Origin of the sequence: Sporosarcina sp. BI001-red (genome assembly GCF_003384035.1) — a bacterium.
Taxonomy (GTDB): Bacteria; Bacillota; Bacilli; order Bacillales_A; family Planococcaceae; genus Sporosarcina.
In genome coordinates this window covers 115,344-173,014 of sequence record NZ_QQAK01000012.1, presented here as the reverse complement: position 1 = coordinate 173,014, position 57,671 = coordinate 115,344, and the positions used below count along the sequence as shown (strand labels likewise).

Sequence of the window (57,671 nt, the reverse complement as noted above, 5' to 3'; positions counted from 1 at the left end):
TGGTACTATGTTCTTCATAGATAAAAGGAGGATTTATCATGTCACAGCTGTCAAAAAAGGAAATCGTTGAAAGTGTCCCACAAAAAGGCTTCTTCGGTCATCCAAAAGGACTGTTCTCGTTATTCTTCACTGAATTTTGGGAGCGCTTTTCTTACTACGGGATGCGGGCCATCCTCGTCTTCTATATGTATTACGAAGTTTCAAAAGGCGGTCTTGGAATCGATCAAGGAACTGCTCTTGCGATTGTTTCCCTTTACGGATCACTCGTTTATATGTCTGGAGTTATTGGCGGCTGGTTAGCAGACCGGGTATTCGGTACGTCACGTTCTGTCTTCTTCGGCGGAATTTTCATAATGCTCGGGCATATTGTTCTTTCTTTCCCTGGCGGACTTGGAATGCTCTTCTTCTCCATGGCTTTAATCGTCATTGGTACAGGTTTACTGAAGCCAAACGTTTCAAGCATGGTTGGAGATATCTATCCTGAAGGTGACAATCGTCAAGATGCTGGATTCAGTATCTTCTATATGGGTATTAACCTGGGTAGTTTCATTGCACCTTTAACTGCCGGAACTATTGGAACAGAATACAATTTCCATTTAGGATTTAGTGTCGCTGCTTTTGGTATGTTCCTCGGTTTGGTCATGTTTGTCGTAACAAAGAAAAAGAACTTAGGTCTCGCAGGAACTTATGTGGCAAACCCGCTTTCTCCTGCTGAGAAGAAAAAAACGATCAAAATTGTCGGAATTGCAGTTATAATATTAGCAATTCTAGTGGCAATTGCAATTCCAACTGGATACCTAACATTAAATTCCTTCACAGCTTTAGTAGGTATTCTCGGATTCGCTATCCCGGCTGCTTATTTCATCGTTATGTACCGCAGCCCTAAAACTACTAGTGATGAAAAGTCGCGTGTTCTGGCTTACATACCACTATTCTTAGCAGCTGTTATGTTTTGGTCAATTGCAGAGCAAGGATCCACAATTTTAGCACTCTATGCAGATAAAAGAACGAACTTGGATTTCTTAGGGGTTCACATATCACCTGCTTGGTTCCAGTCATTGAACCCGTTGTTCATCATCGTTTTCGCACCGGTGTTTGCATGGCTTTGGGTTAAACTTGGTGACCGTCAACCTTCAATCCCTCATAAGTTTTCGATTGGATTGCTGTTTGCCGGTATTTCATTCATCGTCATTTTGCTTCCTGGTATGATGGGTGGAACAGATGCATTAGTAAACCCACTTTGGTTGGCATTGAGTATTTTCACACTCGTACTTGGTGAATTGTGTATTTCTCCAGTTGGATTATCCGCAACAACTAAACTTGCGCCTTCTGCGTTTACTGCACAGACGATGAGTCTTTGGTTCTTGTCGAATGCGGCAGCGCAAGCACTGAATGCACAGCTTGTTAAATTCTATTCTGCTGATACTGAAATGCTCTATTTCGGGATTATCGGCGGGGTTGCAATCGTGCTGTCCATCATTGTGTTCTTTATCTCCCCTATCATTTCTCGTTATATGAAGGGTGTTCATTAAAAATTTCCGAAAAGCGGTTTCCTTAATGGAGACCGCTTTTTTTGTTGTGCGGTGATTTCAATGCCAGTCTTTGCATAACTTTAACTACTAGATGAGTTATGCAAAGTGAGGGACCTTTAATGATACTGATATTATTGATTTTGTTGGGTGCTGTTCTTTTAGGGCCGTTCATATTTCCATTTGCAGAGCGACAATTGGAAGTCTATCTCTTTGCGTTAGGCATTTGCGCCGTATTCACAGCCGGCATTTGGAGCCATACACTAATTCTTACAATCCTCACTGACCCTATAGCCATTACGTGCGCGGTACTTCTAGCCGGGTTACTATTCCGTTTGTTCCAACGGCCATTCAGTCAATCAATCGGCTTTGCAGAGCGTCTCATCCCTTCTCGCGTTTTTGTCGTACTTATTGTCATCAGTATAGGGTTAGTAGCAAGTTTTATAACAGCGATCATTGCTGCAATTCTACTGGTCTCGATCATTAGTTTGCTCCATTATGACAGACGTACTCAAATCCGACTGGTGATTGTATCTTGCTACTCAATCGGTTTAGGGGCAGTTTTAACTCCACTTGGCGAACCCTTATCAACCATTGCGACCAGTCGATTAGACGAAACCTTCTTTTACTTATTTACTTTGTTAGGGAGCGATGTCATCATTGCTATCGCTTCTCTTGGGATCATCGCTGGAATTGTCATACCGCCGCCTAGTATGAAGCGTGATTTGATTAAGAAATTGGAGAAAGAATCATGGAGTGCTATTGTTATCCGTAGTGTCAAAGTATACATATTCGTCATGGCACTTACTCTTCTAGGTTCTGGATTCGAACCGCTGTTGAGTCCTATTTTGGAAGGGAAAAGCCCTACATTCCTTTATTGGGCTAACATGATATCTGCAGTTTTGGATAACGCCACACTAGCCTCAATCGAACTCAGTCCCACTATGGATGAACCAACGATTCGCGCGATTCTCATGGGCTTACTTATTAGTGGAGGCATGCTGATTCCAGGTAACATTCCTAACATTATTGCTGCTGGAAAACTATCCATCACTAGTAAGGAATGGGCACTCTTTGGCTTCCCTTTCGGACTCATCGCTATGTTCGTTTACTTTTTTGTCGTGGTTTATTGACAAGAATCGCTTGAAGTTGGTAAATATATTGAACCGTTTTGTATCCCTAATTGAGTTGATACACTCTGAATGAAAAAAAGCTGCTCAGATATCAGTTATCACTGACACTCTGAACAGCCTTTATTTGTTTTATTATTTATTTCGTTTCGTCATGCGGCCAAGTGCAAATGCACCTGCTGCAAGTCCGATAAACGTATTCGTCTTTTTGTTGAACACTTGTTTTACAATCAGGTTCATGTTCTGTGGACGTTCTGCAAGACGGCGCATGAAATAGCCATACCAGTCTTCTCCAAAAGGAACGTACGTCGTGAAGTTATACCCTTCCTTGGCAAGCTCTAATTGCATATCTTTACGGAATCCGTAGAGCATTTGGAACTCGAATTTATCATAAGAAATATCATTATCTTTCACGAATTGCTTTATATGGTTAATCACATGGTGATCATGTGTGGCAATTGACGTGAACTTTCCGTTTAACAAATGCCATTCAATTAGTTTCACAAAGTTTTCGTCGATATCCGCTTTGTCCTGATAAGCAACAGCAGGAGACTCTTTATAAGCACCTTTTACAATACGTAGACGGAAATCATGATGTTGTTTCATGTAGTCTTCTGCTTCGAAAAAGTAGGCTTGGATGACTGTTCCAACATTTTTGTACGTTTTTGACAAATCGTCAAGCAAGTCAAATGATGGCTTTAACCGATCATAGTCTTCCATATCAAAGTTGACAAAAATATCATATTCGTTAGCTTTACTTACAATCTCACGTAAATTCTCTTCACAGAAATCCGGGTCAATATCTAGACCGAGCTGAGAAGGTTTCAGTGAAATCGTGGCATCGACACCGTTTTCATGAATTGCTTCAATCACGCTTAAAATTTGTATTTTTGCCGCAGTTGCTTCTTCGCGATTGTAAACGAACTCACCAAGATTGTCGACAGTACAAGAAATACCGTGCGCATTCAGTTCCTTTATACTTTCAATTGTCTCAGGAATATTTGTTCCTGCTACTACGTTTTGAGCACCCAGCTTCAGACCGTACTTTTTTGCTGCGCTGTTTAATGTCTGGTTTTGGGATAGACCCATAAATAAATCTTTTAGCATGTCGAAAACTCCTCAGAACTAAAATTTTTCACTACTCTATTATATCATATATCGCATAAATACAACATGATCTGACACGTGAAAAGTGATCTCCTGTTTAGAAGCCTTGCAACGATTCAGGATGTTCATTTGTTGGTAGCAATGCCTGCTTCTTCTTCAGACAAATGGAAGAGTTGAACACTCGCATCCAATTCTTCTGCAAGTCGTTTCATTTCGTTGGATTGTTCTGCGACATCACTAATCGTTGCTGACGTTTCTTCACCAGAAGCGGATACGTTGGCAGTCATTTCCTCTAAAGACCGAAGTGCATCTGCCAACATTCGAATATGACGGTCTGCTTCTTCTGACTTCTTCGCCTCGCGCATCATACTTTCAGAGATTGCTGATACCTCAGCAACTGTTTCCTCAACCGCTGTAGAAATACCACTCAATGTCTGAGCAGTTTGACGCACTGATTCTGAACCATTTTCAATCAGTTCACCACTCTCTTCTGTTGAGTGCACCACCTCTGCAATGCTGGTGGAAATATCTTTAATAAGTTGTCCTACTTCTTGAACGTCTTGGTTAGATTGCTCTGCTAGACGGCGAACTTCGTCTGCAACGACTGCAAACCCCAAACCATGTTCCCCTGCTCTAGCGGCCTCAATGGAAGCATTCAATGCTAGTAAGTTGGTTTGGTCAGCGATATCAGAAATCGATTCAGTGATCGTCTGAATTTTTTTCGCAGAATCAATCAGTCCTTGGATGGCTGACTTCGTACTAGATGAGGAAACTGAAATCTTTTTCATATCCTCATTGAGTGAGACGGCCCGCTCTCTACCTTGGTCTGCTAACACCATTGTGTTTGATGAAATCAAAGTTGCTTTTTCTGCACGTTCATCCGCTTGGTGGAGATCATGTGCTAAATCCTGGATAAGTTGAGCAACTTGGTCCACACTCGCGGTTCCATCCACTACAGAGCTCGCCGCTTCGTTAATACTTTCAGATACCATATGAGCGGCACCTTCCATCTCTTTTAACGAATCCACTGTCTGTGTTGTACTGAATGTCAATTTTGCTGATGTCGTTTTAACGGTTCCAATCATGTTTCGCAAATTCGATGCGAGTGTATTCAAAGTTGTTCCTAGGTCTCCAACTTCATCATTACTTGAGACCTTTACATCTGCAATCCCTAAATTACCAGAAGCCAACTGTTTAGAATGCTCAATCAGCTCAGAAATGGGTTTTGTTTTTTTACGAAGCAAGAAAATCGTCAACAGCGCTGCGAGCAACAATGGAACGATACTAATTAAAATTCCGTTTCGAACAACTCCCCAAGTCCGGGAAGTGACAATACCTGCGTCAAAATCAATCACGCTTACAGCGATCACTTCTTTAGATGGGTCCTGATCTTTAAAAATCGGAGCATAACCCGATAGACGTTTCATGCCCGCAAAGTTGAACGCTTTAGAGTAGGTAGGATGTTTCATATCAGCTAACATAGCAATCGCTTTATCATCCACTTTGAACTTATCTCCTGGTTTGAAACCTTTAGCTTTCAAATTATCATCAACAGCGACTAAAGTTCCATCTAACTCTACAATGTATTGCGTTTCAAAGATATCCTTATGAGCAGTTGTCCAGTTCAGTTGTTCACCCACTCTGCCTCGTGTGGCAGTATCGCCTGCCAATGCTTTGTCCATATCTTCTGGTAAAATCAGGCCAGTTGTTATATTTGCACATCCGTATGCTTCGATACCAGCGGCATCGAAGAGTTTGTCATATGCAGTTTTGTAAGTAGCTACAGATGTGATAGCAAGCATGACGATTAGAATCCCAATAATTAGACTACCTAGCTGGAACGTTAATGATCTTTTCATCTTCATGATTCATAATACCTCTTTCTAAATTCGTTTAATAAGGACTTTCATACTCCATACTTTACATGATATATAGGACAATAACTATACATATATAATTTCTTCACATAACCTTCACGATTACTACAAGTTTTTATTAATAAAATGTAAGATTTCGAAGTCATTTCCCTCTATTTTTCTTTACAGTTGAGGTATGATAAAATAGTCTTTCACTTTGAATAACTTGCAATCGTTTTACGCAGCAAGTTTATTAACACCGGAGGTTTCCTAACTATGTCTAATGCTAATGATAAAAATATTTTCGAATTACTTCATACGATTGAAAAAATCAGCTATCAAATGGTAGTTAAGTGGCAACAGCTCTCAGATAACGACTTGGGCATCTCACACATTCTCGTTTTGCAAGAATTAGTGAATGAAGGAGAAAGTCGTCCATCCGATATTGCGAAAAAATTGAATTTCACACCAGCATCACTTACCCACCTCTCCATGAAGCTTACGAAACAAGGACTAATTGATAGAAGACAAGCGGAAGAAGATAAACGGACGAAGTATTTATCTATAACGGATGCCGGGAAAGCTCTTGTCAAAAAAGCATATAATGATGGAATAGAAGTACGGAGAGAGTTGTTTTCACACATCTCATTAGAAGAACAGCAAGCAATGTTAGTAATATATAAAAAGCTTGATGAAGCACTTACGAAACCTTCAAACTAAACATTTGAGATGAGGTCGGATTTATGTATGCAATCATTGTCAATCCCTCTTCTGGTCGTGGACGAGCAACTCTTTTGTTCCATCAAGTTGAACACGCGTTGAAAAATCATCACATGCCTTTCGAGGCACTGTTAAGTGATTCGAAAGATGCTTCTTTTCAATTTATCAAAAACTTATTGGAGAGTTATACACTATCTGCGATTATTGTTATTGGTGGAGATGGGACCACTGGATCTGTCGTATCGATTGCTTCAGAACATCACATCCCACTGGCCATTCTCCCCGCAGGCTCTGGGAACGATGCAGCACGAGCATTTAGACTTACCTATGATCCCGTAGTATTCGTTCAGAAACTAAGGGATTGTTCTACCCAACAAATCGATTTACTGAATATAGATGGAAAACTTGGAATTACTATCGCTGCTGCTGGAGTAGATGCAGAAATCGGCGAAAAGGCAAACCACTCCTATTTCAAATTGTTTGTAAACAAATTTGGATTAGGCGGACTTGCCTATCCAATTGCAGCTATCCAAACGTTAAGCATCTTTACACCATTTAAAGTGAATTTGTCTATCGATGATGCACCGTATTCTTGGCAACGGACATGGCTAATCGCTATAGGCAATACGCCTTCATACGGAGGTGGATTACGAGTCTGCCCTGAGGCAGTAACAAATGATGGATTGTTGAATATCACAGTTGTGCATACAGCAAGCAGACCTTCCCTCTTACTTCGTTTGGTTCCGAAACTACTTCAAGGAAATCCTATTCAAAGTCCCTCTATCACTTACTTAACAGGAGCATCTATTACGTTACAAGCAGATCGAAACATCTTGCTAATACTAGATGGCGAACCGATACATGCCCCTCATTTTACTATACGCATTCAACCCTGCGCATTAAAACTTGTAAATACAAGTGTATAACTCATATTTTCATAAAGAAAACGCTTACATAAATTATCAAACTAAATGTTCTAACTATTTAGACTCAGTTGTTGTGTTTCCCCCTCTTCCCATGGTAGTATTGAAAAATGCTAGTATTGAGGAGGTCGGCCTTTTGACAAACATTCAAGAAGTAGAAAAGAAAAAATTATGTATTGAGGATATTTTAATTGCTAACCACGTGTTGAAAGATATTGTGGCACATACACCTCTTCAAAAAAACGAGCGGTTGTCAGAAGAATATGGATGCACCGTCTACATTAAACGAGAAGACTTACAACACGTCCGGTCATTTAAGTTACGAGGTGCTTATTACAAAATTAAGCGAATCGAATCGGAGGCATTGGAAAAAGGGATTGTTTGTGCTAGTGCTGGGAACCACGCTCAAGGCGTCGCGTTCGCATGTGCACAGCTTGGAATTGATGGAAAAATCTTTATGCCACTAACAACTCCTAAGCAAAAAGTGGACCAAGTAAAAATGTTCGGTAAAGGATTTGTGGAAATTTTATTAACAGGTGATACGTTTGACGATTCTTTTGAAAGTGCCGTCCTTTGTACAGATGAAGAAGATCGAATTTTCATTCATCCTTTTGATGATTTTGATATTATCGCCGGTCAGGCAACAGTCGCTGTTGAAATTATGAATGACATTGAAGAGCCGATTGACTATGTGTTTTCAAGCATTGGTGGCGGTGGTCTCATGTCCGGTATGAGCATGTATATTAAAAACTTGTCTCCATTAACCAGGATGATTGGGGTGGAGCCTGCCGGAGCGGCAAGCATGAAAGCCTCCTTTGAAAATGGAAAGTTAACAGCGTTACCTACAATCGATAAGTTTGTTGACGGAGCTGCTGTGAAATGCCCAGGCCAGAAGACTTTTGATATTTGTTTTGAATTGGTCGAAGACATAGTAGCAGTTCCCGAAGGTAAAGTTTGTACAGCCATTCTAGAATTGTATAATAAGCATGCAATCATTGCGGAACCAGCTGGTGCGCTTCCAATTGCAGCGCTTGACTTTTATAAAGAAGAGATTAAAGGAAAGTCAATTGTTGTCGTCATTAGTGGCGGGAATAACGATATTGGAAGAATGCAAGAAATCAAAGAAAAGTCATTAATTCATCAAGGATTATTGTATTATTTCATTGTGAATTTCCCGCAACGTGCAGGTGCATTACGTCAATTCCTAGATAACGTTCTCGGGCCGAATGATGATATTACAACTTTTGAATATACGAAGAAGAATAACAAAGAAAACGGTCCTGGTCTCGTTGGAATCGAACTAAAGCATCCTGGAGACTACGGCGGATTGGTGGATCGGATGCGTTCCAATGGATTCTCGTTTACTGAAGTGAATAATGATAGTACATTATTCGATTTGCTGATTTGATGGAACAAGAAAACAGGCAAAGCCATGTCGGCTTTGCCTGTTTTTCTATTCTCACATTCCAACTGAAATGTATTTGACTTCTACAAACTCGTCGATTCCCTGGCGACCACCTTCTCGACCTAAACCACTTTGTTTAAATCCGCCAAATGGTGCTTGTGGAGATGATGGTGATCCATCATTTAGTCCAACAATACCATATTCGAGCTTTTCGCTCATGCGGATTCCCCTGCTGAGGTTTTCAGTGAACAAATAGGCTGCCAATCCATAAATCGTATCGTTTGCGCGTTGAATCGCTTCCTCTTCCGTTTTGAAAGTTGAAATCGGTGCTACGGGTCCAAATGTCTCTTCGTTCATACATAACATGTCTTCAGTTACACCGGTTAATACAGTAGGCTCATAGATCAATCCATCCAACTTTTGCCCACCTGTCGCAACTTTCGCCCCTTTATCGAGCGCGTCTTTAACGTGCTTCTCCACTTTTTCAATCGCTTTTTCATCAATCAAAGGTCCAATTTGAGTCCCTGTTTCAAGACCATTCCCTGTTTTCAAGGCTTTTACTTTGTCCGTAAATATTTTTGTGAACTCTTCAACAATCGATTCATGGACATAGACACGATTCGCACACACGCACGTTTGTCCAGCATTTCTAAATTTCGTAGCAATGACTCCATCGGCTGCTTTCTCTAGATCACTGTCTTCCATTACGATGGCTGGAGCTAAACCGCCGAGTTCCAGTGACACTTTTTTTACGGTATCTGATGCCTTTTTCATAAGTCCGCGACCCACTTCAGTAGATCCAGTAAATGTGATCTTTTTAACGCGTTCATCGTTAAGCCATGCATCGCTGATTGTTTTTGAATCACCTGTGACGACGTTCACGACACCTGGAGGGATGCCTGCTTCCAAAGCAAGTCTCCCTAGCTTGATGGCAGTAAGCGGTGTTTGACGAGAGGGTTTAATGACGACTGTACATCCTACTGCAAGTGCAGGTGCTACTTTTCGTGTAATCATGGCTGCTGGAAAGTTCCATGGAGTAATAGCAGCAACGACTCCCACTGGTTGTTTGATCACTAACATGCGCTTGTTTTGTTGAGTGGCAGGAATCGTTTCCCCATAAACGCGCTTTCCTTCTTCCGCATACCATTTGTTAAAACCGTTGGCATACTCGATTTCACCAACTGCTTCTTTCGTTGGCTTTCCTTGTTCTAGTGTCATTGTTTTCGCCAAATCTTCTTTATCTCGTTCAATAAGATTATGCCATTTCATGAGTAATTCGCTGCGTTCATATGCAGAAAGTGCAGCCCAATCCGGGAATACTCTATAGGCTTCATCGACAGCTCGGATTGCTTCTTGTTCTCCACCCTTAGGGACGTCCGCAATCTTTTCTTGTGTAAATGGATTGACGACAGGTATCTTTTCCAGCTTCTCACCAAAGTCTCGTTTTCCAATAATCATTTCATAACTTTCCATTTAAAATTCCTCCTTCAAAATCGATGTTTCTTATCATCATGAGTCTTCACTCGGGGTATAAAATACATAAAATTTGACGGTTGCTGTCAGTTTTTGAATGCTTCACAACAGATAACTACATGTTTTGTGATAAACTGAACGATAGCAAGCTTTTCGGGCTTACTGAACAAAACAAGAATTGTGAGGCGATTTACACATGGAACAAACCGTTAAACTAACGACACTTACAAAAAAAGGTGGCTGTGGCTGCAAAATCGGACCAGCGGATTTAGCTGAAGTTTTGCGCGCACTCCCTACTGCAGTACCGAATCCAAACCTCTTAGTAGGGTTGGATACAAGCGATGATGCCGGTGTTTACAAGTTAACAGATGATCTTGCAATCGTGCAAACACTTGATTTCTTCACTCCGATCGTGGATGACCCTTACGATTTCGGTCAAATCGCTGCGACAAACGCAATCAGCGACGTCTATGCAATGGGAGGGACTCCGATAACTGCCCTTAATATAGTTGCATTCCCTATTTCGTCACTTGATAAAACAATTTTGACAGAAATTCTTCGTGGTGCTGGTGACAAATTGAAAGAAGCAGGTGTTGCTCTCGTCGGTGGACACTCGATTGACGACCAGGAACCGAAGTTCGGTCTTGCTGTGACAGGTACGGTTCATCCAGATAAAATCCGACCGAATGCAGGCGCACTCCCTGGTGATGTGCTCATTCTAACGAAACCAATCGGAGTAGGAATCTATACGACTTCATTGAAACACGGCAAGTTATCTGAAGAAGAAATCAAACACGTTACGTCAATTATGACAACATTGAACAAAACGGCTGCCGAAACGATGGCAGACTTCGATGTTCATGCGGTTACAGATGTGACTGGATTTGGTCTGCTTGGGCATACTTCTGAGATGGCGAAAGGCAGTAATGCGGGAATTACAGTCGATGCTAGTGCTGTGCCTGTACTCCCCCGTGCTAAAGAATTAGCAGAAGCTGGTCACGTTCCTGGTGGGACAAAAAATAACTTTGCACATCTTGAAAATGATGTTACATTTGCAAGTCACTTAGACCAAATCGATCAATGGATTTTGTGTGATGCTGTTACTTCAGGGGGATTGCTAATCGCGGTTGCTCCTAATGAAGCAGATGAGCTGTTATCTTCCTTACAGAAGAATGGCGTGGACGCAAAACAAATTGGTAAAGTTACGTCTGAAAATCCTGGACATATTACAGTCCAATAAGAAGGTGCATGTATGTTTCGAGATATAACGCTACGGGATTTAATGGGGCTCCACGCAAAAGAGCCCCATACAATGATCGATGTCCGATCACCGAAAGAATTTGCAGAGGCAAGCATTCCAGGTGCCTTAAATATTCCTCTATTTAACGATGAAGAACGTGCAGAAGTTGGAACGATTTATAAGCAAGTGGGCCAAGCCGAAGCAAAGAAACGCGGACTTGCCATATTTGCTGAAAAACTCCCTGCATTTATTGCTGAGTTTGAAAAGATTGATACGTCCATGACGGTATTTTGTTGGCGCGGTGGTATGCGTAGTAAGACAGCAGCGACAGTTCTCGATCTTATGGGAATCCATGCACACAGACTAACTGGAGGCATTCGAACGTACCGCCAATGGGTTGTCGAAGAGCTGAATAATATCGAGTATTCACCTGAGCTGATTGTGTTAAATGGCTATACCGGTTCAGGTAAAACTGTGATTTTGCACAAGTTAGCTGAAGTGAGTGAACCAATCATAGACTTGGAAAACCTTGCGGGTCATCGAGGTTCGATTTTCGGTCAGATCGGGTTAAATGGCAGTAATCAGAAAAACTTCGAGTCGCTACTTTTGCATGACTTAAAAAGAACGAATGACGAAAAAGTTGTTTTCATTGAAGGTGAAAGCAAACGGATTGGTAAAGTGACGATGCCTGGGTTTTTGTTCGAGAAAAAGGAACATAGCAGACAGTTGATCATCAAACTTCCGATTGAAGAGCGTGTAAGAATTACGTTAGAGGATTATAAACCAGCGGAGCGGCCTGAAGAGTTCAAAACGGCATTTGAACAAATCCGACGCAGGATCCACGTTCCGATTGCGAAAGAAATTGAGGTTGCGTTGGACAGCGGTGATTTCGAGACGGCTACTCTATTGCTCCTTGAGCATTACTACGATCCCCGCTATCAGCATTCTACTGGAAAAGTGGATGATGACTTGAAAGTGACGATTGCAGCGGATACTGTGGACGAGGCGTTTGTGAAAGTGTTGGCTTGGAAGCAAGAATATATGAAGACTAAATAAGGAAAGCATGCACACCTTTGGGGGTCGTTGAACGACACCCAGGCGTGCATGCTTTTTTTGTCTTAAATTAAATTGTGGTGTAGGCGGTCCCTTTCCCCTACAAGCAACAAATACTTCTCTGTGCAAAACAAGTTACCGTAAACAGGTAGGAAATTAAGTGCCCAGATGGAAAAACGGTTGGTGAACTAAGTGCACTTAACCAATCAAATCTTTTACGTTCTTTTTCATTTAGTAAAGATTTAGGATACTAGATTACCTTTCCCAACTTGTAAGTGATTAATTGGTGGCGCTCCGCTTAATTTTGAACGGGCTACTTGATGGAATTAGAGTTAAAAGAAACACTGGATATGCTCGAATGGTTTTATGAGCAGATTTCGAGATTTATGATCACATTTCCCGAGGTTATGATCACATTTCCTGGTTTATGAGCACTTTCCTGGGGTTATGATCACATTTCCAGGGTTATGAGCACTTTCCCAGGGTTATGATCACATTTCCTGGTTTATGATCACTTTCCCGAGTTTATGATCATACTTCAAAATTCAAGAGCAAACTCTACCTCAATCATTACTTCTTCGCGTCACTCACACGTTCCAATGGGATATCTGCTGTAATATCATTCAGCACCCAACTTGCACAAACAAGACCTGCCACAGATGGACAATAAGAATTAGATGCAGGAGGCATTTTTGCTTTCCGGATTGCAGCTTCTGGCTTCCCTACCGTTTCTACAACATCAGGTCGAACAATGATTGGGCTTTCATCTGAAAACACGACAGGAACACCTTTGTCGATGCCTAGTTTACGAAGATGCTTTCGGATCACTTTTGCAATTGGATCTGTGTGCGTTTTAGAAATATCTGCAATTTGGAAACGAGTTGGATCTATTTTGTTTGCTGCCCCCATACTCGAAATGATTTTGATGCCCCGTTTATGACATTGTTCAATCAAGTGAATTTTGTAACTGATTGTATCGGACGCATCAATTACATAATCTGGTTTTTGATCAAAAAACCGCTCTGCAGTCTCTTCGGTATAAAACATATGGAGTGGCACAATGTTACAATTCTCGTTTATATCTTGAATACGCTCGACCATCACTTCCACTTTTGAACGGCCTACGGTAGATAAATAGGCAACCAACTGGCGATTGATATTGGTAATGTCAACATCATCTTTATCTACTAAAATAATTTTGCCAACGCCGCTTCGTGCACATGCTTCAGCAGCGAAAGAACCGACTCCGCCAACACCTAAAATCGCAACAGTGGTGTCGGACATCCGCTTGACGCCTTCTTTACCTATGGATAATTCGTTTCTTGAAAATTGATTCAGCATTTTCTAACGACCTTTCTATTCACAAATTCACAAAATAAAAACCTCTCAGCAAGACTGCCGAGAGGTGAACATTCACATAAGAAACAAATCCCAAATGTGCCGTCTTTGTAATATCGTTTTGAACCCGCACGGTGCAGGTGGGTGTCCGATCTTCTCACTTCTGAGGTCCCATGACAGGCATGTCATCATGAGAAGAATCTAGACTCCCGACGATTAAAGTGTTCGGTCAAAACTGTCTGGCAATAACGAACACCTCAGGATTTGTTGTTACATGTATCATAGCATACGACTTCTTGAGTTTCAATAATTTACGGAAGGAATTATTTATTTAATTCAGAAAAGTCCTAATTGCCTATTTTTGTTCGTCCGCCAATTGGATGTGTAATTCTTTCAGTTGTTTAGGGTCTACAACGTCTGGAGCTGCTGTTAGCAAGTCTGTTGCACTCGCGGTTTTCGGGAATGCAATTGTGTCACGTAAGTTGGTAGAACCTGAAAGTAACATGACAAGACGGTCGAGACCGAATGCAATTCCGCCGTGTGGTGGTGTTCCGTACTCGAACGCATCGAGGAGGAATCCGAATTGCTCACGGGCTTGCTCTTCAGTGAATCCAAGTGCTGCAAACATTTTCTCCTGAACATCTCGTTCGTAAATGCGTAGTGAACCGCCACCTAATTCATAGCCATTCAACACTAAGTCATATGCTAGCGCTTTTACTGTTTCAGGACTCGATACGAGTTCCTCAACATCAGATGGCATCGTAAATGGATGGTGGGCTGCGTAGAATCGACCGTCTTCTTCGTCATACTCAAACAACGGCCAGTCCGTTACCCATAGGAAGTTATAAAGAGTCTCATCGATTAGTCCACGTTCACGTCCGAACTTCATACGAAGTGCGCCAAGCGTGTCTGCGACCACTGATTTTTTATCGGCAGCGAATAACAGCAAGTCTCCTGGTTGTGCATCAGCAGCTGTTTTAAGCGCTTCAGCAGTATCGCCTTCGAAGAATTTCGAAATCGGACCTTTCAAGCCGTCTTCTTCACATTTCAACCAAGCTAATCCTTTTGCACCGTAAACTGCTGCAAATTCACCGAACCCATCGATGTCTTTACGGGAATAATCCGCTGCAGCACCTTTAACATTGATTAATTTCACCTGACCGCCAGCTTCCAATGCGCCAGTGAACACTTTAAATGCTGTCTCTTTAACGATTTTTGAAACGTCGATGAGTTCCATTGCGAAACGTGTATCCGGCTTATCAGAACCGTAACGAGCCATTGCATCCGTATACGTAATTCGCTTAAATGGTCCATCGATTGTACGATCTTTTACATCGTTCATGACTTTTTGCATGAGACGTTCGTTCAACTCGATAATTTCTTCGATAGACATGAAACTCATTTCCATATCAATTTGAGTGAATTCCGGCTGACGGTCTGCGCGCAAGTCTTCGTCACGGAAACAACGTGCAATTTGGAAATAGCGATCAAAACCAGATACCATCAACATCTGTTTGAAGAGCTGTGGTGATTGTGGAAGCGCATAGAACTCACCTTCATGGACACGGCTTGGAACGAGATAGTCGCGCGCACCTTCAGGCGTAGACTTTGTCAGGATCGGTGTCTCCACTTCCAGGAAGCCTTCTCCATCAAGGAAGTTACGGACTGTCTTCGTAATATCCGAGCGCATTTTGAATGTACGTGCGAGTTGTGGTCGGCGTAGATCTAGATAACGATATTTTAAACGCAACTCTTCACTTACATCTGTGTCATCCTCAATTAAAAATGGAGGATTTTTCGCTTCATTGACAATTGTGAGCTCGGTCACTTGAACTTCAATAGCGCCAGTTTTCAAATTCTTGTTCTTCGTCCGTTCTTCGCGTTCCACTACGTTACCCGTGATTGAAATGACGAATTCGCTACGCAACTTTTCAGCAGTTGCAAGAGCTTCTTCAGAAATTGCAGGATTGAAAACCGCTTGTACGATCCCTGTACGGTCGCGCATATCCACGAAGATTAATCCTCCAAGGTCACGGCGTTTTTGAACCCACCCCTTTAATGTTACTTCCTGACCGATATGTTGTTCGTTTAGTTCCCCACAATAGTTTGTTCGCTGCATCATTCAACACTGCCTCTCTTCAATTAGCCTTTGATAAGTTCAATTAGTTCTGGGATGGTAACGGATTGCTGTGTACCTTCCTTCATGTTTTTAAGCTGGACAATCTGTTGTTCAACTTCCTCTTCTCCGATAACAGTAACCCATTTGGATTGTAATCGGTCAGCGGACTTCATTTGCGCTTTCATCTTACGGTCGAGATAATCCATATCTGCACGGATGCCTGCTGAACGTAATTGTTGAAGTACTTGGAAGCCTTCTTTCTTCGCTGCTTCACCAAGTGTCACGACGTATACGTCAAGTGCATCGTCATTCGTTAGTGGAACTTGTTCTGCTTCAAGTGCTAGTAGCAAGCGTTCGATACTCATACCGAAACCGATTCCAGGAGCTGAGGGACCGCCCATTTCTTCAGACAGACCGTTGTATCGTCCACCGCCGCAAAGCGTTGTAATTGCACCGAATCCTTCTGCCGTACTCATGATTTCGAATGCTGTGTGGTTGTAGTAGTCAAGACCGCGGACCAAATTCGGATCGAGCTCATACGTAATACCTGATTTCGTCAATAATGTTTTCAATGCCTCGAAATAAGCTCGGGATTCATCATTCAAATAATCTGTTAAGGATGGCGCTGTCTTCATGAGCGGATGCTCGTGATCCACTTTACAATCCAAAATACGTAATGGATTTTTCTCCAAACGGTTTTGGCAATCGGTACAGAACTCGTCGATGTGTGGAGTGAAGTGTGCAACGAGCGCATCTCTGTGTGCAATACGCGACTCTTTGTCTCCGAGGGAATTCAAGACTAGCTTGATGTCCTTTAGTCCTGCCCGCTTGTAGACTTCAAGTGCAAGTGAGATCACTTCTGCATCGATTGCTGGATCTGCACTACCGATCGCTTCTGTTCCAAATTGAACAAATTGGCGATAGCGTCCGGCCTGCTGACGTTCGTAACGGAACATCGGCTGAATGTAGTACAATTTCACGGGTTGATCAACCCAGCCGAACATTTTGTGTTCGATGAATGATCGGACGACTGGCGCAGTCCCTTCAGGACGCAACGTCATCGATCGATCTCCCCGGTCTTTGAACGTGTACATCTCTTTTGACACGATATCTGTTGTATCCCCTACCGCTCGCTGGAAGAGTTCCGTCTGTTCAAACATCGGTGTTCGAATTTCTGAATACCGATAGACTTCACACGTTTCCCGGATAAGTTGTTCAACTTTTTGCCATTTCCAAGATTCGGCTGGCAGAATGTCTTGTGTTCCTCTTGGGACTTTAAATTTCATTGGTAAACCCCTCTCATCTGTTTCAGTTAAACGGAAATACAAAAAAGCTCCCACCCCTTGCGTATGCAAGGGACGAGAGCTTGTAATTAGCTTCCGCGGTTCCACCCAAATTGACGTCTAGGACGTCCACTCGTATCCGGATAACGGCCGGCTCCGTCTTTACCTAGTATGCCGCGCAGGCGTTTCAGTAAAGAGTCTCGTTGGTGTTGTTCATCAAGTTAGTCTGCAGGGGGATTTCAGCCACGTCCGCCCTTCTCTGGTCAGCCACAGTCTTGATTACTTTCCAAGTCATCGACATGAATGCTTCATGTAGTTAACAATAATAGTACCATCTGCTGTAAATGTGTCAACCTTTTTCATTTCCTCTAGTCTTTTTCGACAATCTCTTTTACAATAATGAGAAAGGAGAGTGATGAAATGGCGAAACTTGCAAAACTAGTAGTCGCTATCCTATTGTTATCGGTAACGCTGCTAGATGCACGACCTGCTACTGCAAATTCTTCAGGACAAACGGTCGTTGTCGATTCTCCTACGCTAAATGTGCGTTCAGGACCGGGGCTCACCTATTCCTTAATAGGAAAGTTGAAAGACGGACAAAAAGTTCAAGTACTTGATCGTTCAGATGATTGGCTCCAAGTATCGGTTGATGGTGAAACTGGTTGGATTGCTTCTTGGCTCACCAAGTCCAATGAGCGTGGCTCCAATGAAGGCAAGACCATCGTCTCCCGTGTCGATTCGCTGAATATCCGATCGTCTCCATCCGTAAATTCTGCAGCTATCGGAAAGTTACGTTCCGGTGATCTGGCTAAACTGGTTGAATACCAAGGAGAATGGGCTTCAATTATCGTTGACGGCATGGAAGGTTGGGTCCACACGACATACATAACTGAAGTAGATGCAGACCAAAAGCAAACCGTTTCCGAGTCGGAGAAACCCCAAGTTATGGATGCCAATACGTTTACAGTAATTGTAAACAAATTAAATGTCCGTAAAAAGCCTGATCAGACTTCAAAACGAATCGGGACTGTGAGCAAGAATGACACCTATCCTATTCAAAAAATTGACGGCAATTGGGTCAAAATCTCGTTGTCAGGTAAAAAGTCGGGGTGGGTTTACTCGTTCCATGGTGAGCTTTCAAGCAAGACCTCGAAAACTTCAAGTAACTCTGCAAAAACTGTCTCAATAGTTACAAACGGGACAAATATCCGAGTAGAACCTACTACCTCCTCAGACGTTGCCTTACGCGCAGACGCTGGAGATGTGTTCCAAGTAGTGAAGAAGGACGAAGAATGGTATGAAATCAAACTACCTTCTGGCGGCACTGCATACGTCGCTGAATGGGTTGTCAACTCTTCTGAAGCTTCCACCCCATCAACAAATCAGTTTCCAAAAAAAACAAAGCGAGTGCGAGGCACTTTGAAGGGCATCACCATCGCGCTGGACCCTGGCCATGGAGGAAATGACAGAGGAACAACAGGTACACGTGGAACAGATGAAAAGAACTTAACCTTACAAACGGCTGAACTTCTAGCTGGTAAGTTGAAAGATGCTGGGGCTACTGTCGTTATGACACGAAATTCGGATACTTATGTGTCGCTAAGAAAGCGGCCGTCCATTGCTCACCAAGAAGGTGCCGATGCGTTCGTCAGCTTGCATTATGATGCGAATCCGGATCGATCTATAACAGGATTCACCACGTACTATACACAGTCTACCCAACAGCCGTTCGCGCAAGCCGTCAATGAAGGACTTTCGAGTTCTATTGATTTGCCGAACCGAGGTACACAGCATGCTAATTATTTAGTCCTCCGTGAAAATGGATTACCAGCTGTCCTCATTGAATTAGGATTTTTGTCGAACTCCTCTGAGGAACGTATTCTTACGAGCGCTTACTTCCGTGAACAAGCTTCTCAAGGAATATATAAAGGCCTTCTTCATTATTTTGACGCACAATGAAAAACGTCCGCTGCAAGCCTACCATCTGGCTGCTGCGGACGTTTTTCATTTGGATTCTACAACTAGTGTTACCGGACCATCGTTCACGAGAGCAACATCCATCATTGCCCCGAACATACCCGTTTCCACCGTCAAACCATGAGCGCGGAGCTGTTCGTTGAAATAATCGTAAAGAGGTTCTGCCGTTTCCGGTCTCGCGGCTTCTATAAAGCTTGGACGTCTGCCTTTACGTGTATCGCCGTAAAGCGTGAATTGCGAAACCGAAAGAATGGCTCCCCCTGTTTCATCGATGGATCGGTTCATCTTTCCGTCTTCATCCTCAAACAATCGGAGACTCGCGATCTTCTTTGCAATATATGCAGCGTCTTCATGTGTATCAGTATGCGTCACGCCGATGAGTAGGACATAGCCGTGATCGATAGCACCTGTTATAGAGCCAGCAACTGTCACAGATGCCTTCTTCGAACGTTGAAGAACTACTTTCATGTTATGACACCTCGTTGTTAATTAATAATACGTTGAACGGAGTAGATATCCCGGACTTGCTTGATTTTATCAACTATACGTTGCAAATGTTGCAGATCCGTTATTTTAATGGACATACTGATGTGCGCGATTTTTACACGATCCGCTTTTCCGGAAACCGCCACAATCGATGTTTTTGTATCCACTACCGTCATCATCACTTCGTTCAACAAGCCTTGTCGATCATAACCGGTAATTTCAATATCCACTTGGAATTCTTTCTTGACGCTTTCAGTACCTGATACTGCCCAACTAACGTCTATTAGGCGATCCCCTTGCTCCCCATCTGCATGGATATTCGGACAATCCACACGGTGAACCGATACACCACGCCCTTTTGTGATGAACCCAACTATTTCATCCCCTGGAACCGGATTGCAGCATTTTGAGAGTCGGATGAGCAGATTTTCCAGCCCTTTCACGACAACACCTGATTCAGTCATGGGTTGTGGTGGCTGTGTCTTTATTTCAGATACGATCTTATCAATCGCATCTTTCTGTTCCCGTTCTTTACGGATTTTGTCTGTCATTCGATTGACAACTTGCTGAGCTGTTATTCCACCTGAGCCGATTGCTGCATACATATCTTCTTCAGATGTAAAACTGTATTTATCAATCACGCGTCGTAAACTTTCTGGTGTGACTACTTCACGTAGTACATACTCTTGTTGTTTCACTTCTTTTTCTAGCAATTCTTTTCCACGATAAATATTCTCTTCGCGCAATTGCTTTTTAAAGTATTGACGGATCTTATTACGGGCTTGAGAAGTATTTGCGATTTTTAACCAATCACGGCTTGGACCAAACGATTGTTTAGACGTTAATACTTCTACGATATCTCCTGTAAATAATTCCGTCTCAAGTGGAACCATTTTACCATTTACTTTCGCACCAATTGTACGGTTTCCTACCTCTGAATGGACACGATATGCAAAGTCGATTGGAACGGAACCTTTTGGAAGTTCGATTACGTCCCCTTCAGGTGTGAATACGTAGACCATGTCCGAGAACAAATCGAATTTCAATGACTCCATGAACTCTTCTGCATTCGATGATTCGTTTTGCATTTCCAAGATTTCACGGAACCAAGTCAATTTAGAGTCTATCGTATCAGGATGATCTGCAGTGATTCCCTCTTTATACGCCCAGTGTGCAGCGACCCCGAATTCAGCTATTTTGTGCATTTCTTCCGTACGAATTTGCACTTCCAGCGGATCGCCTGCAGGACCGACAACAGTCGTATGCAACGATTGATACAGGTTTTGCTTAGGCATCGCAATGTAGTCTTTGAAGCGCCCTGGCATAGGCTTCCATAGCGTATGGATGATACCTAGGACGGCATAACAGTCTTTGATGCTTTTGACGACAATGCGGACAGCTAACAAATCGTAAATTTCGTTGAATTCTTTTTTCTGCAAGACCATTTTCCGATAGATGGAGTACAAATGCTTCGGTCGTCCCGATAATTCAGCGTGAATGTCCATCGTTCCAATTTCACTATGAATTTGTTCCATGACATTTTTCAAGTAATTTTCACGTTCTACGCGCTTTTGTTTCATGAGGTTGACGATGCGGTAATATTGCTGAGGGTTTAAATAACGAAGGGCAATGTCTTCTAGCTCCCATTTAATCGCAGATATTCCGAGTCGATGCGCAAGCGGTGCAAATATTTCAAGCGTTTCCGCAGAAATTCGACGTTGTTTTTCTTCTTTTACATACTTTAACGTCCTCATATTATGCAAACGATCTGCCAATTTTATGAGAATGACCCGAATATCTTGAGCCATTGCGATAAACATCTTGCGGTGGTTTTCGGCTTGTTTTTCTTCATTTGATTTAAATTTTAACTTTTCAAGTTTGGTAACGCCATCTACAAGCATCGCGACTTCTTCCCCGAAGCTCTTCACGATGTCTTCTCTGCAAATTTCAGTATCTTCTACAACGTCATGCAAAAAACCTGCAGCAACTGTCGAAGGATCCATCTGAAGTTCTGCAAGAATCCCGGCTACTTGCACCGGATGGAGAATGTAAGGCTCTCCAGAACTTCTGAATTGACCTTCATGTGCTCTCTTTGCAGCTTCGTACGCTTTTTCGACAAATGCAACGTGTTCGTCATTCATATAGGAACCGACAAGTTCAAATATATCCTCTGCTGTTAAATCCTGATGTTTAGCCATTCTCTCACCTCTTTCAAGCAATTTCCGAAAAAATAAACATACCTCTATTGTATGGCGAAAATAGAAGATTTGTAAAGAAATGAATTCAAAGAGTGCTATCACTGTGTCAAAACGATGTCTCAATCTAATTTTGCACCAACCCATTGTAAAATAAAAAACTCCTCCGCAAATTTTGCGAAGGAGGAAGAAATCAGTATTTCATAAGAGAAAGAACGTCATGATTCTCTAATTTTCTTCGGCCATCCAAGTAAGTAAGCTCGATGAGGAATGCACATCCCGCTACTACTCCCCCAAGCTTTTCAACAAGTTCAACTGTCGCTCCGACTGTTCCGCCAGTAGCTAGAAGGTCGTCCACAATAAGAACGCGCTGTCCTGGTTTGATGGCATCTTTATGGATCGTTAACTGGTCAACTCCGTATTCTAAATCGTAGTTCACTGCGATCGTTTCGCGCGGTAACTTTCCTGGTTTACGAACTGGTGCAAAGCCAATTTCAAGTGCATAGGCAACCGGACATCCGATGATGAAACCTCGTGCTTCAGGTCCAACAATCAGTTCTGCGTCCATTTTCTTTGCGTACTCCACGATTTGGTCAGTTGCATATTTGTAGGCTTCCCCATTATCCATGATCGTTGTAATATCTTTAAAGCTAATCCCTTTTTTCGGATAATCGGGAACTACTGTTACGAATTGTTTCAAGTCCATACTGTTTCCTCCTTGATGACTATCTCTTGATGCACCTTTTGGAACCATTGCTTCAGCTCATGGTAAGGAGCATACAGCATCCGTTCTTCCATTTCAATCTGGCTTTTCCGCTCATGATAAGCAGGTGCTTCGGCAAGGTCCCGCTTGCCTGCTGTGGGTTCGACATAAACAACACCATTCTCTATCTTAACAAATCCTAAATCAAAAAACACTTTCGACATGAAATAAATCGTGTCTAATTTCCAACCTTTGTGTTTTGCTAGCTGTTCTGCTTGGGCGGTTAAATTAAAAGTCTCTCTTTTTTTCAAAAAGCTGAAGTACCAACCGAAGTCTTTTCGATTTGGAATGCCGTCAAAATAACGCGAATCCGGTGCATAGAAATGGGCATATATTCTACCTGGATCGTACTCACTCAGTAACGACTCAAGCTGTTCTTGTTGTTCAGGCATATCAAGCAACACAATGTGTTCTATCGTTCCATTTACCTGACGTTCTTCATACATCGTGATTTCTTTGCCTTGAAGAATTGGCAAGAAGTGAGTTTTCGTTTGAGGTTGGAACGCAATATAGAGAGTATTTTCCTTTGGAATTGTATGTATCCATCGAAGTGGATCACGAATTCCTCTTAAGTCGAATACTTGACGCTCATCAGAACGAATATCTTGAAGTAAGATTTGTGGCTTTTTAAAATTATTCCACTCATTCACTTGCAAGTCGCCCGTCACCATAAGCGACATTCCGTGTGTCATTTCATCAGCTAGTTCTCCGGAACCGAAACTGATGGCATCTAGTTTACTTGAGCCATCTTCGAGTTCAAGTTTTAAATGATTTTTTGCTGAACCGATTTTCCGAATGGAACCGACTGTAATCTGCTCAATCATATACATCGGTTTTGGGAAAGCCATTCCAAACGGACGTAACTGTTCCAATGATTCCAATACGTCCACTTCAATTTCATCGATTGTAAGTGGAACGTCAATTTGTATAGTGGCAATAAGTTGGTCATCTGTTAACACTTGTGCTGCTTGAGCATTCAAACGCTCCCGTAGAGTGTCTACATCCCCTAGGGCAAGTGTCATACCAGCAGCCATTGCATGTCCACCAAAGTGCGGAAGGAGCTCTTTGTTCTTGGATAGTTCCTGATAAAGGTCAAACCCCTCGATACTACGCGCAGATCCTTTTGCAGTTTCAGCAACTGGGTCTATTGCTAGTACAATTGAAGGTCGGTGAAATTTCTCAGTCAACCGGGATGCAACGATTCCGATAACACCCGGATTCCATCCTTCTTTAGCGAGAACGAACACATGTGGAATGGCGGATCCGTAATTTTCTTCGATCATTGTGAGCGCTTCTTCAGTGATACCATTAACGAGGGCTTGGCGTTCTTTGTTGAGACGGTCCAGCTCGTTTGCAATTCCAGTAGCTACGCTGTTATCCTCTGCTTTTAACAGGTCAACAGCAGGATCTGCGTCTCCTAAACGTCCTGGTGCATTGAGACGTGGTCCGACCATGAAGCCGATCGTTTCTTCGGTGAATTGGCGTTGTTCCGTTCCCCCAATTTTAGCGAGAGCTTGAATTCCTGGACGACTTGACATACGGAGACGACGAATCCCTTCTTTCACGAAATACCGGTTTTCATCCAATAGAGGGACGAGGTCTGCTACTGTTCCGATTGCCGCAAATTCGAGTAGATCAAGAGGTGCCTCACCTAGAAGAGCTGTTGCTAGTTTGAACGCAACGCCTACGCCTGCAAGCTCTCCAAATGGATAGTTTCCTTCAGGATGTCTTGGATGTATGACAGCATCTGCCTCGGGTAAGGATTCTCCGATTTCATGGTGATCTGTAATGATAATATCAAGACCAATCGATTTCGCGAACGCGGTCTGTTCGATTCCAGAAATACCATTATCCACTGTAATAATGAGAGATGCGCCAAGGTCTGCAATTTCTTGGAACAGCTCACTGTTGGGTCCGTAGCCGTGTTCAAATCGATTGGGAATGACAAAGGAGACATCAGCGCCCTTTCTTTCTAACGCCGTTGTCAGGACGGAAACACTAGTCACACCATCGGCATCGTAGTCACCGTAAACTACAATATGCTCACCATTCTCAATAGCTGCTTGAATTCTTGCTATAGCTTTGTCCATGTCATACAAAAGAAATGGATCATGTAGAACGCTTGCATCTGTCGTTAGAAACTTTTTGACTGCTTCGGAATTTTGAAACCCACGGGATGCCAAAATTTTCGCATGAAGGGAAGGTAATTTCAGTTCCGTCATCAAGCTTTCAACAACAGCTTCGTCTGGTCTATGTATCTTCCAATTTTTGTTTGATTTAATCAATGCATTCACTTCCTTATAGGTATTATACCGGCTACAGATGATTTCTGAAAGGATTCCATCCGAAAGAAAAACGTCTTTGCGAGATTTGCAAAGACGTTTGTTGTATTACTTTTTAGCATCGTACGAATCGCTAATAACTTCGTTTGCGAGTTCTGGTGATTTTTGAAGCATCGCAATTTCGTTTTGTTGGTTGGCGATTGTGTTTTCTTTTTCTGTAATTGTCCTTTTGAGTACTTTGACTTCATGTCGTGTTTTAACTGAACGAAAAACGTTGAAAAGTCCACTCGTGAGAGCACCGAGCAATGCAGAACCAAGAATGACTAGGACAAGTGGCCAATGGGCCTCACCAAACACATAGTCGACTGGAACCTTGTCAACGTTGAATACAGCGAACACTGAAATGATGAGTGCAAATAATAGGCCGAATAATAGCATCCATTGGGATTTCATAAGCTTTTCCTCCTCTGAATAGGACTTAGAATGAGAGTAACGTATTTACCTTCTAGTCCAAGTGCATAAAAAAACAGGTATACCTAAGTATACCTGTTACAGGAATCGTTGAAACAAATTATACGACAGGTTCGTCGGATCCCCATTCTTTCTTTTCTTTGACAGTGTTGAGTTTACCGTGTTTCTTAATTTCACGTTTTTTCAGGTCAAACCAGATTTGAGCGGAAATGTAGATGGACGAATACGTACCTGCAATGAGTCCAATCAGCAATGCGATTGAGAACGGTCGGATCGCATCTGCACCGAATGCAATAAGCGCAACGACGACAATCAATACAGTTAATACGGTATTCACAGATCTACCGAGTGTTTGGCGAAGTGATTTGTTGATAATATCCGCCAATTCATTCTCGTTGTCCAAATGACCAATTTTATGAAGGTTTTCTCGTATCCGGTCGAACGTAACAATGGTGTCATTGATGGAATACCCGACAATCGTCAATACAGCCGCGATGAACGTGATATCCACTTCCAAACGCAAAATACTGAAGATCGCAATCATGAAGAATGCATCATGAAGGAGTCCAAGAATCGCTGCAACACCCATCCGCCATTCGAAACGGAATGCGACATAGATGATGATCCCAATTGCTGCATAAATCAATGCTAGGATCGCATTTTTCGCTAATTCTTTACCGACTTTATCGGATACAGTTGAAATATTTGGTTCAGAACCATATTTTTCAGTAACTTTAGTTTTGATGTCGGCTACTTGTTTTTGACTGAACTCTTCATTGAATCGAGCAACACCGATATTGTGCTTATCTCCAGAGATAACAATATCGTCGGTTGGATAACCGATGTCGTCCAAGTACGAACTGATTTCATCTTTCGTTACCGCGCTCTCTGAAAGAATTTCAGCACGCGTACCACTAGAGAAGTCAATCCCTAAGTTCAATTTAAAGATACCTAGGATAATCGCACCTACAATCAGTAAAACGATTGAAAGTGTGTAGAATTTCTTACGGTTATGAACAAAATCGAAACGATCGAACTTCGTAGTCAATTCGAGCGTATCTACATGCTCTTCTGCAGGGTGAACGCGTTTCGGTGAAATTCCGAACCAACTTGTCTTCCCATCAAACAACCCGCTATGAACGAGCAATCCAAGAAGTAGACGAGCTCCCCATACAGCCGTTAAGAAACTGACGGCAATACTAATAATGAGCATTGTCGCAAATCCTTTAACAGAGCTTGTCCCGAAGATGAACAAAACTACAGCTGCTAGAAGTGTTGTAATGTTGGCATCTAATATCGCGGTAAAGGATTCTTTAGCTCCTGTTGCAAACGCTGATTTTATCGGGCGTCCAACGCGGAGTTCTTCTTTTATACGCTCGTATGTCAGTATGTTGGCATCAACTGCCATACCTACCCCGAGTAGTAAGGCCGCAATACCTGGTAATGTCAGTACACCATTAATGAGTGTAAAGACAACCATGATCAAGAAAATATACACGGAAAGTGTAATTACTGCTACAAGTCCTGGAATACGGTAGTACAAGAGCATAAAGATGAAAATCAGTGAAACACCGATAATACCGGCTGTCACCGTTTGGTTCAATGCTTTTTCCCCGAATTGCGCACCGACCGAGGTCGAATACACTTCTTCAAGATGCACAGGAAGTGCTCCTGCGTTCAAAATACCGGCAAGATTTTTTGTTTCTTCAACTGTGAAATTACCGGAAATTTCAACACTTGAAGAATTGATCGTTTGACGTACAGATGGTGCTGAAATGAAACGTGGTGTTGGCTTTTTCATTTCTTCTTTGTAAGAATCTTTACCTTCTTCAAAGTCCAGCCAGATGACCATCACGTTTTCAGGCGCTTTTGCAGCGACTTCTGATGTAATTTGAGCAAACTTGGAAGGATCTTTCATCTCGAGTGTAACGACCGGATTACCGCCTTCACCAAAGTTGTCTTTCGCTTTACCTGCTTTCAAGTCATCTCCGTCAAGCAATAATTTATCATCCGCATCACGGAACGTTAAATTTGCTTGTGTCGAAAGTAATTCACGTGCTTTCTTTTGGTCTTCAACACCAGCAAGCTGGACACGGATCCGATTGTTGGATTCAATCTGAATACTCGGTTCACTGACACCAAGTACGTCAACCCGGTTACGAAGGGCTTTCGCAGTATCTGCAACGACATTTTCAGTAATTTTTTTGTTGTTCGATCCAGTTTTCAATGGCTGAACTTCATATAAGACTTCGAAACCGCCTTGTAAGTCCAGGCCTAACTTAACATTTTTTAAAATTGGGTTCGCTGTACTGCCAATCGTTGCTGCAAAAATGACGAGCAACAATAAAAAGGCGACCAACCGTCCTCTTTTCTTCATGATCCTTTTTCCCCCTCTATATGTAAAGCGGTATTACTCTGTTATGTACGAAAGAAACATCAACACAACAATTATGAGACAGTCAGACTCTCGTGTCAAATGCTAATTATATATCAGCCTAATTATCTGAATTCTTTTTAGGGGAAAGCAATAGTTGCAGCTCCTCGCTATTCAAATCTGAAAACCAATTAGATCCCCGCTGTTCTTCAATTTGGGTGTAAGTCATATATTCAGCAGGTGTGAGTTCCATGACATCATTGATGAGCTCGTACGTCCTCATTTCACTGATGTTTCGCTTGCGCCACTTTTTCCGGACACAGTATTTCCAAATATCTGCTTCTGTGACGGTCGAATAGCCGTAAAAGTGGAATTCGTTCATCTTACTTTCAATTGCAGGGCGGACATGGTCAAACAATTGCTCATATTTGTTATCCACTCACGTTCATCCCTTCTTTAATAGAGAGTTGTAAATGTACATGTTTCCGCATACTAGTAGTGTATATGAATTGCTTGTACTTGAGAAGGAGTTGTTTTCATTGTCTTCATTTATTCGCGGGACAGTCATCTTGATGATTGCGGTTTTCATGACAAAAGTACTTGGATTTGTCTATCGGATTCAGTTTATGAGAGTTGCTGGAGAAGAAGCAGTCGGTATTTATATGACGGCCTTTCCAGCATTCATCTTTTTCTTATCTCTCGTACAACTTGGCATCCCAATTGCCATTGCAAAAGTTATCGCTGAGCTGAAAGCTAAAGGTGAAACTGCCCGTTTTTCACAAGTGATGCGGACTTCTACATTCATTACACTATGTACGGGGTTGATTTTTCTTCCGCTATCTGTCTTATTCGTCCCTTATCTATCGGGAACGTTATTGGGGAATTCTGCAACCGCTACAACACTTTATGTAGGGATTGCAATTATACCAATAGCGGCAATTGGTGGGTTGATTCGAGGGTTTTTTCAAGGAATCGCTCGATTGGAAGAAACGGCTTGGTCGCAAATCCTTGAACAATTCATTCGGATTATTCTTATCACTTGGCTACTCCCATATTTCCTAGTAGATGGAAATACTTCTTTAAATGCAGCCATTGCTATGGCGATTACACTAGTAGCCGAAGCTGGATCCGTATTCTATTTGTGGCTAAAATACAAAAAACACAAAAAAAATATCCCTGCTCTACTCGACAAGGACGGACCGTATCCACTCAAACCTTTGCTTTCTGTTGCTTTACCTTCTTCAGGAAGTCGTTTATTCGGAACGTTTACTTGGTTTTTAGAACCGATCATCTTTTTACGTGCACTTGCAGTATCGGGTATTACTGCTGCTGCAGCTACATCTCTATATGGTGTTATTTCAGGAGTGCTCATTCCACTTTTGCTGTTTCCGTCGTTCATTTCCTATGCGCTTTCAGTCGTACTCATTCCCGCTGTCAGCGGTGCATCCGCATCGGGGAATATTAGTAAGCTCCAAGAACGTATTCACTTATCGCTCCGGCTGTCTGCATTAACAGGTACTTTTGCAGCAGCATTATTTTTCTTACACGGTAAAGAGATGGCAGAAACTCTGTTCCATATAACGAAAGGTGCATCGTATATGGGGATACTTGCCCCGATTTTTTTCTTTTATTACATTCAAGGTCCTTTGTTTTCCATCCTGCAAGCCACAAATGAAGCGAAAGCGGCTATGATGAACTCTGTGTACGGCGGAATTGCCAAATTGGTTGTCATGTTCGTCCTCGCTTCACAACCAGGTCTTCAAGAAACAGGTGCAATTTTGGCAATTGGATTTGGTGTTTTAATCACCTCGTTCCTACATATTGCAACATTGAGGAAAAATAGAAAGACGGACACCGGATTTACGATGTTTGCCCTTCCCTATGCCTCGTTCATCATAACTGCCATCATGCGACCGATCTTTCTTCCCATCGGCAATTATGGTCTTTGGTTGGATTGCGGGATTACTGTAGTATTTCTTGTTGTTGTCCTATTTTTCACGGGACAATTACAGCGAAATGACCTGCGGCATCTCAAGAAACTATTTGCCAGTTACAAATAAGCTTGCTTCAGTTGAACTTTGAGCTCTCCATTTTCATACGAACAGTAAAAAACTTGCTTCGGATCCTCAATTCCTTTTTTTCGAAGCTCTGCTAGTAACCAGTCTTCCGTTTTGTCCTGGATGCTTAAATGTTGAGCATCGATATCTCCATCTGATATCAAGGGCAGAACGGGTGCTGTTTCTCCATATTTGAAAACAGCTAAGTTTCCAGACGGTTCTAGGTATGCGTATGCAACTTCAAATACCGAGCCAATTTGTTTTTCGCGCAATTGTTGAAACAAATCATCTAAATTGTAGCGTTGTTTCCGCATCTCTTCCTCTAATATTTTCCCATCTTGAATAATGACACTCGTGTCACCGTCGACAACGTCACGGAACTTCTTATTTTTCAAAGAAATCCAAGACGACACATACTGAATAACGAGCAAAACGAGCATGGGAAGGATCGAGTTAATAAGTTTTGTGTCTGGGGAGTCAAGCGAAAACGCTGCCACTTCAGCGATAATAACAAATACAACGATGTCAATGACACTTAATTCACCGACTTCTCTCTTTCCCATCAATCGAAGGATGAGAACTATGAGCGCATACAGCAGTAATGTACGAAAACCAATAATTGCTAAATCATGCATAACGACACCCTCCTTATCGTTGGTAGCTTGCCCAGGAGAGCATTCCCTTAAACGGATACAGGCATAAAAATAGACCTGCCCATTAACCGGGCAGGTCACGTTCAATTTCAGTATTAAATAGCGGTTGAGCTATCTGTAATTCGACCGACAGCTTGACGATCAAATTGCAATACAGCGCCGTCTGCAGTTTTCAAAAATACAGAAGTTTCGTCGACTGCGTCGATTGTCCCGTGTAATCCACCGATTGTCACGATACTATCTCCACGCTTCAAGTTTGTCTGCATTTCTTTTGTTGATTTCTGGCGTTTTTGTGCTGGTCGAATGAGCAAGAACCACATAATTGCGATCATCGCTACGAACGGCAGCAAATTTACTAAAGTTGCATTCATCTAAAATCCCCCCCTACTTTGACTAGTATACAAGAATTAAAAGTTTTTTGCATTTGGTTTGTTGAAACCATATTGTTCGAAAAACTCTTCACGGAAATCGCCGAGGCGATCATTCCGGATTGCATCCCGTATCTGCTCCATTAAATTGAGCAAAAAATACAAGTTATGATATGACGCAAGACGCAGACCAAAAGTTTCATTGCATTTAATTAGGTGACGAATGTATGCACGACTATAGTTTTTACAAGTATGACAATCGCAATTTTCATCAATCGGACCGAAGTCCCGTTCGTATTTTGCGTTCTTAATAACAACGCGTCCATTACTCGTCATCAATGTTCCGTTCCGCGCAATTCGCGTGGGCAATACACAGTCGAACATGTCCACACCACGAATCGCACCGTCGATAAGAGAATCCGCAGAGCCGACTCCCATTAAATAGCGTGGTTTGTCTGCAGGTAACAATGGTGTCGTAAATTCAAGCACACGGTTCATAATATCCTTTGGTTCGCCGACAGATAGGCCACCAATCGCATAACCCGGGAAATCTAGAGACGTAAGATCTTTAGCACTTTGCTTACGTAACTCTTCGAATTCGCCACCTTGTACGATTCCGAAAAGTCCTTGATCGTTAGGACGCTGATGTGCATTCAGACAACGTTCTGCCCAACGGGAAGTCCGTTCAACACTCGATTTCATATACTCATACGTCGCTGGAAAAGGTGGGCACTCATCAAACGCCATCATAATATCAGAACCTAGTGCGTTTTGGATATCCATCGCCTTTTCGGGACTCAAGAATAGCTTACTTCCGTTCAAATGGTGTCTGAAGTGAACGCCTTCTTCTTCGATTTTGCGCATATCACTTAACGAAAACACTTGGAAACCGCCTGAATCTGTAAGAATCGGTCGATCCCAGTTCATGAATTTATGGAGTCCGCCTGCTTCACGGATAATTTCATGCCCCGGACGAAGCCATAGGTGATACGTATTGCTCAAAATGATGCCGGCACCGATTTCCTTCAATTCTTCAGGTGACATCGTTTTGACTGTAGCCATTGTTCCAACTGGCATGAATGCCGGTGTTTCAAAAGAGCCGTGCGGCGTATGGACGATTCCGAGGCGTGCTCCTGTTTGCTTACATGTTTTAATATGTTCGTACGTAACTGCTGGCATTATTCGTTCTCCTTCTTTCTAGACGGTCGTATGAACATCGCATCTCCGAAACTGAAGAATCGATACTCTTCTTCGATCGCCTGATGATAAGCATTTAAAATGTAGTCTCGAGTAGATAGGGCGGATACAAGCATAACTAACGTCGATTTCGGTAAGTGGAAATTCGTAATGAGGCCATCCACCGCTCTGTACTCATAGCCTGGGAAAATGAAAATAGACGTCCATCCAGAACCTGCGACAATCTTGCCATCATATTCAGTTGCAATTGTTTCAAGTGTACGGGTGGACGTTGTACCAACTGCAATCACTCGTCCGCCTGCTTCTTTCGTACGATTAATAGCGGAAGCCGTATGCTCCGTTACTTGGTAGTACTCCGCATGCATTTCGTGATCTTCAATCGAGTCAACGCTCACTGGACGGAATGTTCCGAGCCCCACGTGCAGTGTGATGAATTCTACACCGACCCCTTTAGCGCGGAGCTCATCCAAAATTTCTTCCGTGAAATGCAGTCCCGCCGTTGGGGCTGCTGCAGAACCACGCTCTTTTGCAAACACAGTTTGGTAGCGTGATTGGTCATCAAGCGATTCCGTAATATATGGAGGAAGAGGCATTTTACCAAGCGCATCAAGAAGTTCGTAGAATATACCTTCATACGTAAACTTGAACGTCCGTCCGCCTTGATCAGCAACGCCGATACATTCAGCGGTCAATCGACCGTCCCCAAACGTAATAATCGTTCCTGGCTTCACTCGTTTCGCAGGTTTGACGAGCGTTTCCCATTCATTGTCACCGGTTTCTTTCAGTAATAGGACTTCGATAGAAGCACCCGTTTCTTCTTTCACGCCAATCAACCGCGCTGGTAACACCTTCGTGTCATTCAGCACGAGCATATCGCCTGCTTCCAACTCATCGACAATCGCACGAAAGTGTTTATGTGCAACTTCTCCTGTTTCACTATTCAACACAAGCATCCGGCTTGCAGTTCGATCCGCAAGTGGCGTCTGTGCTATTAACCGTTGTGGTAAGTCAAAGTCAAAATCATGTACATCCATTTCATCTAATCTCCTTAATGTCGTAAAGTCAGCGTTCTTCAGGTAGTGGATAGCCAAAGTGTTCATACGCCAAATGTGTCGCAACTCTTCCACGTGGGGTCCGTTGAATGAACCCGATTTGCAATAGATAGGGTTCGTAGACATCTTCAAGTGTGACTGACTCTTCCCCGATGCTTGCAGCAAGAGTTTCCAATCCAACTGGCCCACCTCGGAAGCGCTCAATCATTCCCGTTAATAACTTATGATCGATATGATCAAGTCCATGGGAATCCACTTGTAACATTTCCAATGCTTCTTTTGCGATGTCGAGAGAAATTGTACCATTGCCTCGCACTTGAGCATAGTCTCGCACCCTACGAAGCAGCCGATTTGAAATACGCGGGGTTCCTCTTGACCTACGTGCGATTTCTACAGCCGCCTGGTCTTCGATTTTTACATCGAACAACCCTGCACTCCTGATGACAATTTCCTGTAGCGGTTCAATGTCATAGTATTCCAGACGTAATGGAACGCCGAACCGATCCCGAAGCGGCGCAGAGAGTGACCCTGCCCGTGTCGTGGCCCCAATCAATGTAAACGGAGGCAAATCGAGACGAATCGATTTGGCAGAAGGTCCTTTACCCACGACGATATCGAGACAAAAGTCTTCCATCGCAGGGTACAGTACTTCTTCAATCGACCGATTCAACCGATGAATTTCATCGATGAACAAGACATCTCCTGGTTCCAATGACGAAACGACTGCCGCCAAATCACCGGGACGTTCAATTGCTGGGCCACTTGTCATGCGAAGATTGACGCCCATTTCATTCGCAATTACTGCAGCAAGCGTCGTCTTCCCTAAACCAGGTGGTCCATATAATAGCACGTGATCCAAACTTTCACTTCGTCCCCGAGCTGCTTCAATGAATATAGATAAATTGTCTTTCACTTTGTCTTGTCCAATATACTGAACCAATCTTTGAGGGCGCAGTGATTGTTCAAATCCTTCATCAAAATCCGAAAGTTCACTTGAAAGTACGCGTGAATCCATCGTTCTCCCTCCTTTTCAACCGAGCACAATAATTACAGACTTCTTACTGCTGTTTCAGTAATAATTGCAGTGCCCGCTTCATGTAACCTTCAGTTGACAATTCCTCTTTTTCGAGCGCCTTTTTGACTTTTGCTATTTCTCTCGCCGAATACCCAAGCGCTTCCAGAGCAAGCATTGCTTCTTCAAGTGCGCCGTTTTCTGTCAGAGTGAACAGGGTATTTCCACCGTCTTCAGGCATGTCCAACTCCGTAAAGAGATCCACCAATTTGCCTTTTAAATCCAAAATCATTTGGCGCGCCGTCTTCTTACCGACCCCTGGGAACTGCACAAGAAATGCTTCGTCTTCCCGCTCGATTGCACTGATTACTTGTGAGGGAACCCCACTTGAAAGAATGGCAAGTGCCCCCTTAGGGCCAATTCCAGATACCGTAATCAGTTTCCGGAATAATTCGCGCTGCTCTAACGATAGGAAACCCATGAGCAACTGTGCATCTTCCCGCACATGGTGGTGAATGAAGATTTGCTGTTCTGCTTGCGTTACATGAAATGCATAGGGATTCGGTGTTAACACTTGATAACCGATTCCTGCATTTTCAATCGTAATATATTCTGGTGTCACTCGGGTAACGAACCCTTTTATGTAATCATACAATGCCATTTACCCCCTAGATTCTTATCTTTAAGTATACCACATGAACGCGCCATTCAGCTCAGTCTAATCACCAAAAAGAACTGCCAGACGTATCACATACGGCTTCTGGCAGTCCTTATGGGAGATCAGGATCGTGTCCAAGTAAGTTGTTGGAAAACCGACATAGTTGTGGCCAGCGAGTCAATGCCAACTCAGTAAACGGAATGAGCTGTTGGGCTAATATCTGTTGACGTTCTTCAGGAAGTGTGGTCAAATACGACCATTCTCGTAACACCTCATTCGGATACTGCAACATGGCGATCGGCTGCTGCCCCAGTACTTGCAACCTAGGTTCTTCATTAAACAATAGCGGTGCATTATAATCGACTTTCGGAAGTACTCGATGAAGCCATAACGCAATTTCAACATCAGGATGACCTGTGCATGCTAAATCAAAGTCTATTAAGTTAACAGTTCCCTCAGTGTTTTTCAATAGATTGTGATGGACCACATCTCCGTGAAGGAGCGTATGGGGCACATCTCGAGCAGTTGAGGTTAATAAGCGAGCAAGTGCTTGCTCGCTATACCGTTCAATCTGATCGACGGCATCTTCCCCGAGGTAGGAAACAATAGTAGGTCGGTTACCAAGAAACCTCTTTAGTCGCCAACTCCATTTATCCAACAATGCGTACGTTTTTAAAAAAGGAAGCGATTCCCAATCCACAACAGATTCGGTCTCATGGAGAGCATCCAATGCTTTCAAGGAAGCCCTCCGGTCAGATTGTTTTGTAAAATTTACTGGGATGGCATCCGTTATCCATGGCTGGACGACAATGTGTGCATTTCCTTTTGTCGTGATGGGTGTACAAAATGGATATCCCACTGTCTGCAACAGTTCATGTATTTCCCTGATTTTAATGGCATCCCGAACATCCGCATAGCGCTTCACGGAATATTCCTTACCATCCTCTTCTAATCGCCATACATTTTCTTTAATGCGTGAAAGTTTTTTTCCAACTTCCACGGCCGATCAATACGAACCTGGTTGGTTTTGCCCATAGTTTCCTTGCGGAGGATATCCCATTTGTGGATAGCCTCCATAATAAGGCTGTATTCCCATCATCGGCATCCCGTAATATGGAGTGGGCGACATATTGGAACCACATGACGAACATAAATGCATGTATTGTGGATGCTGTGCAGCTTGAATGCCTTGCATTGGAACTTGCTGATTGTACGGATACTGTCCTTGTTGCGGCATCTGTTGCGGTACATACCCCTGTTCAGGTGGACAGTACGCAGGTGGTGACAAGTCGAAACTGGATGATTCAATGTTCGGCATTTGAACATTTGGAGATTCCCACATCTTCATACTGTCGCAATGATTCGGTGATACTCCAGGGCCTTGGCCAGCCATAATCGGTGACTCATCTTTACAATCGGATGATTCGGGTTGTACGTTCCAAAATGGCGGTTGTACAGGTACCTGAGGCATCATTGGTGGTGCCATCGGTTGATGCATATGGTGCTGCATCGGATGCGAATACGGGTGACAATCCGCGTCATAAATCGGCATCCAACCGCAAGGAACTCCGATGAACATCGGATGGATCATCGGTTGTTGCTGTACCGGAGGCATCGGTGGTGCTGGTGGTGCCTCGCACGTCGGCGGTTCTGGTGTAGGTATCGGCTTCACTTCCGGCATTGGAGGCGGAACTGGCATCGGAGGTGGTTTCACTTCCGGTTTTGGAGCAGGTTGTGGCTTTACCTCAGGCTTTGGCATAGGTGCTGGCGGTGGTGTCGGCTTTGTTTGCGGCTTCTGTGCTGGTGGTGTAGGTTTTGGTATAGGCGGTACTGCTGGTTTCATTGGCTTCTCATGATGTTGCGGATGCTTTTCATGGGGAAGCGGTTGTTTCTCATGGTGTTGCGGCTGCTTCTCATGATGTTGTGGCTGCTTTTCATGGTGTTGCGGGTGTTTTTCTTGCCCCCCATGCTTTTCAGGATGCTTCGTTCCCTTGCCTTCCGGTAGGAAAATTTTCATACCCGGCACAATATAGTCTGGATTGGCTAAATGTGCATTCACCTTTTTCAATTCTTCAAACGAAATTCCATACTGACGCGCTATCTTCCAAAGCGTGTCACCTTTTACAACGATATGGACATTCACTCTGTAAAGTCCCCCTTCCATCGACTCATCTTATGAACGGGTGCCCGGATGTGTGACCATTCACTATGCCAAGCACCTTCTCTTTCAACTATACGAATCTGAAGAGGTAAATAGTACTTCCTCATAAAAAATACCTGCCGATTACTTCTCGGCAGGTGATTGTTGGTTGTATGTACTATAAGATCCGAACGAAGTCACATCACAATGGAGTGCTTTAAGTTCCTCCATAGCACCTTTCATCATCGGATGCTCTTCCGTTTCCGCAACGTCTATGATAAAAAAGTAATTACCGAGACCCGTTTTCAATGGACGGGATTCAATTTTACTTAAATTCAATCGACGCCATGAAAACACCGACAAAATCTGATGAAGCATGCCTGGCTGATCATCTTCAGGCAACTTAATCATTAGAGTGGTTTTCGGAATCCCAGCACCTTCATAGGCTAACGTTTCCTTACGTAACGACAGGACAACAAATCGAGTATGATTAAAATGAAAATCATGAATCGATTCTTCAGCAATGTGAAGTCCATATGTATCTGCAGCGAGCTGGTTGCCAATCGCTGCAATCGAAAGCTCCGGATGCTCAGACACGTATTTCGCTGCTGATGCAGTGGAAGACGTTTGAATAAGCGGAACTCTTCTAAAATGGTACTGCAAGTATTTGTGACATTGGGCAAGCGCGTGAGGATGGGAGTGAATCGACGCCAGTGAATCGATGGAGTTGGCCTGTTCAGGATGCACCATCAAATGTTGTCGTATTGGTGTCGACAGTTCAGCATTGATGAACAAATCACTTCCATGAAACAAGTAATCGATTGTGAGCGGCACGGAACCTTCCAACGCGTTTTCTAGCGGTACAATCGCATAAGCGACTCGGCCATCCGAAACCGCTTCGATACAATCAGGAATCGATGGAAATGGCATAAGACCATCCGTTCCAAAAAAGTCTGTGGCAGCAATATGTGTAAATGAAGCTTCCGGCCCTAAATAAGCAACGGATGGTGTTAAGAATTCATGTTTCATCGTCAAATTCCCCTCTCACAATGCTCCTGAACTGACCAAATGGACCGAATCTACAAAGCTCGGTCCATTCAGTTTGTGGATGAACGCCTCCATTGAAATGGTCATCTCGGTCACATCCAGCGACAACGTAATGTTAGCCCGTCCCTGTACGGGTATGGTTTGGTGAATCGTTAGCACATTACAATGTGATGAAGAAATGAGCTCCATCAACACTGCAAGTGAACCTTTCAAGTCTTCCAATTGGATGAACACCGTCAGCACACGTTCGCGCGCTATTGCTTCGAATGGGTAAACCGCGTCCTTATACTTATAAAATGCACTTCTTGATAATCCAACTTGAGCGGTCGCTTCTTGAATCGTTGTCGCTTCACCAGATACGAGAAGTCGCTTCGCTTCCAGCATCTTTTGCATGGACTCAGTCAAGACATCTTCACGCACCAAATAGAACTGGTCTTCCCCCAACTGCTTCATCGTCAATCCCCCTGCAGCCGTAGAGCGGCTCTCCATTAATCGATAAATTCAAATTCGAAGTCAAGCAGACGTACGATGTCACCATTTTCCGCACCGCGCTCGCGAAGAGCATCATCAACGCCCATACCTCGCATTTGGCGACCGAATTTACGCACAGACTGGTCGAAGTTGAAATCGGTCATCTTGAATAAGCGTTCTATGGCATAACCGGATAATACGTAAGCTCCATCATCATCGCGTGTAACTTTGAAATCAGCTGTTTCCGGTTCGTATTTGTAAAGAACGGAGTGCTCTTCTTCTGTTTCTTCCACTTCATGCATCGGGAATTCAGAAGTCACTTCCAGTAGATCGGCGATTGCGAATAATAGTGAATCTAATCCACTGCGCGTAATTGCTGAAATCGGGAAAATCTTGTGTTCAGTTTCCCCAAGCTTTTCTTTGAAGGCTTGAAGATTTTCTTCAGCTTCAGGCATGTCCATTTTGTTCGCCACAATGATTTGTGGACGCTCCATTAAACGCAAATTGTATTGCTCAAGCTCTGCATTAATAGTCTCGAAATCTTCAAATGGATTCCGGCCTTCCAATCCTGACATATCGATGACGTGGACAATGACACGTGTCCGTTCAATATGACGTAAAAACTGATGTCCGAGTCCTACCCCTTCGTGGGCACCTTGGATAAGCCCTGGCAAATCCGCCATAACAAATGTCCGGTGATCCTCTGTTTCAACAAGTCCTAAGTTAGGGACGAGCGTCGTAAAGTGATAATCAGCAATTTTAGGCTTTGCTGAAGAAAGTACAGAAAGTAATGTAGATTTACCTACACTCGGGAATCCAACGAGTCCCACATCCGCGAGCACTTTTAGTTCAAGCATGATTTCTCTCTCCACGCCAGGTTCGCCTTTTTCAGAGAGCTCAGGAGCCGTATTTTGTGGTGTGACAAAGCGACTGTTACCACGTCCTCCGCGTCCGCCACGTGCAATGACTGCAGTTTGCCCATCTTCGACTAAATCTGCAATAATCTCTTTCGTTTCAACATCCGTCACAATTGTGCCGGGTGGTACTTTTATAACCATACTCGTGCCTCGACGGCCATGCTGGTTTTTGTTTGCCCCGTGTTCTCCACGTGGCGCTTTAAAGTGACGTTGGTAACGGAAATCCATTAATGTCCGTAACCCTTCGTCTACGATGAAGGTGACGTCTCCACCATTTCCACCGTCTCCGCCTGATGGGCCACCAAATGCTATATATTTTTCACGACGGAATGCAACGATACCATCGCCACCGTTTCCGCCCTTAACGTAAACTTTTACCTGATCGACAAACATGTAATTTCCTCCTAGTGTCCACGGATCGTGAACGTCCAATACTCATTATCTCTAGACAGCTCTGCTGCCCATTCTTTCTCATATACATCATTCCATACAATCGGCGCTGTTTGTCCGGGAAGCGAAAGTGATACTTCCCACTCGTCGCCTGTGATCACCACAGTGATGTTGACCCTATTATCAGCGTATGGGTCTGCACCATTTACAAGTTGCTGGAATATACCGTCCAATACTTCAACAATTACCTGATCGTCTGCCTTTCGTGCAGATGTACTCGGAACAATTGTTGTTTCCAACTCTTTGGTGAACGCTGAGTAGTTCCAGTCAAAAGTTAACAGCCACGTTTCAAGTACCGGCATGTCTAGTCCACTTAGTTGGGAGTCGTTACGCATGTGTTCTGTAGCTTCCAGAAGTTTGCGCCGTGCTTCGGGGACATTATTGAGGTCCATGTGCATGAGGATAAGCTGCAGCTCATTTAAAAAGTCATGTCGGGCAAATTTCATCGCATCCCGGACAGTCAACTCCGATTTATTCATTATTCTTCACCGCCTGCAGTTTCGTTCTTTATAGTATAGCATTATGAGGGTGTTGTTCGTCAAAAAGTTTAAGCGATTACTCTTCATCTAAATACATGGATGTTAGAAGGTGCGCTCATTCCAAACCTATGCTCTAAACACATTAAAGCAATAATGAAAAATAAAAAAGGACTGCACACTTGGCGCGTGCAGTCCTTTTTGGATTCAATTCTTATGCTTCCTGCACTGCAGGATACACACTTACTTTTTTCTTATCGCGGCCAAAACGCTCGAAGCGTACGACGCCGTCAACTTTAGCGAAAAGAGTATCATCGCCTCCGCGACCTACGTTTTCACCTGGGTGAATTTTCGTTCCGCGCTGGCGGTAAAGAATAGAACCACCAGAAACGAATTGTCCATCAGCACGCTTAGCGCCAAGACGTTTCGATTCGGAGTCACGACCGTTCTTTGTAGAACCTACTCCTTTTTTCGATGCGAAAAACTGAAGATCTAAACGTAACAACATGTGTTCCACCTCCTACTTGGTAAAGGTTATTTTTATAAACTGCGCATAGTCTTGTTCAATCGTCTGCATGGAAACAATCATGGCACGCATGATTACTTGCTGATCATGATCATCTTCCGTTTCCGGTAGAACGACTTTTAAGTAACCACCATCTTCTCCTTGCTGGATCGCTGGTGTTACTCCAGTGAGTGAAATAATTGCATTCACAGCGCCAAATGACACAGCAGATGCAGCTGCACACACTAAATCTTTCCCATGTTCTGCGTAATCAGCATGTCCGCTCATCTCAAAAGAGCTGATGCGACCAGATGCTTGTTCCTGTACGGTGATTTGAATCATAACAGCTTACAGGTTGATGCCTTCGATAACAACCTTAGTATAAGGCTGACGATGACCCTGTTTTCTGCTGTAGTTCTTTTTCGGCTTGTATTTGAAGACAGTGATTTTTTTGCCTTTGCCCTGTTTCACGATTTTCGCTGTTACAGAAGCACCATCCACGAATGGAGCGCCAACTTTCACGTCATCTCCACCTACAAAAAGAACTTTGTCAAATGTTACAGCCTCATCAGCTTCTCCCACCAATTTCTCGATGAAGATCTCCTGACCTTGCTCAACTTTGATTTGCTTTCCACCAGTTTCAATAATTGCGTACATACTTGCACCTCCTCAAATAATCTTAGACTCGCCTTCCCAGGTGACCCATTCGGATACTTGTACCTGGTTCAGTGCGGTTGCAGCACGGGTGCGCTACAAACATAACATTAGAATAATAACATGCACGGGAATTCAAGTCAAGTTGTTTCTTTTCAATTGCTCATATATCCTTCGATATCTTCTGAATCGAAACACGCTGATATTTTGCAAACATAAAAAAACCGCAAGACTTATTAAAAGTGCAGTTTCAGGCAATCCTGTCAGTAACACAGCAACACCAACAATTAGAAAACCGATTGAGAACAATAGAAATGCGGTTTGATCGAAGTACCGGCTTTCTTCACGTTCAGTCAAAGCGAGTAATGCCTGTCCGCCATCTAGTGGCAAAATAGGAAGTAAGTTCACGAGTAGTATCAATAATTGAATACGGATCACATCCATTGAACCCGGAAACGGTACCGTCAAGGCTACTATCAGTAACAGCGTTGTTGCAATCGGTCCACCAAGTGCCAACAGCACACGTACCGAACGTGAATGGTCATCACGTCCGGCAATTTCCAATTCCCCTCCATAAGGCAGAATTGTTATTGAACGGACGCGCATTCCATTCACTTTTGCCACTACTAAATGTCCGGCTTCGTGAATAAGTAGCGAACCGAAAACAACTGCGTATGCAGCGAGACCGCCCATTACAGCTAGCAAAATGAAGACCGGCAGCAGGATTGGATGCAGCCGGAACCTCAAGGGCTTTCTTCCGAAAAGAACGCGGGCAATAACGTCGAGTCAAGCACCAGTCCGTCCCGCTTCACTTTTAAATACATCGTTCCTTCTTCCATTACTGCGAGCGTGTCCCCTTTGTGAATAGCCGTATATGGCAACTTTGCAAATGAGCCAACGAATCCGTAAGTAACTTCATCCCCATTGTCATATTGTACCGTGAGCGTTTTACCCGATTGTCTCGTGAATCCTGTAAATACAATGAGACCACTTCCTCTAGCCGCAATTGGAAGCGGTTCAGGATATGAGAGAATCACTCCCGTTTTATACGGTTGCATCGATTCATACGCAGCAAATGGATCGACAGCTTTAACGTCCCCGCTCACTTGGATCATTCCAGAATCCTCAGAGTCTATCATCGACGCTACCCATTTTTTCATCGTTACAAAGTCTTGACCTGTTGAAATATATTGGGTGACAGGTTGCTCCATTACGCCGAGGCGCTCTAGTTTAGCAACCCCAAGGATTGAAACCGTAAATACGAGCGCTAAGATCCATTTCGTCTTCCCTCTCACACGTACACCCCCTTTTTTTCAGTATATGAAGCAAGACTCCTGAATAGTCGGGTTAGCACGGGTTTAGTATGCATTCGGGACAGACATTTAAACAGAAAAATATAAACCATTAAAAAATCCCCTGCGCCAATTGGACAGAGGATGGTGAGTATTATTTTGTGAATAATAATTTCAACTTGCTGAAGAATCCAGGTTTTCCGGTATCTACCGACATGAGCGGCACGGATTCACCTAATATTCTACGCGCAATATTACGATATCCAAGTGCGGCAGGATTATTCGGATCCATCACTACCGGTTCTCCCCGATTGGAAGAAGAAATGACATTTTCATCATCCAATACAATGCCAAGCAAATCAATTGAAAGATGAGAAGTAATATCATTGACATCCAGCGTATCGCCTGAATTGATGAGATTGCGACGAATCCGGTTAATAATGAGCTTCGGCGGCTCAATATCTTCTTGTTCCAGTAACCCGATGATTCGATCTGCATCACGCACCGCTGAAATTTCAGGTGTTGTCACAACAATCGCACGGTCTGCACCTGCTACTGCATTTTTGTACCCTTGCTCAATACCTGCAGGACAATCAATCAAAATGTAATCATAGTCACGTTTCAACTCAGTGATCAAGTCTTTCATCTGTTCCGGCGTGACAGCGTTTTTGTCGGTCGTCTGCGCAGCAGGCAGTAAGAATAACCGATCTTCGAACCGCTTGTCCTTGACGAGCGCTTGCTGGATTCTGCAACGACCTTCAATGACATCAACCAAATCGTAAATAATACGATTCTCAAGGCCAAGAATGACGTCTAAATTTCTCAATCCAATATCTGTATCGACTAGACAAACTTTCTTACCTTGAAGGGCCAATGCAGTACCGAGGTTTGCTGACGAAGTAGTCTTTCCGACTCCGCCTTTCCCAGATGTTATAACTATAGCTTCTCCCACATTAGCACCCCCCTTTAAATGTTGACAGACCCGGTCGCAATAGCCTTAAATCTTGCAGACGGTCAATGGCGATAACTCCATTCGTATGCAAGTATGCGCATTCCATTTCAGGATGCTCAGACAAAATTGCAAGCTCATCTGTCATTGTTTCCATTTGGTCAGCAATCATTAGGTGTGTCGCTTCCAACCACGAAGCCGCAATAACCGCTTCACGATTGCCAGCGTTCCCCGCATGCGCTTTCCCTTTCAATCTACCAAGTATATAAATGCTTCCCGCAGCAGAGACGTGTCCATTTGGATTCACATCCCCAATGACGACCAAATCCCCCTTGGCACGGACTTCCTGACCGGAACGCACAATACCAATATACGTTTCCGACTGGCGTTCTTGCACGCGTTGGTTGCATTCTTCCATCGTGATTACATCACTTTGAATCTTTGAAACACGTAAATGCCCAGCAGATTGGACAATTTGAATAATCTCTTTTGCTGCTTGGTCACTGCAGTAACGTGACCCCGTATGGATTTGCACTTCGACAGCGCCTTCAAGACCAGGATCCTGTGCTTTCTTGCCTAACTCCTCCAAGAGATCTGAATAGGCGCATTGATCGTCAAGCCGCAGGATGAGTCCATCTTTGGTCCCTTTAATCGTTACTACTTGCTGTTTCGACACTTGCGTCACCCCGCCCTATGCGAAAATTACATACCGGCTTGCTTCTCTACGACTCGTTTGTAAACCAGGTTTTTAAATAACCAGCCAAACAAAATAATGAATATCAAGTTAGCGATCACTGTCGGTACGAGTCTCGCTGTCATAAATACTTCCATACTAATTGACGTAAGTCCAATCAGACTAGCGAATAGATACGACATTGTTTCTAACAACACGACCATAAAAAGAGACAAGAGCATAACAGTCCCGGTAGACCGATGAACTTGACGGATGATCACAAAAGCTAAGAAACAAATCAGCGGATAGAGAAACGTATATATACCAATAATATCAATGTGATACATATCATACAAGAGCCCAAAGAATAAACCATAGAGAACTGCCTTGCGAAGATCATAATAGGAAGCAATAAATACTAAGTAAACAATGACGAACCTCGGAACGAGTGTATAGCGAACATCACCCAGTTCGATTGGTGAAAACAGACTGAAAACTGGTTCCAGAAAAAACAGAACGACAGCAATAAGAGGGATGATGAACCTAGTCATGATCCATCCTCTCCCTCTGTTGCTGACGTTCCAGGGTCATCTGTCCCTTTAAAGGTTGCAGACTGTCTTTTTGCGATCATGACATGATCAAGCATCGAGAATTCAGCAGCCGGACGTACGTAGGCCAACTTCGTGAGTCCGTAATCATCAGTGGATACTTCCGTCACTTCTCCAATTAGAAGACCCTTCGGGAAAATACCACCTAGGCCGGAAGACATTACTTTTTGACCCTTTTTCACATCAAAACCGGAATCGATCCGTTTCATAATCAATTCGCCGCGTTCGGGATCGTATCCTTCCATCAAACCAAAAATATCTTTTTTTCCTGGAATCATTGCGGATACACGGAAATTCTGGTTTTCAGTCGACAACAATTCGACAGTGGAAGTGAACTTCGTCACGAGGACAACTTTTCCGACAAGTCCATTCGCTGTCAACACAGCCATGTTGAGTTTGATACCCTGACTTTCACCTTTATCGACGATAATTTTCTCTTCCCATTGATCGGGATTCCGTGAAATGACAGTTGCTTGAATAGGATCATACGCACGTAGATCATCTTTTTTATCGATAATCTTCCGCAAACGCTCATTCTCTTCTTTAATATCCCCTAATTCCACTTCGGTTGAAGCATACTCGGTCAGACGGGCTTTCAATGTCTTGTTTTCTTCATATGTATTCAAAATCCCATCAATGTCATCGAAAAATCCGGTAATGGAATGAGCCGGTTTGGAAAATAGAGATTGTCCAAAACCGACGGCATCCTTTACTATCTTTTCAGGGAGGTTGGCGCTTTGCCGGTCTTTAAGAGAAAAAGCTATCAATGCCACCAGGACAATTACGCCCACGAGCAGTAAAATTAAACGTTTGTTCGAAAAAAATCGCGGCATTGCCGATATCCTCCCTCAATTATTTCGCTTGCATTTTTTTAATGACGTCAAAATTATCAAGTGCTTTACCTGTACCAATCGCAACACAATCCAATGGATCTTCTGCGATGAACACCGGCATATTCGTTTCATCAGAAATCACCTTGTCCAAGTTGCGCAAGAGTGCACCACCGCCTGTTAAGACGATTCCGCGTTCCATCACATCAGCAGACAATTCTGGAGGGGTAGTTTCTAATGTCTTCTTAACACCGTCGATAATTTGCAGAATCGACTCACGTAATGCTTCAGCAATTTCTTCCTGAGAAATTTCAAGTGTTTTCGGTAGACCTGTTAACAAGTCACGACCACGGATTTCCATCTTCTCAGATGCCTCAAGAACACTAGCAGAACCAATTTCAATCTTAATGGCTTCAGCTGTACGTTCACCGATCGTCAGGTTATATGTTTTACGGATATAGCTGATAATCGCTGCGTCCATCGTATCACCACCGACACGAATCGACTCACTTGTCACGATTCCTCCTAAAGAAATCACCGCAACTTCAGTTGTACCTCCACCAATATCAACAACCATACTACCAGTAGGTTCCCAAACAGGTAGATTCGCTCCAATTGCAGCTGCAAATGGCTCTTCAATTGTAAATGCTTCTTTTGCTCCTGCTTGACGAGCTGCGTCAATGACCGCACGTTGTTCAACAGAAGTAATTCCATAAGGCACACAAACCATGACATTCGGTTTTTTCCATGCGCCACCTGAAGCCTTTGTCGCTTCTTTCATATAATGCTCGATCATTGCTGTCGTAATGTCGAAGTCAGCAATAACTCCGTCTTTCATTGGGCGTGTTGCAACGATCGAACCTGGCGTACGGCCGATCATATTTTTCGCAGCACTACCAACTGCCACGATTTCATTTGTCATCGTATTTTTCGCAACTACGGAAGGTTCCCGTAGAACAATCCCTTTTCCTTTGATGAAAACCAACGTATTGGCGGTGCCGAGGTCAATCCCGACATCTCTCGCTCCTAGTCCAAACAAATTCGTTCTTCCTTTCTGCAGTACCGTTTTATGAGGCTTCTTAAAAGCATACACCATAGTATAACGGAAAGGCGAACAAATTCACAGTGTCACATGTATCCCTTTTCTTTAAGGGATATAAAGCGCTGGTCTCCGATGATAATATGATCCAAAAGATCGATTCCCATGAGCTCCCCCGCCTCAGCCAGTCGCTTCGTCACTTCAATGTCTTCAGGAGATGGTGTTGCATTACCTGAAGGATGATTATGAGCAACGACTAAAGATGCAGCAGAACGTTTTACAGCTTCACGGAAAATTTCCCGTGGATGCACGATCGATGAATTCAAACTACCTATGAAAATCGTCTGCTTATGCAGCACTTCGTTTTTCACGTTCAGAAACAACACAACAAAATGTTCTTGCGTCAATTTCGACATATCCGTCATCAAGTAGGCTGCAGCATCTTCCGGTGACTTGATGGCATAGCGACCGTCTTGTGCAACCGAATAGATCCGTTTGCCAAGTTCAGCAGCCGCCATGATTTGCACCGCTTTTGCGTCTCCCACACCTTTGACGGCTGTCAATTCTTCAATCGTGACGTCCCGTAAATCTTGGATTTTATCAAACTCGGATAACAACTTATTCGCAAGGACCAGTACGGATTCTTCTCTTGATCCTGTCCGCAGTAAAATCGCAACGAGCTCCTGATTGGACAAACTGGATGCACCTTGACGCGTCATTCGTTCACGCGGTCTGTCTGCGAAATGGATATCCCGAATCATCAACGTATCTTTATAATCCGCCGGCATCAGCGCTCGTCCCCTTTCACCCAAATCAGACCCCGCGCACGCATTGCGTCTGCAAGTTCTGCAATAGGGAGACCAACGACGTTTTCGTAATCGCCTGTAATTTCCGCGACTAATAACCCGCCTGCTGTTTGAATGCCGTAGCCACCTGCTTTGTCTAGCGGGTCACCAGATGTTGCGTATGCTTGAATAAGTGCGTGATCTAAAGTCCGAAATGTCACTTCGGTACTGGATGTAAAACTGGTGACCGCACCGTCTCTTAAAAGTGTGACGCCGGTTATGACACTGTGAGTTCGTCCCGAAAGCTCTTGTAGAAATTCCGCCGCTTGAGTAACGGATTTCGGCTTCGGGAACACCTTTCCGTCTAACGCGACCACCGTATCGGCTCCAATTACTAGAGTCCCTGGATGGTCTTCGTATATAGCGGACGCCTTAATGGACGACAAAGCTTGCGCATAAGTTTCCGGCTTTTCACCATTTTCTATCGGACGTTCTTCCATGGTGCTTGCATGGACCGTAAACGGGACTCCTAATCGTGCAAGTAACTCTTTTCTTCTTGGCGAAGCAGAAGCTAGAATAATTGTTTCATTTGTCTCAAAAAACATACGTATATGCCCCCTTTTGCACATCATACGACAATGTGATCCAGAAGAAAATTGTGCAAAAAACTGCATAATATGAATTCGGCACCCTTTTAGCTATCAAAAATCAAGTTTGACACACTCACCCGTTTCGGAATAATGGGCTAGCACATGCATTTTGATAACATTTAAGTCGTCTGTAAATGCGGTGATGGCGGCTATATTACTGGTGAACGTATCTTTTTTCCCCTCACCTGCTGTCTGTTTACGTGAAGCGACCAAATCCTGAATTTCGGAAATTTTCGAAGCACCCAACACACTTCTCAATAACTCTCCTTCTCCACTGTCACACGCTAGTGGTGAAACGGTCACTTGTTTACGGAATGCACCGTCTTCCCCAGCAGGATCTGCATCCATTTCTGATAGACCCAATGCACTCCATACATAAAATTGGTCCCCTGCATGGACCGCTGCTGCTTTCGCTAAATTTTCATCCGATATGAACGACGTTGCAGAAGCTTTTGAAGAAAACACCCCATGTTGTTTTGCATACATTGGTATCGGCGCCCCAGCAGCCGCTGCGTCAGGCTTCTTTTCATCTTTCTTCCCATCTGTTTGACCCGATGCCGGACCATTGGCAGGCACTCCGACATTAGGCGATGCGGCACTTTCTGGCTTATCCGTTTTTAAAAGAATAAACCCGACAATCGCCACTGCCGCAATACCTAACAGCACTCCTTGTCCGAGCGCAAGCATAATTGTCATTTTCGAATACTTTTTCTTGAAGTTCATAACAATCCCCCCAGTTTCATTAACCGTACCAAAAGGGACATGAAAAAGAACAAGACTGGTGTCGTCTTGTTCTAGAAAATTGTTCGACTTAAGTAAACAGCGTCAGATACCATCCGACAAGGGCATTGCCATAAAAATAACTGATGACCGCTGCAACTGCGATGGAAGGTCCAAAAGGTACTGGAGTTTTCCGACCTTGACGCGTTCGGCGGAGGTGGATAATCCCAACGATAGAACCGATTAAAGCGGCTAGGAACAACGTAAACAACGTTAGTTTCGTACCGAGGACAAGTCCGATGACGAAAAATAGTTTAATATCCCCACCGCCCATGCCGCCTTTCGACACAATCGCGATAAGGAATAGCACTAGGAACCCGACTGCCGCTCCTAGAAAACTATCCCACCACGGTTCTAGCCTGCTTACAACACGTAATAGAGCGATTGCAATACCAAAAGGCAATAGGATTTTGTTAGGAATTAACATATAGGCGACATCTGAAACTGTAATAATGACCAGCATCGAGATGAAGAGAAGTGCCACTGCCAGTTCGATCGAAAACCCTAAATAATAGAATTCTAGAGCGAATAAACACCCCGTAATGAGTTCCATCAACGGATAAATCGGACTAATTTTAGTTCCACACCCCCGACATTTCCCACTCAAAAATACGAACGAAACGACAGGGATCAAATCGAGTCCTGTCAAACGGCGATCGCAAATTGTACAATGCGAAGGCGGGGATACAATCGATTGCTTTTTCGGAACACGCAAACCGACTACATTGTAAAACGAGCCAAATACCAAACCGTAAATGAAGAAAAAACCTGTCCAGACAGCCGTCATTCGTCTTCACCTGCACGAGTTGTCGGATCTTCCTTCCCTGCAGGCATTGGTGCGTCTAGTTTCGGCACTTCTGGAACTAGTTCTAGAAGATCAGGACGATAGAATGCTTGGAATGTAACCGTTAGTTCGATGGGTTCTTTTTCAGCAGCTGCTTCTCTCACCTCTTCAGGCGTATCGAGTTCAATCGATTGTACGACAAATATACGTTCCGTCGCTTCTACTTCTCGAATGAATCTATCTATCTCCTCATAAGAAGCCGCTGTGAGTTCGACTTCGACGGTCAGTTGTTTAAGAGCAAGCGCAGGATCTTCAGTAGCGGTATCCAGTTGGTCAGAAGATTCTACGGATGTTCCACCCAGTTCATCTTGAGCAAAGTTCACATTGTTAATCAATGCTTTCGATTTCACTTCCGCCTTTTCAAGTTGGACGAGCAATAGGTCTTCAAGGGGTAGCACAGGGACTTTCCGTTGCATCATACGGGAACTGCTGGACTGTTCAACCGGTTTCGCAGCTACCTGGCGTTGCAACCCAAAGAGCACTTCCCGCTGGTCCACAAGTGCAGTAACTGCCCGCGTATTCTCTTCTTTTGCTGGCGCATAGAGCTGGAACCAGCTATAACTGATGAGCAAGGCAAAGAAGATAACCGCGAGAACGAGAAGGGCGATGTCTTTCTGACGTTTAGTTAGACTCCGCATCGGATCCCTCCTCTTCCGGAACAGTGGATTCACTGTCGTCTACGTTTTCTGAAGGTGGAGCGATTTCGTTAGCTGGCGCCTCACTATTTTCTGCTGTGTCACTTGGAACTGGAGGTGCCGCACCATCAATCATTTGGCGTCCATCAGTAAAGAAAATCGTGTATGTCGCAAGGTAACGTGGTAGCCAATTGCTGGCAGTACCTTCTTCCTGATCGATTTCTTCCGATTCAATCGATTCAATCGATGCAGTCTCAACAAATTCAGAAGACAACATACGAGTTAAGTAGTAAGCAGCTTCCGTCTTATCATCAAACTGGATTTCCACGGTCGCTTGGTGAGGTGCCGCAAATGCGAATGAACGGAAAAACCCGCGTCGTGGAAGTTGCGAAACCAAGTCTTCCAGCAGTGGCGCAGTTTCATAACGATAGTCTTCAACCCACTGGACACTAGCTTCAAGCTGATCATGCGATTGAGCTGTATCAGAACGGTTCAATCGTTCGGTCAACTCGGATTGTGTCAGCTGAAGTTTCTCTAACTGTGTATCCAACCGCTCTGTATCCGAAGTTACATTTCGAGTGAGTAAAAAGAAAATGAGCCAGAAAAGAAGGGCTGCGCCGAGAAACGCAAGCGCAACGTAAAGGAGGCCAGAGCGCTCCTTCTCCTTTTCTGGCAATAGGTTAATGTCGACTAGCATGGTGCACCTCTTTCAGCGCCAATCCGATTGTCCGATTGAACGACGCAGGAACTATCCCGCCATCTGTGAATTTAAGTGGTTCTGGTAACAAGGGTCCCGCGATCACGTTTAAACGGCCAGATACTTGCATTAGCAATTCATCCAATTCCGCGTATTCCCCATTTACGAGCAAATGCGTAATCGTCGCGCCGCCATTCCACATATTATAACGATAGAAATTGACGAGTTTTTCGAGCTCCTGAACAATTGCACGCGGAGACAGCGTATGGGAATCCGTCGTGAGTTCAGTTGCTGATACATCCAGTTCAGTAGCATTCTCTAAGTCAACAGGACGCATAAACTGCGGATAATGTTGATGGAAAATCGATACAACAAGTTTCCCCGCAGTAAGATCAGCAAAGAGAACATGCTCATCACCTGTGAAGTGATGCTTTTCATGCGCCAGCCGGTAAAGCGCAAGCGGTGCAATATCTGCAACGAGAGGTTCGAACTTCGCATCGGTTAACGCAGTTTCGTACCCCTGGAGAACGCTTTCCTTAGAAGCAATTAGAATGGCTTCATGGGCATCTTCATTCGGCAAGTACGGCACAACGTCAAAAACCGGATCATCGAACGGCAAATAGATCGACGACCCGATTTCTATGAAAAAGTGCCCTTTTAATTCGTCTTCTAGTACGTCTTCCGGGTACGGCACTTTCCGGATCATTACATATGTATCAGGCGCGAGAAACTGGACACTGCGTTTCGCAATGCCCCATTCCTTTGCAAGCCCGTCTAGTACAGTTGCCAATCCAGCCGAATCCACCACACGACCATCGTGAATCGTGCTTGGAGGCAACGGTATTTCTACCGCTTCTTCCACTGTTAACAGTTCTCCCGCTTTCAGCTTTACGTAGCGGACGGCGTCTTCTTCAATTGTAAGTGAGATGGGCCGCTTTGGGCGGGAGAATGGGAATGGCATGGGTTGGCTCCTTTAAAGTTAATCAGTTAATTTGTTTCTTTATTAAAAGTTACATTGGCTTTGTCTTTAAGTTGATCCTTAGTAATTCCTGTCGTAACAGAAGCAGTTGTTTTACCATTTTTTGCAGTAAACACAATTTCCATCGGAGTTTTTGTTGTTCCGCTTGTAGTAGATTGAGTGACAGTGGCTGTAAGCAAGCTACCAGCGGAATCCAAAAATTCTTTTTCAAGTTCAGCAAGTTCAACGGTTTTCTCTTCCGGATTTTCAACAAAGTACAAATTCGCTGCTTCCATTGCATTTGAAGCATCTGCAAGAATTGCTTTTTGTCTTGAATTCTCAATAATACTACCAATCGATGGTATAGCAATAGCCGCAATAATCCCCAAAATAACAATAACTGCGAGTAGCTCGACGAGTGTCAAACCTTTTTCATTTTTCAACTTTTTCTGCAAAAACTTCTTCATTTGTTTTCCTCCTTAGTGTACGTGCTTTCTTACTTGTTGTCAGTATACCAAAAGTTCTGGTTGTGTGGAACTATTATTCTACTAATTTATGAAATTTTAATGGACGTTAAGTTGTAGTTGTTACATATTATCTATCTCGTTAAATAGGCTGAACATCGGCAATAAAATTGCGAGGACAATAGTCCCGACTAGTCCTGCTAATAGCACAATCATAATTGGCTCTATGAGTGCCTTCAGACGTTCAGTAGATGCATCGACTTCGCTTTCATAGAAGTCCGCAACTTTCGCAAGCATTGCGTCCAAAGACCCTGTTTGCTCTCCGATTGCAATCATATGGGGAATGAGTGGTGGAAACGCCCAGTGCCCTTCCATCGGTTCAGTGAGTGACCCGCCTCTTTCCAATGATTCACGTGACTTTACAAGCACTTTCCGAACAACTTCATTTTCGATTACTTTTTCTGTCATTGAAATTGATTGCAATATCGGTACTGAACTCGAGAATAGCGAACTCAGCGTTCGAGTTAACGTTGCCAGTACAGATTTTTTGACAATATCTCCGAAGATCGGCAACCGAAGTAATATCGTGTCGAGCATCATTTTTCCAGCAGGATTATTTCGGATTAAATAAAAAGCAAGCGCAATCACAGCAGCTGTCATCACAATTACATACCAATAAGACAGTGCAAAATCACTTGCACTCATGACAAATCGAGTTAACAACGGTAATTCTCCACCCACGCTCGCAAACAAATCTACGAACATCGGAACGACAAACGTCAGTAAGAAAATGACAACTCCAATCGCTACAATTCCCACAACTACTGGATATGACAGTGCAGACAACACTTTTTGACGTGTCTTGTATGCTTTTTCATAGTGAATCGCAAGCCTGTCCAGCGCATCATCCAATGTACCTGACAACTCACCGGCTTTAATCATATTCACTACGAGCGGTTCGAACGCTTTCGGATGCTTTGCGAACGAATCGGATAAGGATCCACCTGTCCTTAAGTCTTCATTTACCTCCATCAAGATCTTCTTAAACTGTTTTCCTTCAACTTGTAATGCTAGAATCCGAATTGCCTCGACGATGGTTACTCCTGCCCGAAGCAGTGTAGAAAACTGTCGCAAAAACATGATGAAGTGCTGGCGTTTCACCGGTTTTCCAATTTGTATTTCTTTTGTGAGTGTTGTTTCTGCTTGCTCCGTTAAGTTTTTCACACGAATCCCTTCGCGTTTCAACTTTACCGCTGCATCTCTTTTATTATCCGCTACTACGATACCTGACCGGACCGACTTAGCATCTCGTCCGTCGTATTTAAAACGGGCCACGATTAAGATTCCTCCTGCAGGTATGGCTCAGCGACATCATAACTGATCACTCCGCCATCTAATAGCTCTTTAATAGACGTGCTCATCATATGCATCCCAGCTGCTCGATTCGTTTGAATGACGTTCGGGATCTGATGAACCTTTTCTGATCGGATCAAGTTTGCGATTGCAGCATTTTTAATCATCAGTTCCGTCACAGCTCGTCTACCTGAGCGATCCTTAGTTGGTAACAGCCTTTGAGATAACACTGCAGTTAACACACCCGCGAGCTGGACACGAATTTGAGCTTGTTGGCCATGAGGGAACACGTCAATAATCCGGTCGATTGTCGATGCAGCACTCCACGTATGAAGTGTAGCCAGTACTAGATGCCCGGTTTCTGCAGCTGTAATCGCAGTTGAAATCGTCTCCAAATCCCGCATCTCACCCACAAGAATGACGTCTGGATCTTGACGCAATGCAGCACGCAGACCATCTGCGAACGAATCTGTGTCAAAACCGACTTCCCGTTGGTCGATGAGACTCGAACCATGACTATGCATATACTCGATCGGGTCTTCTAGCGTTAAAATATGCTTTCTTGAGGCCTGATTTAAATAGTCAATCATCGATGCTAACGTTGTGGACTTACCCGATCCCGTCGGTCCAGTCACAAGAATAAGCCCTTGCTTTGTGTCTGCCAGAGATTTTAAGATACCTGGCATTTGCAAAGACTCAATTGTCGGGATATCTGTAGGAATTGTACGGAACGCTAGTGATGTCACACCGCGCTGCTGGAACGCATTCACACGAAATCGTGCAACGTTCGGAACTTCATACGAATAGTCAATCTGACCTTGTTCCCTAAATGCAGTGAATAACTTATCAGGAACTGTTGCTTCTGCGACGCCCATTGTAAACTGTTCATCTAAATCATCACTCCCAAAACGCTTCAAATCACCATTAATCCGAAAGACCGGTGGAGAGTCAATCGTCATGTGAATGTCAGAGGCATGAAGTTCAACCGCTTTCGTCAGTAACTCATCGATCTGTTGTTTCATCATGATTTCCCTCCTCATTCAGGCAACGCAACGCGGAGTACTTCTTCCGTTGTTGTTAGCCCTTGTATCACTTTATCCAGTCCATCATCGATTAAAAAGATCGTTCCACTGTTGACCGCAGCTTCACGCATTCTAGCAGGAGTTGCATTACTGTTAATCAATTCACGCATGGCATCGTCAATTAGCAATACTTCGTGAATTGCAACGCGTCCTCGATAGCCGGTCATATTACAAGCAGCACACCCTGATCCCCGGTTAATATCCGTAATAGTCATTCCGCGTTTCGAAAAAATCTCCTGCTCCCGTTCCGATGCAGGCATTTTCTTCCCACAATCCCTACACACTTTTCGAATGAGACGTTGCGCCACTACTGCGTTGAGAGATGCCGTAACCAGAAACGGTTCCACACCCATATCGAGCAAGCGAGTGATAGATGCAACGGAATCGTTCGTGTGGATTGTACTGAGTACTAAGTGTCCTGTCAGAGAAGCTCTTATTGCAATCTCCACCGTATCCCGATCTCGTATCTCACCAACCATGACAATGTCGGGATCTTGACGCAAAATTGACCGTAACCCTGTGGCGAATGTCAACCCAACGTTCTGATTCACTTGGATTTGATTCACACCAGAAAGCTGGTATTCCACGGGATCTTCAACGGTAATAATGTTGACTTCTTCGTTGTTCAATTTATTGAGCGCCGCATACAGCGTAGATGATTTACCAGACCCCGTCGGTCCAGAAATGAGCACAATGCCGTTCGGTCGATTGATTTCTTCCAAAAAACGTTCCAAGTTCAGTGGATTGAATCCGAGTTTTTTCAAATCGCTTAGAGAACTACTTAAGTCCAATATTCGCATGACGATTTTTTCGCCGAAAATAGTCGGTAATGTCGAAACCCGCAAGTCGATTGGTCGGAAATCGATCGTTGTCTTAATTCGTCCATCCTGCGGTAAACGCTGTTCTGTAATATCCAAATTTGCGAGAATCTTAATCCGCGCCGTTAACATGCCTTGCATATGCTTAGGAAGAACACGTTCCGTTTTCAACATGCCGTCCAATCGATAACGGATTACGAGTTCATTTTCTTGAGGGTCCAAATGGATATCACTCGCTTTTTGGGCAACAGCAGATACCATCAACTGGTTCACCAAACGAACAATAGGGGAATCGAGGTCTGTCAATTCTTCTTGCTGTTTCGTTTCTTCTGGTTGATCAATGAAGATGTCTTCAAATGATTCGTCTTCATAATACTTGGAAATCGTCCGTAAAATATCATCCTTTGAAGCGATAGCCGTTTCAATATGAAAACCGGTTGATAAGCGCAGATCTTCAATCGTCAAATAGTCCATAGGGTCGCTCATCGCAACAAATAATCGATCACCATCTGCTTTTAAAGGAACCAGCAAGTTCCGCTTTGCGAAATCCTTGGGCACAATATTGAATAATTTTGGATCAAACGGATAACGGAACAAATTGATATGAGGAATCCCAAGTTGGAATTCCAATACTTCAATGAGTTGTTGTTCTGTAATATAACCCCGCCCCAGCAATGCATCGCCGAGACGCTGATCCCTTGGCTTTTCCGCTAATGCCATGTCGAGCTGAGCATCTGTAATAAGCCCTGACTCGACCAATAAATCCCCTAATCTTTTACGTGGTGCAGCCATTGAAAATCCCCCTCCAAACCGGGTGTTACTTGATCAAATTACCGCCTTTGTCGTACAAATAGTCATCATCACCAGGCATCGGTGTCGTCTTACCATCATCCGGTTCTGCAGAATCACCTGGATTTTTAGATGGTTTGTTACTTCCTGAAGGTTTCTCACCATTCGAAGAATCTCCACTTGAATCTGGCTTGTTACTCGCATCATTTCCTGGACTCGAATTACCATTGTCCGATGAGGAATCCGAATTATTCCCCACTCCATTGTTCTGAGTGGGATCAGCTCCGGGTTCACTTCCCGAATTCGTATTAGCTTCAACTAACGGCCGTTGTTCGACCCTGGAAACCGGCGGGTAAAAATCTTCTGATACGGGTTCAGTAGTTAGCAATGATCCATCTTCAGTGATTTTACGCTGCACAATAATTTCGAATCCGTCCGAACCAGGATCAGCAATGCGGACTTGTCCACGTGATAAATCTTCACTATAGTGAACAACAGTCTTGGGGTTGAATCGATTCGTTTCCGCCACGTATGGCTTGTATTCATAACGCAGAGGCATACCTTCAATAGCAATGTTTAATGATCCACTTTCCCACTTAGCCCGCAGTGTATATGACGTGTAATTGGGGTTCGTCATCACGTAATCTAAGCCCAGTTGTGCATTAATTGCCGATTCAAATCCAGCTTCCACGCCCTGTGTCAGTGCACGACGTATTGTACGATCTTCAATCCAGAAGTTTGTCTGTAAGGAAGCACGATACAGAGTCGACGCGAGGATCGTGAGTTCATCTTCGTCTAATAATCCAGGCTGTGTAGTGTCGATGAATTCAAGAAGAGAAAATGGGGTTTTCGGCACGATTTCGCTTCCGTCTAACTCACTGATTAAATCAAGCATAGAAGCAGTAAAACCCTCAACTTTTGTAGAGGCTGATGCAATTTCAGTAGTTGTTTGTGTCGATTCAAGATAGTCAGTCAAAATAATTGTTTGTGGCATGATTCCTGATTCTAACTTCTCACTGATCCCCATTGCGAGCGCGTGGACTT

56 protein-coding genes, 1 other RNA gene and 2 other annotated features (1 of these 59 only partly in view) are annotated in these 57,671 nt (G+C 43.7%); of the genes, 9 read left to right on the top strand and 48 right to left on the bottom strand.

The window, feature by feature from the left end; translation table 11 throughout:
• The first annotated feature begins 38 nt into the window (after nt 1–38).
• The gene (locus tag DVB69_RS10230) at nt 39–1,532 is read left to right on the top strand and encodes a peptide MFS transporter (RefSeq protein ID WP_116019010.1); all 1,494 of its coding nucleotides are present in this window, start codon (nt 39–41) and stop codon (nt 1,530–1,532) included.
• A 119-nt stretch (nt 1,533–1,651) separates the two neighbouring features.
• Entirely contained in the window at nt 1,652–2,662 is a 1,011-nt protein-coding gene (locus DVB69_RS10225; protein ID WP_116019009.1) for a DUF1646 family protein, read from the top strand.
• A 132-nt stretch (nt 2,663–2,794) separates the two neighbouring features.
• Here DVB69_RS10225 and DVB69_RS10220 read toward each other — a convergent pair whose 3' ends face one another.
• Together DVB69_RS10220 and DVB69_RS10215 are read right to left on the bottom strand one after the other, a co-directional pair.
• Nucleotides 2,795–3,766, bottom strand: a complete 972-nt coding sequence (locus DVB69_RS10220; RefSeq protein WP_116019008.1) for a proline dehydrogenase family protein — start codon at nt 3,764–3,766, stop codon at nt 2,795–2,797.
• 125 nt (nt 3,767–3,891) lie between these two features.
• Nucleotides 3,892–5,631 carry a methyl-accepting chemotaxis protein gene (locus DVB69_RS10215; RefSeq protein WP_116019007.1) on the bottom strand — a complete coding sequence of 580 codons (1,740 nt, stop codon included), beginning with the start codon at nt 5,629–5,631 and terminating at the stop codon, nt 3,892–3,894.
• Between the two features lie 267 nt (nt 5,632–5,898).
• Between DVB69_RS10215 and DVB69_RS10210 the strand changes: the two genes are divergently transcribed.
• The 3 genes from DVB69_RS10210 to ilvA all read left to right on the top strand — a co-directional run bounded on the left by DVB69_RS10210 (nt 5,899) and on the right by ilvA (nt 8,673).
• On the top strand, nt 5,899–6,342 hold the full coding sequence (locus tag DVB69_RS10210; protein ID WP_116019006.1) for a MarR family winged helix-turn-helix transcriptional regulator: 444 nt from the start codon (nt 5,899–5,901) through the stop codon (nt 6,340–6,342).
• A 23-nt stretch (nt 6,343–6,365) separates the two neighbouring features.
• The gene (locus DVB69_RS10205) at nt 6,366–7,268 is read left to right on the top strand and encodes a diacylglycerol/lipid kinase family protein (protein ID WP_116019005.1); all 903 of its coding nucleotides are present in this window, start codon (nt 6,366–6,368) and stop codon (nt 7,266–7,268) included.
• Between the two features lie 142 nt (nt 7,269–7,410).
• A complete protein-coding gene (ilvA, locus tag DVB69_RS10200; RefSeq protein WP_233505378.1) occupies nt 7,411–8,673 on the top strand; it encodes a threonine ammonia-lyase IlvA in 1,263 nt (420 codons plus the stop codon).
• Nucleotides 8,674–8,724: 51 nt separating this feature from the next.
• Here ilvA and DVB69_RS10195 read toward each other — a convergent pair whose 3' ends face one another.
• A complete protein-coding gene (locus DVB69_RS10195; protein ID WP_116019003.1) occupies nt 8,725–10,143 on the bottom strand; it encodes an NAD-dependent succinate-semialdehyde dehydrogenase in 1,419 nt (472 codons plus the stop codon).
• Between the two features lie 196 nt (nt 10,144–10,339).
• Between DVB69_RS10195 and selD the strand changes: the two genes are divergently transcribed.
• On the top strand, nt 10,340–11,383 hold the full coding sequence (gene selD / locus DVB69_RS10190) for a selenide, water dikinase SelD (RefSeq protein ID WP_116019002.1): 1,044 nt from the start codon (nt 10,340–10,342) through the stop codon (nt 11,381–11,383).
• A 12-nt stretch (nt 11,384–11,395) separates the two neighbouring features.
• Nucleotides 11,396–12,439 (top strand): tRNA 2-selenouridine(34) synthase MnmH, encoded by a 1,044-nt coding sequence (mnmH, locus tag DVB69_RS10185; RefSeq protein ID WP_116019001.1) that lies wholly within the window; start codon nt 11,396–11,398, stop codon nt 12,437–12,439.
• Between the two features lie 567 nt (nt 12,440–13,006).
• On the opposite strand, the gene DVB69_RS10180 is transcribed toward mnmH, so the two are convergent.
• The 4 genes from DVB69_RS10180 to hisS all read right to left on the bottom strand — a co-directional run bounded on the left by DVB69_RS10180 (nt 13,007) and on the right by hisS (nt 17,179).
• Nucleotides 13,007–13,777: a tRNA threonylcarbamoyladenosine dehydratase gene (locus tag DVB69_RS10180; protein WP_116019000.1), complete on the bottom strand. Its 771-nt coding sequence runs from the start codon at nt 13,775–13,777 to the stop codon at nt 13,007–13,009.
• A gap of 83 nt (nt 13,778–13,860) precedes the next feature.
• Nucleotides 13,861–14,041: non-coding RNA, 6S RNA (gene ssrS, locus DVB69_RS10175), on the bottom strand.
• An 88-nt stretch (nt 14,042–14,129) separates the two neighbouring features.
• Entirely contained in the window at nt 14,130–15,896 is a 1,767-nt protein-coding gene (gene aspS / locus DVB69_RS10170; RefSeq protein ID WP_199562846.1) for an aspartate--tRNA ligase, read from the bottom strand.
• 20 nt (nt 15,897–15,916) lie between these two features.
• Nucleotides 15,917–17,179, bottom strand: coding sequence for a histidine--tRNA ligase (hisS, locus tag DVB69_RS10165; RefSeq protein ID WP_116018999.1), 1,263 nt, complete (start codon nt 17,177–17,179; stop codon nt 15,917–15,919).
• Nucleotides 17,180–17,244: 65 nt separating this feature from the next.
• Nucleotides 17,245–17,480: a binding site (T-box leader), on the bottom strand.
• 116 nt (nt 17,481–17,596) lie between these two features.
• Here hisS and DVB69_RS10160 point away from each other — a divergent pair.
• A complete protein-coding gene (locus tag DVB69_RS10160; protein WP_116018998.1) occupies nt 17,597–19,135 on the top strand; it encodes an N-acetylmuramoyl-L-alanine amidase family protein in 1,539 nt (512 codons plus the stop codon).
• 45 nt (nt 19,136–19,180) lie between these two features.
• Here the strand turns inward: DVB69_RS10160 and dtd are convergent, their stop codons facing one another.
• The 7 genes from dtd to DVB69_RS10125 form a co-directional block, all read right to left on the bottom strand.
• A complete protein-coding gene (gene dtd / locus DVB69_RS10155) occupies nt 19,181–19,621 on the bottom strand; it encodes a D-aminoacyl-tRNA deacylase (RefSeq protein WP_116018997.1) in 441 nt (146 codons plus the stop codon).
• 17 nt (nt 19,622–19,638) lie between these two features.
• Nucleotides 19,639–21,837 carry a RelA/SpoT family protein gene (locus DVB69_RS10150; RefSeq protein ID WP_116018996.1) on the bottom strand — a complete coding sequence of 733 codons (2,199 nt, stop codon included), beginning with the start codon at nt 21,835–21,837 and terminating at the stop codon, nt 19,639–19,641.
• Between the two features lie 190 nt (nt 21,838–22,027).
• Complete coding sequence (locus tag DVB69_RS10145) at nt 22,028–22,540, bottom strand: adenine phosphoribosyltransferase (RefSeq protein WP_116018995.1); 513 nt, start codon at nt 22,538–22,540, stop codon at nt 22,028–22,030.
• Nucleotides 22,531–24,882, bottom strand: a complete 2,352-nt coding sequence (recJ, locus tag DVB69_RS10140) for a single-stranded-DNA-specific exonuclease RecJ (RefSeq protein WP_116018994.1) — start codon at nt 24,880–24,882, stop codon at nt 22,531–22,533. Before recJ ends, DVB69_RS10145 begins: the two co-directional genes overlap by 10 nt.
• Nucleotides 24,883–24,987: 105 nt before the next feature.
• A complete protein-coding gene (locus DVB69_RS10135; protein ID WP_116018993.1) occupies nt 24,988–25,332 on the bottom strand; it encodes a LapA family protein in 345 nt (114 codons plus the stop codon).
• A gap of 118 nt (nt 25,333–25,450) precedes the next feature.
• Complete coding sequence (gene secDF, locus DVB69_RS10130; protein ID WP_116018992.1) at nt 25,451–27,727, bottom strand: protein translocase subunit SecDF; 2,277 nt, start codon at nt 27,725–27,727, stop codon at nt 25,451–25,453.
• Nucleotides 27,728–27,845: 118 nt separating this feature from the next.
• Entirely contained in the window at nt 27,846–28,163 is a 318-nt protein-coding gene (locus tag DVB69_RS10125; RefSeq protein WP_116018991.1) for a post-transcriptional regulator, read from the bottom strand.
• Nucleotides 28,164–28,263: 100 nt separating this feature from the next.
• Here DVB69_RS10125 and DVB69_RS10120 point away from each other — a divergent pair, with 100 nt between their 5' ends.
• Complete coding sequence (locus DVB69_RS10120; protein WP_116019266.1) at nt 28,264–29,784, top strand: putative polysaccharide biosynthesis protein; 1,521 nt, start codon at nt 28,264–28,266, stop codon at nt 29,782–29,784.
• Here the strand turns inward: DVB69_RS10120 and DVB69_RS10115 are convergent.
• From DVB69_RS10115 to DVB69_RS09950, 34 genes are all read right to left on the bottom strand, one after another.
• The gene (locus tag DVB69_RS10115; RefSeq protein ID WP_116018990.1) at nt 29,775–30,416 is read right to left on the bottom strand and encodes a DUF421 domain-containing protein; all 642 of its coding nucleotides are present in this window, start codon (nt 30,414–30,416) and stop codon (nt 29,775–29,777) included. The two genes, DVB69_RS10120 and DVB69_RS10115, sit on opposite strands and share 10 nt — an antisense overlap.
• Nucleotides 30,417–30,529: 113 nt before the next feature.
• Complete coding sequence (yajC, locus tag DVB69_RS10110) at nt 30,530–30,805, bottom strand: preprotein translocase subunit YajC (protein ID WP_116018989.1); 276 nt, start codon at nt 30,803–30,805, stop codon at nt 30,530–30,532.
• 36 nt (nt 30,806–30,841) lie between these two features.
• On the bottom strand, nt 30,842–31,981 hold the full coding sequence (tgt, locus tag DVB69_RS10105; RefSeq protein WP_116018988.1) for a tRNA guanosine(34) transglycosylase Tgt: 1,140 nt from the start codon (nt 31,979–31,981) through the stop codon (nt 30,842–30,844).
• Nucleotides 31,981–33,033, bottom strand: a complete 1,053-nt coding sequence (gene queA / locus DVB69_RS10100) for a tRNA preQ1(34) S-adenosylmethionine ribosyltransferase-isomerase QueA (protein WP_116018987.1) — start codon at nt 33,031–33,033, stop codon at nt 31,981–31,983. Before queA ends, tgt begins: the two co-directional genes overlap by 1 nt.
• Nucleotides 33,034–33,061: 28 nt before the next feature.
• Nucleotides 33,062–34,066, bottom strand: a complete 1,005-nt coding sequence (gene ruvB / locus DVB69_RS10095) for a Holliday junction branch migration DNA helicase RuvB (RefSeq protein ID WP_116018986.1) — start codon at nt 34,064–34,066, stop codon at nt 33,062–33,064.
• A 43-nt stretch (nt 34,067–34,109) separates the two neighbouring features.
• The gene (ruvA, locus tag DVB69_RS10090) at nt 34,110–34,718 is read right to left on the bottom strand and encodes a Holliday junction branch migration protein RuvA (RefSeq protein WP_116019265.1); all 609 of its coding nucleotides are present in this window, start codon (nt 34,716–34,718) and stop codon (nt 34,110–34,112) included.
• Between the two features lie 115 nt (nt 34,719–34,833).
• Nucleotides 34,834–35,721, bottom strand: a complete 888-nt coding sequence (locus tag DVB69_RS10085; protein ID WP_116018985.1) for an aminoglycoside phosphotransferase family protein — start codon at nt 35,719–35,721, stop codon at nt 34,834–34,836.
• 6 nt (nt 35,722–35,727) lie between these two features.
• On the bottom strand, nt 35,728–36,864 hold the full coding sequence (gene safA, locus DVB69_RS10080) for a SafA/ExsA family spore coat assembly protein (RefSeq protein ID WP_158541075.1): 1,137 nt from the start codon (nt 36,862–36,864) through the stop codon (nt 35,728–35,730).
• A gap of 141 nt (nt 36,865–37,005) precedes the next feature.
• Entirely contained in the window at nt 37,006–37,890 is an 885-nt protein-coding gene (pheA, locus tag DVB69_RS10075) for a prephenate dehydratase (RefSeq protein ID WP_116018983.1), read from the bottom strand.
• Between the two features lie 15 nt (nt 37,891–37,905).
• Complete coding sequence (locus DVB69_RS10070; RefSeq protein ID WP_116018982.1) at nt 37,906–38,361, bottom strand: ACT domain-containing protein; 456 nt, start codon at nt 38,359–38,361, stop codon at nt 37,906–37,908.
• Between the two features lie 35 nt (nt 38,362–38,396).
• Complete coding sequence (gene obgE, locus DVB69_RS10065) at nt 38,397–39,689, bottom strand: GTPase ObgE (RefSeq protein ID WP_116018981.1); 1,293 nt, start codon at nt 39,687–39,689, stop codon at nt 38,397–38,399.
• Between the two features lie 11 nt (nt 39,690–39,700).
• Nucleotides 39,701–40,225: a Spo0B domain-containing protein gene (locus DVB69_RS10060; protein WP_116018980.1), complete on the bottom strand. Its 525-nt coding sequence runs from the start codon at nt 40,223–40,225 to the stop codon at nt 39,701–39,703.
• 211 nt (nt 40,226–40,436) lie between these two features.
• The gene (gene rpmA / locus DVB69_RS10055) at nt 40,437–40,727 is read right to left on the bottom strand and encodes a 50S ribosomal protein L27 (protein WP_025783524.1); all 291 of its coding nucleotides are present in this window, start codon (nt 40,725–40,727) and stop codon (nt 40,437–40,439) included.
• A 15-nt stretch (nt 40,728–40,742) separates the two neighbouring features.
• Entirely contained in the window at nt 40,743–41,069 is a 327-nt protein-coding gene (locus DVB69_RS10050; RefSeq protein ID WP_116018979.1) for a ribosomal-processing cysteine protease Prp, read from the bottom strand.
• Between the two features lie 6 nt (nt 41,070–41,075).
• Nucleotides 41,076–41,384, bottom strand: coding sequence for a 50S ribosomal protein L21 (rplU, locus tag DVB69_RS10045; RefSeq protein ID WP_116018978.1), 309 nt, complete (start codon nt 41,382–41,384; stop codon nt 41,076–41,078).
• Between the two features lie 14 nt (nt 41,385–41,398).
• Nucleotides 41,399–41,473: a sequence feature (ribosomal protein L21 leader region), on the bottom strand.
• A gap of 43 nt (nt 41,474–41,516) precedes the next feature.
• Nucleotides 41,517–42,128, bottom strand: coding sequence for a site-2 protease family protein (locus DVB69_RS10040; RefSeq protein ID WP_116018977.1), 612 nt, complete (start codon nt 42,126–42,128; stop codon nt 41,517–41,519).
• The gene (locus tag DVB69_RS10035; RefSeq protein WP_116018976.1) at nt 42,125–42,676 is read right to left on the bottom strand and encodes a hypothetical protein; all 552 of its coding nucleotides are present in this window, start codon (nt 42,674–42,676) and stop codon (nt 42,125–42,127) included. Before DVB69_RS10035 ends, DVB69_RS10040 begins: the two co-directional genes overlap by 4 nt.
• Nucleotides 42,677–42,827: 151 nt before the next feature.
• Nucleotides 42,828–43,625, bottom strand: a complete 798-nt coding sequence (minD, locus tag DVB69_RS10030) for a septum site-determining protein MinD (protein ID WP_116018975.1) — start codon at nt 43,623–43,625, stop codon at nt 42,828–42,830.
• A 1-nt stretch (nt 43,626) separates the two neighbouring features.
• Nucleotides 43,627–44,298, bottom strand: coding sequence for a septum site-determining protein MinC (locus tag DVB69_RS10025; RefSeq protein ID WP_116018974.1), 672 nt, complete (start codon nt 44,296–44,298; stop codon nt 43,627–43,629).
• 26 nt (nt 44,299–44,324) lie between these two features.
• Nucleotides 44,325–44,846 (bottom strand): rod shape-determining protein MreD, encoded by a 522-nt coding sequence (gene mreD, locus DVB69_RS10020; protein WP_116018973.1) that lies wholly within the window; start codon nt 44,844–44,846, stop codon nt 44,325–44,327.
• Complete coding sequence (gene mreC, locus DVB69_RS10015; RefSeq protein ID WP_116018972.1) at nt 44,843–45,736, bottom strand: rod shape-determining protein MreC; 894 nt, start codon at nt 45,734–45,736, stop codon at nt 44,843–44,845. Before mreC ends, mreD begins: the two co-directional genes overlap by 4 nt.
• Before the next feature lie 19 nt (nt 45,737–45,755).
• Complete coding sequence (locus tag DVB69_RS10010) at nt 45,756–46,772, bottom strand: rod shape-determining protein (RefSeq protein ID WP_116018971.1); 1,017 nt, start codon at nt 46,770–46,772, stop codon at nt 45,756–45,758.
• Nucleotides 46,773–46,861: 89 nt separating this feature from the next.
• Nucleotides 46,862–47,560 carry a RadC family protein gene (radC, locus tag DVB69_RS10005; protein ID WP_233505366.1) on the bottom strand — a complete coding sequence of 233 codons (699 nt, stop codon included), beginning with the start codon at nt 47,558–47,560 and terminating at the stop codon, nt 46,862–46,864.
• Nucleotides 47,560–48,162 carry a Maf family protein gene (locus DVB69_RS10000; protein ID WP_116018970.1) on the bottom strand — a complete coding sequence of 201 codons (603 nt, stop codon included), beginning with the start codon at nt 48,160–48,162 and terminating at the stop codon, nt 47,560–47,562. The genes radC and DVB69_RS10000 overlap by 1 nt, the downstream gene beginning before the upstream one ends.
• Nucleotides 48,163–48,258: 96 nt before the next feature.
• A complete protein-coding gene (locus DVB69_RS09995) occupies nt 48,259–48,930 on the bottom strand; it encodes a hypothetical protein (RefSeq protein WP_116018969.1) in 672 nt (223 codons plus the stop codon).
• A gap of 88 nt (nt 48,931–49,018) precedes the next feature.
• Entirely contained in the window at nt 49,019–49,774 is a 756-nt protein-coding gene (locus DVB69_RS09990; RefSeq protein WP_116018968.1) for a prepilin peptidase, read from the bottom strand.
• Nucleotides 49,771–50,469: a hypothetical protein gene (locus DVB69_RS09985; protein ID WP_116018967.1), complete on the bottom strand. Its 699-nt coding sequence runs from the start codon at nt 50,467–50,469 to the stop codon at nt 49,771–49,773. The genes DVB69_RS09990 and DVB69_RS09985 overlap by 4 nt, the downstream gene beginning before the upstream one ends.
• Nucleotides 50,453–51,163: a hypothetical protein gene (locus DVB69_RS09980; protein WP_116018966.1), complete on the bottom strand. Its 711-nt coding sequence runs from the start codon at nt 51,161–51,163 to the stop codon at nt 50,453–50,455. The genes DVB69_RS09985 and DVB69_RS09980 overlap by 17 nt, the downstream gene beginning before the upstream one ends.
• Nucleotides 51,147–52,124 carry a type IV pilus biogenesis protein PilM gene (gene pilM / locus DVB69_RS09975; RefSeq protein WP_116018965.1) on the bottom strand — a complete coding sequence of 326 codons (978 nt, stop codon included), beginning with the start codon at nt 52,122–52,124 and terminating at the stop codon, nt 51,147–51,149. Before pilM ends, DVB69_RS09980 begins: the two co-directional genes overlap by 17 nt.
• Before the next feature lie 26 nt (nt 52,125–52,150).
• Nucleotides 52,151–52,588 (bottom strand): prepilin-type N-terminal cleavage/methylation domain-containing protein, encoded by a 438-nt coding sequence (locus DVB69_RS09970; protein WP_116018964.1) that lies wholly within the window; start codon nt 52,586–52,588, stop codon nt 52,151–52,153.
• A gap of 120 nt (nt 52,589–52,708) precedes the next feature.
• Complete coding sequence (locus tag DVB69_RS09965; RefSeq protein ID WP_116018963.1) at nt 52,709–53,920, bottom strand: type II secretion system F family protein; 1,212 nt, start codon at nt 53,918–53,920, stop codon at nt 52,709–52,711.
• 2 nt (nt 53,921–53,922) lie between these two features.
• The gene (locus DVB69_RS09960) at nt 53,923–54,960 is read right to left on the bottom strand and encodes a type IV pilus twitching motility protein PilT (protein ID WP_116019263.1); all 1,038 of its coding nucleotides are present in this window, start codon (nt 54,958–54,960) and stop codon (nt 53,923–53,925) included.
• 14 nt (nt 54,961–54,974) lie between these two features.
• Nucleotides 54,975–56,630, bottom strand: coding sequence for a GspE/PulE family protein (locus tag DVB69_RS09955; protein ID WP_116018962.1), 1,656 nt, complete (start codon nt 56,628–56,630; stop codon nt 54,975–54,977).
• Between the two features lie 25 nt (nt 56,631–56,655).
• On the bottom strand, nt 56,656–57,671 hold the 3' portion of the coding sequence (locus DVB69_RS09950; RefSeq protein WP_116018961.1) for a G5 domain-containing protein. It continues 409 nt past the right edge of the window; only the last 1,016 of its 1,425 coding nucleotides appear in the window; its start codon lies off the right edge, out of view; it ends in the stop codon at nt 56,656–56,658.

Coding starts and splice junctions, on each gene's coding strand:
- DVB69_RS10115 (WP_116018990.1), bottom strand. CDS start 30,416: ATGCATGATTTAGCAATTATTGGTTTTCGTACATTACTGCTGTATGCG.
- DVB69_RS10000 (WP_116018970.1), bottom strand. CDS start 48,162: ATGTTTTTTGAGACAAATGAAACAATTATTCTAGCTTCTGCTTCGCCA.
- mnmH (WP_116019001.1), top strand. CDS start 11,396: ATGTTTCGAGATATAACGCTACGGGATTTAATGGGGCTCCACGCAAAA.
- rplU (WP_116018978.1), bottom strand. CDS start 41,384: ATGTACGCAATTATTGAAACTGGTGGAAAGCAAATCAAAGTTGAGCAA.
- radC (WP_233505366.1), bottom strand. CDS start 47,560: ATGCCGGCGGATTATAAAGATACGTTGATGATTCGGGATATCCATTTC.
- DVB69_RS10135 (WP_116018993.1), bottom strand. CDS start 25,332: ATGAAATCCCAATGGATGCTATTATTCGGCCTATTATTTGCACTCATC.
- ruvB (WP_116018986.1), bottom strand. CDS start 34,066: ATGGATTCACGCGTACTTTCAAGTGAACTTTCGGATTTTGATGAAGGA.
- DVB69_RS10195 (WP_116019003.1), bottom strand. CDS start 10,143: ATGGAAAGTTATGAAATGATTATTGGAAAACGAGACTTTGGTGAGAAG.
- DVB69_RS09960 (WP_116019263.1), bottom strand. CDS start 54,960: ATGAAACAACAGATCGATGAGTTACTGACGAAAGCGGTTGAACTTCAT.
- DVB69_RS10220 (WP_116019008.1), bottom strand. CDS start 3,766: ATGCTAAAAGATTTATTTATGGGTCTATCCCAAAACCAGACATTAAAC.
- DVB69_RS10070 (WP_116018982.1), bottom strand. CDS start 38,361: ATGAAGCAGTTGGGGGAAGACCAGTTCTATTTGGTGCGTGAAGATGTC.
- aspS (WP_199562846.1), bottom strand. CDS start 15,896: ATGATGCAGCGAACAAACTATTGTGGGGAACTAAACGAACAACATATC.
- yajC (WP_116018989.1), bottom strand. CDS start 30,805: ATGAATGCAACTTTAGTAAATTTGCTGCCGTTCGTAGCGATGATCGCA.
- mreD (WP_116018973.1), bottom strand. CDS start 44,846: ATGACTAGGTTCATCATCCCTCTTATTGCTGTCGTTCTGTTTTTTCTG.
- DVB69_RS10230 (WP_116019010.1), top strand. CDS start 39: ATGTCACAGCTGTCAAAAAAGGAAATCGTTGAAAGTGTCCCACAAAAA.
- secDF (WP_116018992.1), bottom strand. CDS start 27,727: ATGAAGAAAAGAGGACGGTTGGTCGCCTTTTTATTGTTGCTCGTCATT.
- pilM (WP_116018965.1), bottom strand. CDS start 52,124: ATGCCATTCCCATTCTCCCGCCCAAAGCGGCCCATCTCACTTACAATT.
- DVB69_RS09980 (WP_116018966.1), bottom strand. CDS start 51,163: ATGCTAGTCGACATTAACCTATTGCCAGAAAAGGAGAAGGAGCGCTCT.
- pheA (WP_116018983.1), bottom strand. CDS start 37,890: ATGAAACATGAATTCTTAACACCATCCGTTGCTTATTTAGGGCCGGAA.
- DVB69_RS10180 (WP_116019000.1), bottom strand. CDS start 13,777: ATGCTGAATCAATTTTCAAGAAACGAATTATCCATAGGTAAAGAAGGC.
- DVB69_RS09995 (WP_116018969.1), bottom strand. CDS start 48,930: ATGAACTTCAAGAAAAAGTATTCGAAAATGACAATTATGCTTGCGCTC.
- DVB69_RS09990 (WP_116018968.1), bottom strand. CDS start 49,774: ATGACGGCTGTCTGGACAGGTTTTTTCTTCATTTACGGTTTGGTATTT.
- DVB69_RS10060 (WP_116018980.1), bottom strand. CDS start 40,225: ATGAATAAATCGGAGTTGACTGTCCGGGATGCGATGAAATTTGCCCGA.
- hisS (WP_116018999.1), bottom strand. CDS start 17,179: ATGAAATTTAAAGTCCCAAGAGGAACACAAGACATTCTGCCAGCCGAA.
- DVB69_RS09985 (WP_116018967.1), bottom strand. CDS start 50,469: ATGCGGAGTCTAACTAAACGTCAGAAAGACATCGCCCTTCTCGTTCTC.
- DVB69_RS10205 (WP_116019005.1), top strand. CDS start 6,366: ATGTATGCAATCATTGTCAATCCCTCTTCTGGTCGTGGACGAGCAACT.
- DVB69_RS10050 (WP_116018979.1), bottom strand. CDS start 41,069: ATGATTCAAATCACCGTACAGGAACAAGCATCTGGTCGCATCAGCTCT.
- DVB69_RS09970 (WP_116018964.1), bottom strand. CDS start 52,588: ATGAAGAAGTTTTTGCAGAAAAAGTTGAAAAATGAAAAAGGTTTGACA.
- selD (WP_116019002.1), top strand. CDS start 10,340: ATGGAACAAACCGTTAAACTAACGACACTTACAAAAAAAGGTGGCTGT.
- DVB69_RS10150 (WP_116018996.1), bottom strand. CDS start 21,837: ATGGCTAAACATCAGGATTTAACAGCAGAGGATATATTTGAACTTGTC.
- tgt (WP_116018988.1), bottom strand. CDS start 31,981: ATGCCAGCAGTTACGTACGAACATATTAAAACATGTAAGCAAACAGGA.
- obgE (WP_116018981.1), bottom strand. CDS start 39,689: ATGTTTGTCGATCAGGTAAAAGTTTACGTTAAGGGCGGAAACGGTGGC.
- DVB69_RS10225 (WP_116019009.1), top strand. CDS start 1,652: ATGATACTGATATTATTGATTTTGTTGGGTGCTGTTCTTTTAGGGCCG.
- DVB69_RS10160 (WP_116018998.1), top strand. CDS start 17,597: ATGGCGAAACTTGCAAAACTAGTAGTCGCTATCCTATTGTTATCGGTA.
- DVB69_RS09955 (WP_116018962.1), bottom strand. CDS start 56,630: ATGGCTGCACCACGTAAAAGATTAGGGGATTTATTGGTCGAGTCAGGG.
- DVB69_RS10215 (WP_116019007.1), bottom strand. CDS start 5,631: ATGAAGATGAAAAGATCATTAACGTTCCAGCTAGGTAGTCTAATTATT.
- queA (WP_116018987.1), bottom strand. CDS start 33,033: ATGGATGTACATGATTTTGACTTTGACTTACCACAACGGTTAATAGCA.
- DVB69_RS10145 (WP_116018995.1), bottom strand. CDS start 22,540: ATGGACTTGAAACAATTCGTAACAGTAGTTCCCGATTATCCGAAAAAA.
- DVB69_RS10210 (WP_116019006.1), top strand. CDS start 5,899: ATGTCTAATGCTAATGATAAAAATATTTTCGAATTACTTCATACGATT.
- mreC (WP_116018972.1), bottom strand. CDS start 45,736: ATGCCGCGATTTTTTTCGAACAAACGTTTAATTTTACTGCTCGTGGGC.
- dtd (WP_116018997.1), bottom strand. CDS start 19,621: ATGAAAGTAGTTCTTCAACGTTCGAAGAAGGCATCTGTGACAGTTGCT.